Origin of the sequence: Clostridium sp. LS (assembly GCF_002760435.1) — a bacterium.
GTDB lineage: Bacteria > Bacillota > Clostridia > Clostridiales > Clostridiaceae > Clostridium.
In genome coordinates this window covers 1-57,671 of sequence record NZ_AUUU01000041.1, presented here as the reverse complement: position 1 = coordinate 57,671, position 57,671 = coordinate 1, and the positions used below count along the sequence as shown (strand labels likewise).

General features: G+C 30.6%; 55 protein-coding genes, 3 other RNA genes and 2 riboswitches. Of the genes, 17 read left to right on the top strand and 41 right to left on the bottom strand.

Annotated elements, in window-relative coordinates; genetic code table 11:
* Positions 1-129 precede the first annotated feature (129 nt).
* The gene (locus COL3_RS10815) at positions 130-315 is read left to right on the top strand and encodes a hypothetical protein (RefSeq protein ID WP_008421503.1); all 186 of its coding nucleotides are present in this window, start codon (positions 130-132) and stop codon (positions 313-315) included.
* A gap of 42 nt (positions 316-357) precedes the next feature.
* On the opposite strand, the gene COL3_RS10810 is transcribed toward COL3_RS10815, so the two are convergent.
* From COL3_RS10810 to COL3_RS10745, 14 genes are all read right to left on the bottom strand, one after another.
* A complete protein-coding gene (locus COL3_RS10810) occupies positions 358-1,431 on the bottom strand; it encodes a galactose ABC transporter substrate-binding protein (RefSeq protein ID WP_008421501.1) in 1,074 nt (357 codons plus the stop codon).
* A 201-nt stretch (positions 1,432-1,632) separates the two neighbouring features.
* Entirely contained in the window at positions 1,633-2,853 is a 1,221-nt protein-coding gene (locus tag COL3_RS10805) for a Zn-dependent hydrolase (protein ID WP_008421499.1), read from the bottom strand.
* Between the two features lie 40 nt (positions 2,854-2,893).
* Complete coding sequence (gene preA / locus COL3_RS10800) at positions 2,894-4,396, bottom strand: NAD-dependent dihydropyrimidine dehydrogenase subunit PreA (RefSeq protein ID WP_008421497.1); 1,503 nt, start codon at positions 4,394-4,396, stop codon at positions 2,894-2,896.
* 20 nt (positions 4,397-4,416) lie between these two features.
* Complete coding sequence (hydA, locus tag COL3_RS10795) at positions 4,417-5,784, bottom strand: dihydropyrimidinase (protein WP_008421495.1); 1,368 nt, start codon at positions 5,782-5,784, stop codon at positions 4,417-4,419.
* Positions 5,785-5,969: 185 nt separating this feature from the next.
* Positions 5,970-7,031 carry an ABC transporter substrate-binding protein gene (locus COL3_RS10790; RefSeq protein ID WP_008421493.1) on the bottom strand — a complete coding sequence of 354 codons (1,062 nt, stop codon included), beginning with the start codon at positions 7,029-7,031 and terminating at the stop codon, positions 5,970-5,972.
* 35 nt (positions 7,032-7,066) lie between these two features.
* Positions 7,067-7,834: an ABC transporter permease subunit gene (locus COL3_RS10785; protein WP_008421491.1), complete on the bottom strand. Its 768-nt coding sequence runs from the start codon at positions 7,832-7,834 to the stop codon at positions 7,067-7,069.
* A gap of 12 nt (positions 7,835-7,846) precedes the next feature.
* On the bottom strand, positions 7,847-8,623 hold the full coding sequence (locus COL3_RS10780) for an ABC transporter permease (protein WP_008421489.1): 777 nt from the start codon (positions 8,621-8,623) through the stop codon (positions 7,847-7,849).
* A 2-nt stretch (positions 8,624-8,625) separates the two neighbouring features.
* Entirely contained in the window at positions 8,626-9,456 is an 831-nt protein-coding gene (locus COL3_RS10775) for an ABC transporter ATP-binding protein (protein ID WP_099716617.1), read from the bottom strand.
* 128 nt (positions 9,457-9,584) lie between these two features.
* Entirely contained in the window at positions 9,585-10,736 is a 1,152-nt protein-coding gene (locus COL3_RS10770; protein WP_008421485.1) for an iron-containing alcohol dehydrogenase, read from the bottom strand.
* 14 nt (positions 10,737-10,750) lie between these two features.
* A complete protein-coding gene (locus tag COL3_RS10765; RefSeq protein ID WP_008421483.1) occupies positions 10,751-12,076 on the bottom strand; it encodes an aminotransferase class III-fold pyridoxal phosphate-dependent enzyme in 1,326 nt (441 codons plus the stop codon).
* Positions 12,077-12,263: 187 nt separating this feature from the next.
* Positions 12,264-13,418: a PucR family transcriptional regulator ligand-binding domain-containing protein gene (locus COL3_RS10760; protein ID WP_008421482.1), complete on the bottom strand. Its 1,155-nt coding sequence runs from the start codon at positions 13,416-13,418 to the stop codon at positions 12,264-12,266.
* 210 nt (positions 13,419-13,628) lie between these two features.
* Positions 13,629-13,985 (bottom strand): hypothetical protein, encoded by a 357-nt coding sequence (locus tag COL3_RS10755; RefSeq protein ID WP_008421481.1) that lies wholly within the window; start codon positions 13,983-13,985, stop codon positions 13,629-13,631.
* 117 nt (positions 13,986-14,102) lie between these two features.
* Complete coding sequence (locus COL3_RS10750) at positions 14,103-14,699, bottom strand: MBL fold metallo-hydrolase (protein WP_008421480.1); 597 nt, start codon at positions 14,697-14,699, stop codon at positions 14,103-14,105.
* A 48-nt stretch (positions 14,700-14,747) separates the two neighbouring features.
* On the bottom strand, positions 14,748-15,857 hold the full coding sequence (locus COL3_RS10745; protein ID WP_008421478.1) for a DUF3810 domain-containing protein: 1,110 nt from the start codon (positions 15,855-15,857) through the stop codon (positions 14,748-14,750).
* Between the two features lie 238 nt (positions 15,858-16,095).
* Here COL3_RS10745 and pknB point away from each other — a divergent pair, with 238 nt between their 5' ends.
* Positions 16,096-17,586: a Stk1 family PASTA domain-containing Ser/Thr kinase gene (pknB, locus tag COL3_RS10740; protein ID WP_008421476.1), complete on the top strand. Its 1,491-nt coding sequence runs from the start codon at positions 16,096-16,098 to the stop codon at positions 17,584-17,586.
* A gap of 92 nt (positions 17,587-17,678) precedes the next feature.
* Here the strand turns inward: pknB and COL3_RS10735 are convergent, their stop codons facing one another.
* Positions 17,679-18,044 (bottom strand): response regulator, encoded by a 366-nt coding sequence (locus COL3_RS10735; protein WP_008421474.1) that lies wholly within the window; start codon positions 18,042-18,044, stop codon positions 17,679-17,681.
* Between the two features lie 34 nt (positions 18,045-18,078).
* Positions 18,079-18,163, bottom strand: a riboswitch (cyclic di-GMP riboswitch).
* Between the two features lie 173 nt (positions 18,164-18,336).
* Positions 18,337-18,891 carry a flavodoxin family protein gene (locus COL3_RS10730; RefSeq protein WP_008421472.1) on the bottom strand — a complete coding sequence of 185 codons (555 nt, stop codon included), beginning with the start codon at positions 18,889-18,891 and terminating at the stop codon, positions 18,337-18,339.
* A 279-nt stretch (positions 18,892-19,170) separates the two neighbouring features.
* Here COL3_RS10730 and COL3_RS10725 point away from each other — a divergent pair, with 279 nt between their 5' ends.
* Positions 19,171-19,692, top strand: coding sequence for a hypothetical protein (locus tag COL3_RS10725; RefSeq protein WP_008421470.1), 522 nt, complete (start codon positions 19,171-19,173; stop codon positions 19,690-19,692).
* 72 nt (positions 19,693-19,764) lie between these two features.
* On the opposite strand, the gene aspD is transcribed toward COL3_RS10725, so the two are convergent.
* Positions 19,765-21,399, bottom strand: coding sequence for an aspartate 4-decarboxylase (aspD, locus tag COL3_RS10720; protein ID WP_008421468.1), 1,635 nt, complete (start codon positions 21,397-21,399; stop codon positions 19,765-19,767).
* Positions 21,400-21,726: 327 nt separating this feature from the next.
* Between aspD and ffs the strand changes: the two genes are divergently transcribed.
* Together ffs and ssrS (COL3_RS10710) are read left to right on the top strand one after the other, a co-directional pair.
* An RNA gene (ffs, locus tag COL3_RS10715) (signal recognition particle sRNA large type) lies at positions 21,727-21,992 on the top strand.
* Positions 21,993-22,004: 12 nt separating this feature from the next.
* A non-coding RNA gene (gene ssrS / locus COL3_RS10710) (6S RNA) lies at positions 22,005-22,196 on the top strand.
* A gap of 49 nt (positions 22,197-22,245) precedes the next feature.
* On the opposite strand, the gene COL3_RS10705 is transcribed toward ssrS (COL3_RS10710), so the two are convergent.
* Positions 22,246-23,442 (bottom strand): MFS transporter, encoded by a 1,197-nt coding sequence (locus COL3_RS10705; protein ID WP_008421465.1) that lies wholly within the window; start codon positions 23,440-23,442, stop codon positions 22,246-22,248.
* Positions 23,443-23,711: 269 nt separating this feature from the next.
* Between COL3_RS10705 and COL3_RS10700 the strand changes: the two genes are divergently transcribed.
* On the top strand, positions 23,712-24,755 hold the full coding sequence (locus COL3_RS10700; protein WP_008421463.1) for an agmatine deiminase family protein: 1,044 nt from the start codon (positions 23,712-23,714) through the stop codon (positions 24,753-24,755).
* 22 nt (positions 24,756-24,777) lie between these two features.
* The gene (gene aguB / locus COL3_RS10695) at positions 24,778-25,656 is read left to right on the top strand and encodes an N-carbamoylputrescine amidase (protein ID WP_008421461.1); all 879 of its coding nucleotides are present in this window, start codon (positions 24,778-24,780) and stop codon (positions 25,654-25,656) included.
* Positions 25,657-25,791: 135 nt separating this feature from the next.
* Here aguB and COL3_RS10690 read toward each other — a convergent pair whose 3' ends face one another.
* The 5 genes from COL3_RS10690 to COL3_RS10670 all read right to left on the bottom strand — a co-directional run bounded on the left by COL3_RS10690 (position 25,792) and on the right by COL3_RS10670 (position 31,094).
* Positions 25,792-27,159, bottom strand: a complete 1,368-nt coding sequence (locus COL3_RS10690; RefSeq protein WP_008421459.1) for an FAD-binding oxidoreductase — start codon at positions 27,157-27,159, stop codon at positions 25,792-25,794.
* A 100-nt stretch (positions 27,160-27,259) separates the two neighbouring features.
* Entirely contained in the window at positions 27,260-27,922 is a 663-nt protein-coding gene (locus COL3_RS10685; protein ID WP_008421457.1) for a methionine ABC transporter permease, read from the bottom strand.
* Between the two features lie 3 nt (positions 27,923-27,925).
* Complete coding sequence (locus COL3_RS10680; RefSeq protein ID WP_008421455.1) at positions 27,926-28,954, bottom strand: ATP-binding cassette domain-containing protein; 1,029 nt, start codon at positions 28,952-28,954, stop codon at positions 27,926-27,928.
* A 45-nt stretch (positions 28,955-28,999) separates the two neighbouring features.
* A complete protein-coding gene (locus tag COL3_RS10675) occupies positions 29,000-29,842 on the bottom strand; it encodes a MetQ/NlpA family ABC transporter substrate-binding protein (RefSeq protein ID WP_008421453.1) in 843 nt (280 codons plus the stop codon).
* Positions 29,843-29,933: 91 nt separating this feature from the next.
* Positions 29,934-31,094 (bottom strand): pyridoxal phosphate-dependent aminotransferase, encoded by a 1,161-nt coding sequence (locus tag COL3_RS10670; protein ID WP_008421451.1) that lies wholly within the window; start codon positions 31,092-31,094, stop codon positions 29,934-29,936.
* Between the two features lie 117 nt (positions 31,095-31,211).
* Positions 31,212-31,323: riboswitch (SAM riboswitch) on the bottom strand.
* A gap of 347 nt (positions 31,324-31,670) precedes the next feature.
* On the opposite strand from COL3_RS10670, the gene ssrS (COL3_RS10665) reads away from it, so the two are divergent.
* A non-coding RNA gene (gene ssrS / locus COL3_RS10665) (6S RNA) lies at positions 31,671-31,862 on the top strand.
* Between the two features lie 225 nt (positions 31,863-32,087).
* Here ssrS (COL3_RS10665) and COL3_RS10660 read toward each other — a convergent pair.
* The 6 genes from COL3_RS10660 to COL3_RS10635 all read right to left on the bottom strand — a co-directional run bounded on the left by COL3_RS10660 (position 32,088) and on the right by COL3_RS10635 (position 39,049).
* Positions 32,088-34,265: a glycosyl hydrolase gene (locus COL3_RS10660; protein WP_008421449.1), complete on the bottom strand. Its 2,178-nt coding sequence runs from the start codon at positions 34,263-34,265 to the stop codon at positions 32,088-32,090.
* Positions 34,266-34,334: 69 nt separating this feature from the next.
* Positions 34,335-34,565 (bottom strand): hypothetical protein, encoded by a 231-nt coding sequence (locus tag COL3_RS10655; RefSeq protein ID WP_008421447.1) that lies wholly within the window; start codon positions 34,563-34,565, stop codon positions 34,335-34,337.
* A gap of 50 nt (positions 34,566-34,615) precedes the next feature.
* Positions 34,616-35,458: a carbohydrate ABC transporter permease gene (locus COL3_RS10650; protein WP_008421446.1), complete on the bottom strand. Its 843-nt coding sequence runs from the start codon at positions 35,456-35,458 to the stop codon at positions 34,616-34,618.
* Positions 35,448-36,476, bottom strand: a complete 1,029-nt coding sequence (locus tag COL3_RS10645) for a sugar ABC transporter permease (protein WP_008421444.1) — start codon at positions 36,474-36,476, stop codon at positions 35,448-35,450. The genes COL3_RS10650 and COL3_RS10645 overlap by 11 nt, the downstream gene beginning before the upstream one ends.
* 60 nt (positions 36,477-36,536) lie before the next feature.
* The gene (locus COL3_RS10640; protein WP_008421442.1) at positions 36,537-37,922 is read right to left on the bottom strand and encodes an ABC transporter substrate-binding protein; all 1,386 of its coding nucleotides are present in this window, start codon (positions 37,920-37,922) and stop codon (positions 36,537-36,539) included.
* A 323-nt stretch (positions 37,923-38,245) separates the two neighbouring features.
* Complete coding sequence (locus tag COL3_RS10635; protein WP_008421440.1) at positions 38,246-39,049, bottom strand: AraC family transcriptional regulator; 804 nt, start codon at positions 39,047-39,049, stop codon at positions 38,246-38,248.
* Positions 39,050-39,250: 201 nt separating this feature from the next.
* Between COL3_RS10635 and COL3_RS10630 the strand changes: the two genes are divergently transcribed.
* The 4 genes from COL3_RS10630 (at position 39,251) to COL3_RS10615 (ending at position 43,048) form a co-directional block, all read left to right on the top strand.
* Positions 39,251-40,378 (top strand): glycoside hydrolase family 27 protein, encoded by a 1,128-nt coding sequence (locus COL3_RS10630; RefSeq protein ID WP_008421438.1) that lies wholly within the window; start codon positions 39,251-39,253, stop codon positions 40,376-40,378.
* Positions 40,375-40,572 (top strand): hypothetical protein, encoded by a 198-nt coding sequence (locus COL3_RS10625; RefSeq protein ID WP_008421436.1) that lies wholly within the window; start codon positions 40,375-40,377, stop codon positions 40,570-40,572. Before COL3_RS10630 ends, COL3_RS10625 begins: the two co-directional genes overlap by 4 nt.
* 123 nt (positions 40,573-40,695) lie before the next feature.
* Positions 40,696-41,619 carry a helix-turn-helix domain-containing protein gene (locus COL3_RS10620; RefSeq protein WP_008421434.1) on the top strand — a complete coding sequence of 308 codons (924 nt, stop codon included), beginning with the start codon at positions 40,696-40,698 and terminating at the stop codon, positions 41,617-41,619.
* Between the two features lie 196 nt (positions 41,620-41,815).
* Positions 41,816-43,048 (top strand): macrolide family glycosyltransferase, encoded by a 1,233-nt coding sequence (locus tag COL3_RS10615; protein WP_008421432.1) that lies wholly within the window; start codon positions 41,816-41,818, stop codon positions 43,046-43,048.
* 100 nt (positions 43,049-43,148) lie between these two features.
* Here the strand turns inward: COL3_RS10615 and COL3_RS10610 are convergent, their stop codons facing one another.
* The 3 genes from COL3_RS10610 to COL3_RS10600 all read right to left on the bottom strand — a co-directional run bounded on the left by COL3_RS10610 (position 43,149) and on the right by COL3_RS10600 (position 46,584).
* The gene (locus tag COL3_RS10610) at positions 43,149-43,826 is read right to left on the bottom strand and encodes an SIMPL domain-containing protein (protein WP_008421430.1); all 678 of its coding nucleotides are present in this window, start codon (positions 43,824-43,826) and stop codon (positions 43,149-43,151) included.
* Positions 43,827-43,998: 172 nt separating this feature from the next.
* Entirely contained in the window at positions 43,999-45,756 is a 1,758-nt protein-coding gene (locus tag COL3_RS10605) for an HD domain-containing phosphohydrolase (RefSeq protein ID WP_008421426.1), read from the bottom strand.
* Between the two features lie 588 nt (positions 45,757-46,344).
* Entirely contained in the window at positions 46,345-46,584 is a 240-nt protein-coding gene (locus COL3_RS10600; protein WP_008421424.1) for a phage holin, read from the bottom strand.
* Between the two features lie 189 nt (positions 46,585-46,773).
* Between COL3_RS10600 and bioB the strand changes: the two genes are divergently transcribed.
* Both bioB and COL3_RS10590 read left to right on the top strand, forming a co-directional pair.
* Positions 46,774-47,730 carry a biotin synthase BioB gene (bioB, locus tag COL3_RS10595; protein WP_008421422.1) on the top strand — a complete coding sequence of 319 codons (957 nt, stop codon included), beginning with the start codon at positions 46,774-46,776 and terminating at the stop codon, positions 47,728-47,730.
* A 39-nt stretch (positions 47,731-47,769) separates the two neighbouring features.
* Positions 47,770-48,315 (top strand): biotin transporter BioY, encoded by a 546-nt coding sequence (locus tag COL3_RS10590; protein WP_008421419.1) that lies wholly within the window; start codon positions 47,770-47,772, stop codon positions 48,313-48,315.
* Positions 48,316-48,421: 106 nt separating this feature from the next.
* On the opposite strand, the gene COL3_RS10585 is transcribed toward COL3_RS10590, so the two are convergent.
* A complete protein-coding gene (locus COL3_RS10585; RefSeq protein ID WP_035283007.1) occupies positions 48,422-49,054 on the bottom strand; it encodes a flavodoxin family protein in 633 nt (210 codons plus the stop codon).
* A 235-nt stretch (positions 49,055-49,289) separates the two neighbouring features.
* Between COL3_RS10585 and COL3_RS10580 the strand changes: the two genes are divergently transcribed.
* The gene (locus COL3_RS10580) at positions 49,290-49,613 is read left to right on the top strand and encodes a helix-turn-helix domain-containing protein (RefSeq protein WP_008421413.1); all 324 of its coding nucleotides are present in this window, start codon (positions 49,290-49,292) and stop codon (positions 49,611-49,613) included.
* A gap of 47 nt (positions 49,614-49,660) precedes the next feature.
* Here COL3_RS10580 and COL3_RS10575 read toward each other — a convergent pair whose 3' ends face one another.
* From COL3_RS10575 to COL3_RS10560, 4 genes are all read right to left on the bottom strand, one after another.
* Complete coding sequence (locus COL3_RS10575; protein ID WP_008421412.1) at positions 49,661-50,119, bottom strand: hypothetical protein; 459 nt, start codon at positions 50,117-50,119, stop codon at positions 49,661-49,663.
* Between the two features lie 231 nt (positions 50,120-50,350).
* A complete protein-coding gene (locus COL3_RS10570) occupies positions 50,351-50,968 on the bottom strand; it encodes an ECF transporter S component (protein WP_008421409.1) in 618 nt (205 codons plus the stop codon).
* 142 nt (positions 50,969-51,110) lie between these two features.
* Entirely contained in the window at positions 51,111-53,117 is a 2,007-nt protein-coding gene (locus COL3_RS10565) for an amylo-alpha-1,6-glucosidase (protein WP_008421408.1), read from the bottom strand.
* A 257-nt stretch (positions 53,118-53,374) separates the two neighbouring features.
* A complete protein-coding gene (locus tag COL3_RS10560; RefSeq protein WP_008421406.1) occupies positions 53,375-54,730 on the bottom strand; it encodes an FAD-binding oxidoreductase in 1,356 nt (451 codons plus the stop codon).
* 307 nt (positions 54,731-55,037) lie between these two features.
* Between COL3_RS10560 and COL3_RS10555 the strand changes: the two genes are divergently transcribed.
* Positions 55,038-55,355 carry a hypothetical protein gene (locus COL3_RS10555; RefSeq protein ID WP_008421404.1) on the top strand — a complete coding sequence of 106 codons (318 nt, stop codon included), beginning with the start codon at positions 55,038-55,040 and terminating at the stop codon, positions 55,353-55,355.
* A gap of 103 nt (positions 55,356-55,458) precedes the next feature.
* Complete coding sequence (locus tag COL3_RS10550) at positions 55,459-55,776, top strand: hypothetical protein (RefSeq protein ID WP_008421402.1); 318 nt, start codon at positions 55,459-55,461, stop codon at positions 55,774-55,776.
* A gap of 40 nt (positions 55,777-55,816) precedes the next feature.
* On the opposite strand, the gene COL3_RS10545 is transcribed toward COL3_RS10550, so the two are convergent.
* The 4 genes from COL3_RS10545 to COL3_RS10530 form a co-directional block, all read right to left on the bottom strand.
* Positions 55,817-56,680, bottom strand: a complete 864-nt coding sequence (locus COL3_RS10545) for a putative RNA methyltransferase (protein WP_008421401.1) — start codon at positions 56,678-56,680, stop codon at positions 55,817-55,819.
* Between the two features lie 211 nt (positions 56,681-56,891).
* Positions 56,892-57,098, bottom strand: coding sequence for an alpha/beta-type small acid-soluble spore protein (locus COL3_RS10540; RefSeq protein ID WP_008421399.1), 207 nt, complete (start codon positions 57,096-57,098; stop codon positions 56,892-56,894).
* Positions 57,099-57,252: 154 nt separating this feature from the next.
* Positions 57,253-57,471, bottom strand: coding sequence for a hypothetical protein (locus COL3_RS10535; protein WP_008421397.1), 219 nt, complete (start codon positions 57,469-57,471; stop codon positions 57,253-57,255).
* Between the two features lie 83 nt (positions 57,472-57,554).
* A partial coding sequence (locus COL3_RS10530; protein ID WP_143327535.1) for an alpha/beta-type small acid-soluble spore protein occupies positions 57,555-57,671 on the bottom strand: 117 nt, incomplete at its 5' end.

Genomic DNA, 57,671 nt, shown 5'->3' with positions numbered 1-57,671 from the left:
TCAAATTAATTTTTACTTATGCGTGGTTTTTATGCATAAACTGCGTGCATCCATTAAAACTCTGCACAAAATTAATTTTATGTAAATACCGGCAAATTCAAATTCATTAAATTTTGAGGAGAAATCATTATGATTGATAATAAAAAAGAAATAAACAAAGAACTAGGAAAGACTGAAGAAGTTAATGAATTTCAAGAAGATTTAACTAAGAATATTGATACCATATTAGCCTATGGTCCGTATAAATTAGGGTTAGCTAATATAGATAGAGAAAATTCTGCAGAAAAAAGAATAAAGGAGGACTTGAAAAAATAGAAAAGCTAATCTTATGACCTCAGTATCATAAGATTAGCTTTTCTATTTAGCAAAATTAATTGTATCCGATACTCCTGGATACTCATAATATGGCAATCGCACCACAATACCTGTTTCATCGAATTTAAATTTTGTATTGGCAAGTGGTGATTCACCTGATACCATATTAATGGATGCATTGTAAAAAACTTCAGCTTTATCTCGAGGATCTTGAATAACTGTGCCAGCCATAAAACCATTTTTAATAAACTCTTTAGCTTCTGTTATTCCATCAATTCCAACAACAGGGATAGTTTTTGCTTTGTCACCTTTATTATATCCATATTTTTGTAAAGTTTTTATAGCTCCAATTGCCATAGCATCATTATTGGCTATTATTGCTTCAATTTTGTTACCAAAATTTAAAAACTGTAATCCCATGGAATTTTCAGCACATTCTTCTTTCCAGTCACAATAAGTTAATGAAAGCTGCTGTGTTTTTATACCTGCTTGATTAAGGGTTGATATAACATCTTTTGTTCTTGCAATAGCTTCTGGACTGTCAGGATCACCATGAAACATAATATATTGCAAAATATTATCTTTATTCTTATCCATTGATTCCTTATTTGATTCCCATAAATTTATAAGAATTTTTCCCTGCAATAAACCAGCTTGTTTAGTATCTGTAGCTACAAAAATTGCCCGTTTATAAGTTCTAACATAATTTAATAATTCTTGATTTGGATCAGCATATATAATTAATGGAATATTCTTTTCAAAAACTTTATTAAGAATTCCTTGTATTGTATTTAATTCTTGATCTACTAGATTAACTATTAGTGCATCAAAATGGCTGCTAAGTGCATTATCTATACTTTCATTTTGAGTATATTGATTTCCCTTAGCATCAAAAAAAGTAAATTCAACTTTATTTCCTTTTTCTTTTTCAATGTTCATTAAACTTTCTTTAATCATTGAAAAAAATGGATCATTTAAATCATATAGAAATACTCCAACCCTAATTGGAGCATTTCCATTATCTTTTATTTCTGCACGCGCAGCACCTTGTAGAATATTTATAAGTAAAGTAATTACTATCACTTTAAGTAATAATCTTTTTCTTAGCACTTTCATTTGTACTCCTCCATTTAGATACATAAGTCATAATCTTAGATTTGTCTTTTAATAGAATATTTATTCTTCTTAAATGCCTATAGATAAAATTTCTGCAAGGAGTTATCTTTAGTTTTGCGACTGTAAAAAATGGTCTAATATTTATAAAAAAATAAATGCCAATTCTATGGTATGATTATCATAAAATTGGCATCTCTCACATTAATTTTTATCAATATCTAAAATGGTTTGTAATAGAACATTTGCGCCCTTCCAGCAATTTTCTAATGGTGTAAACTCTTTCTCACAATGACTATGCCCTTTTTCACTTGGAACAAAAATCATTGTAGTAGGAATTATATCTGTAATAAATTGAGCATCGTGTCCTGGACCGCTGTACATTCTCTTAGTAGAATATCCAAATTCTTTAGCATTTTTTTCAACATAGTCTATAAATTCAGAGTAGAAACGTACTGTTTTACGTGACCATGCTTCTTCATAGCTTGCTTCGCATTTCTCAACAACTTTTGGAATTGCCTTAATTATTTCAAGAACTTGATTAATTACCTCAGGATCTTGATGTCTTGCATCCAAGGTAAACTTAACAATATCAGGTATAATAGTATGAATATTGGGATGAGCTGATATCTTACCTGTTGTATAAACTAATTTGCTATCAAGTTTATCAAGTTCATCATGAAGATATTGTATAGTCTTTACTGCTGCATATAAAGCATCTTTTCTATATTTCATTGGTGTTGTTCCAGCATGATCAGCTTGCCCTACAAATGTAAACTCATAGTTAATCATTCCGCAGACACCTTCAACAACCCCGATATCTATTTTTTCATCTTCTAAAACTGGGCCTTGTTCCACATGTAATTCAACTAATGCCCTGTATTTTTCAGGAGTCATTCTATTTTCAATATCACCCATATACCCACTAGCTTCTAATGCTTCTTTAAAAGTTACTCCTTCTGTATCCTTAGAAGCTAACATAACATCTTTATCAAACTTACCTGTTATAACCCCAGAGGACATCATTGCAGGTTCAAAACGTGCACCTTCTTCATTAGTCCATATAACTACCGTAATTGGATGCTTATGAGGAATTTTTTCTGTTACTATAGTTTCTGCTGCTTCTAAAGCAGTAAGAACTCCTAAAATACCATCGTAATTTCCGCCTTGTTTAACTGAATCAGCATGAGACCCCATCATAATTGCAGGTAAATTTTCTTCTCCTTGAATAGTTGCATAGATATTTGCCATATCATCTGTTTTTATATCCATTCCAAGTGCTTTACATCTTCTGCAAAATTCTTCTCTAGCCTCTAAAGCCGCTGGTGATAAAGACAATCTTGTGATTCCACCCTTTCCTGTATCTCCAAATTTACTAAAAGTTGTGATTTTGTCTTGAAGTCTTTCTTTGTTACAAGTTAACATATCAATATCCCCCTTTAATTCTTTCTCATATTTATTTAAATCATTTATTTTTTACTCTTTTACCTGATGAAATTGCTTGTGCTGGACATACAGTAACACATAATTGGCATCCCACACACTTATCAGCTATAAGAATAGGCTTATTTGATTTTTCATCTATTTTTATTGCTTGATGTCCACCATCATAACAAGATAAGTAGCATCGTTCGCAGCCTACACATTTCTCTCTATCAAACCTTGGATAGCATATACTATCCCTTTCCAGCTTGTCTGCCGGAACAATATTAGGTAGAGCTTTACCAATAATATCAGATATATTTTTATATCCTTGAGAACTTAAGTATAATTTCATCCCACTAATTAAATCATCAATAACTCTATAACCATACTGCATAACTGATGTTGTAATTTGTAAATTTTCGCATCCTAAAGCTAGAAATTCAGCTGCATCTTTCCATGTTTCAATACCACCCATTCCGCTTATTGGAGCACTCTTTAAATCTTCACAATTTTTCATATCATGGATAAAACGAAGTGCAATTGGTTTTACCGCTTTACCTGAATATCCTCCAACGCTAGTCTTACCTTCTACGTTTGGTTCTGAAGCAAAGCTTTCTAAATTTACATTCATAATACTTTTAATTGTATTAATTGCTGCTATTCCTGTTGCACCTGATTTCATTGCAGCCATTGCTGGTATTTCCATATTTCCAATGTTCGGTGTCATCTTGGCAAGAATAGGTAAGTTTGTTCCTTTTCTAGTTGCTTTAGTATATTGAGCTACTAGCTCTGGGTTTTGCCCAACATCAGAACCTAAGCCTTCACCGGTCATATGTGGGCATGAGAAATTACATTCAATAATATCTGCGCCAGCTTCTGTCATCAGCTTTGCTAATTTTGTCCACTCTTCATCATTTTGTCCCATTATTGATGCAACTATAATTTTAGTTGGGTAATTCTCTTTCAATTTCTTTATAAAATCAATATTCTCCTCCAATGTGTGATCTGAAATTTGTTCTATGTTTTTAAATCCAATAAAAGGCAGGTTTTCCTTTGTTAAAGTAGCAAACCTTGGTGAAACTTCCTTGGGCACAAACATACCGATTGTCTTAAACGCAACTCCTGCCCAGCCCATTTCAAATGCCTTTGCTACCATCTCATAATTACTTCCAACTACAGATGAAGAAAGGAAAAATGGATTCTCACAGTTCGCTCCGCAAAAATCTATAGATAAATCAACTTCTTCCTCCTTTATTTTAGGTTCAGTTGAAATTGCTTTCATTATTTTATCAATTGGTACTGCTTCATTAATTTTTCCTTTTAAGCAAGCTTCTTTACATAGTTTTGTTCCGCAAGTTTCACAAGGAAGTGGATGTGGCAGTTTATTTACTGCCCCAGCCTTATTTTCAAATCTCAAGGAACGAATAATACTATCCGCTTTAAGTGAATTAGGACATGCTTTGCTGCAAGGTGCATCATTACATAAAAGACACCCTGACACATATTCATTAATTGAAATATCTTTATAAAATAAACTACTCATTTCCATTCCTCCTAAATCTCTTATTTTCGTCCTATTCGTTTTACAAATTCACCTATTCCTGGTTTTCCTACAAATTCACCATTATCATATACAAGATTTCCACGTACAAAAGTCTTTACTGGGTAGCCATGAAGAGTTTTTCCTTCCCAAATAGTATGGTCATAATCTGAATGCATATTGTTAACAGAAATAGTAAACTCTTTGTCTGGATCATAAATTACAATATCTGCATCCTTTCCAACTGCTAAAGAACCTTTTTGATCACATCCAAATATTTTAGCTGGATTAAATGAACATAATTCAACTACGCGATTAAAACTAATTTTCCCTTCATTAGCTGCAGAAAGCATATAAGGATATAAATTCTCTACGCCAGCACATCCATTGGGAATCTTTGTAAAGTCATCCTTTCCCCAGTCTTTTTCATAGCTTTGGAAAGGACAGTGATCTGTAGCTACTGTATCAATATCGCCATTTTTAATTGCTTTCCAAAGTGCATCCTGGCTTTCTTGGCCTTTCATAGGTGGCGAACATACAAAGTTTCTTCCATCCTCTCTCTTATATACATCACAAGTAAATTCTAAATATTGAGGGCATGTTTCAACATATATATCATGACCTTCCCGCTTAGCCTCAATTGCAGCTTCTAACCCTTCCTTACCTGCCATATGAACTAAATAAAGAGGCGCTCCTATTGATTTAGCCCAGTGTACCGCTCTCTTGTCAGCTTCTGCTTCTACATATTCAGGTCTGCTTAAATAGTGATACCAAGCCGAAGTCTTTCCTTCTTTTAAGAATTTTTCAATATTTAAATCAATTAAATCTGGGTTTTCAGCATGAATATTTGTCATGGCACCTGTTTCTTTTGCTTTAAGCAGTACTTTTACTAAGGTTGCATCATCAACCATCATGCCTTCTTTTTTGTAAACTAAAAAGCATTTAAAACTTGTAACACCATAATTTACTGCAGACTCGAACTCATCTAAGATAGCTCCATCATTTAAATCAGTTATGCAGCAATGGAATGCATAATCTACACAAGCTTCTGGATCGCACATTGCTTTTCTTCCCTCAACAGTTTCAATTATTCCACTTCCTTTTCTTTGCATTGGATAATCAAAAACTGTTGTAACACCACCACAGGCTGCAGCTCTTGTTCCAGCTAAATAACTATCTGCCGAAACTGTCCCTCCAAAAGGCATTGCTAGATGAGTATGTGCATCAATAGCACCGGGTAAAACTAATTTTCCTTTAGCATCTACAACTTGAGCTCCATCTTCTGAAAAATTACTTCCGATACCTGCAATTTTCCCATCCTTAACTGCAATATCTGCTACATAAGATTCACTAGGTGTTACTATAGTTCCATTCTTAATAATTAAATCCATAAACTTTTCTCCTCCCTTTTACATTAAATTTAAATCTTTTGAATTTATGTTAGTTTAATTTCACTAATGGTAAATTCTTTTCGTAAATGATATTTTGTATCCCAGAGAATACATACATTCTCTGGGATTAAATATAAAAAATATTTATTATACAGTCATACATACAGGAATCAAAGAATTATAAATTACTTTGTTGCCTCATCCCAATACTTTGATGTAAATGTAGTGTCATCTACTACTGGGTCCTTTGCTAAATCTTTATTGTATTTCTTTAAGAAATCTCCTGTTTGTTTAATTGCATTCATATCAATTTGTCCAATTTTTGAAGCATCAAAACCTTGTGGAGCTACAAGCTTAGCAACTTCTTTTGCCATATATACTTGGTGATCTAAGGAAACTGATTTATCCACATCAAAAACTGTTTTTCCTGCTGCTTCTGGATCTTGAACCGCGTCTTTCCAACCTTTAATTGAAGCTTTTAAGAAACGAACTAATAAGTCTTTATTCTTAGCTGCCCAATCTGAATTAACAAATAAACAGTCTTCCATCATTGCAACATTTTCATTGTTCATATCAATTACATTTAAATCTTCCTTTTTCAAACCGCCTTCTAGTAATAAACCAAATTCGTTATAAGTCATTGCTGATGCAGCATCAACTGAACCTTCTTTTAGTTGATCCATTGTAAAATCTTGCTGTACAAGCTTTAAATCCTTCTCTTTGTCTAAATTGTATTTTGAAAGTAGTGCTAGAAGTTCATATTCATTTCCACCAAACCAGTTACCTACTTTTTTACCAGCCAAATCTTTTGGTGAATTAATTCCTTTTTCTTTCTTAGATACTAATAACATACCAGACTTTTGGAAAACTTGAGCTACTTCTTGTAATGAATATCCTTGAGCTTGATATGTCATTAAACTTGATACCCAAGTAACCCCAATATTAGCTACACCGTTATAAACATTTTGTTCAGGAATAATATCACTACCTCCTGGTAGAATTTGAATATCAATTCCTTCTTCTTTATAGTATCCTTTGGCTGCAGCCACATAATACCCCATGAACTGTGACTGCGGTAGCCATTTTAATTGAAGTGTTACTTTGTCTAATTGGCCATCTTTCTTCACTGTATCTTCTGACTTTGCAGTATCTTTTGCTGTTGTATCTGATGTTTTTGACCCACACCCTATAAGCGTTGCCCCCATCATTACTACAGCTAATCCTAAAGCTAATAACTTCTTTTTCATAATAAATTCCTCCTCATTAAATACATTTATATATCTTATCTTTGTGAAGCATGCCATTTTATAGCTCTGCGTTCTACCAGTAAAATTATTAGATAAAGAATGATACCAACTAAAGCTGCCATAACTATGTAAGACCATCCCATAGCCATCATTCCTTTTCTTAAGTTATCTTTAATTCCAAAACCAATACCAGCTGTTGAAGAAGCAAAATATTCACTTATCATAGCAGCCATTATTGCTGCTGCCACATTAATCTTTAAAGCTGTTAATACACTTGGCAGACAATTAGGTAAACGTAATTTAAAAAATATTGTTTTCTTAGATGCTGCATAAGATTCTAGTAAATCTTTTGCAAAGGGCTTTAAATCATTTAGGCCTCGATAAGCATTAATTGCCATAGCTGCCATACATACAACTGTTACAACACCAACCTTTTGCGCAAAACCACTAGTAAACCATCGATTCATAATTGGAGATAATGCTACAATTGGAATTGCATTAAATGCGGCTATTACACTAAGTCCAGTATAGCCCCACTTTGGAAAGACTGTAGCTATTACTGCAACAATAAACCCAAAGAAACATCCTAATGCTAGTCCTACTAAAGCGCCTGAAACTGTAATCATAGTGTCAGATAATGCTTTAGAAAAATTATCATTTAATGTTTTAACAATTTGAGACGGTATTGGCAATTGAAAGGGCTTAAAACCTAATACATCATGAAAAAGACCAGCTTGCCAGGCAATAATGACTAATATTCCAAAGCCTAAGGGCCACAATACATTTTTAATTTTTTCAGTCATAAAATCCCCTCCTTATGTAGTTTGTTTTCTCCACGGCATACAAATTTTTTCAAATAATATAACAATAAAGTAACTTAATATCCCCATTAGAGCACTTGTTACAACTGATCCCCAGAAAACATCTTTTGTTCCTGAATATAAAGAATATAAAAGTTTGACTCCAATTCCTCCACTTGAGCCAAGCATATCTACTAAAATAGAAGCCGTTATTGACATAGGTGCAGCTATTTTTAATCCTGCAAATAAATATGGCAATGAATAAGGAATCATAAGCTTATAGTAAATGCTTCTCTTTTTTGCAGCATATGAGTATAACAATTCCTTTTTATCACTTTCAACACTATTTAGCCCACTTAACATGTTTACTGATACTGGGAAAAATGTGATATAAGCTGCGATTACTATTCTTGATGTGTTCATATCCCTTACAAGAGTAAAAATTATTGGGGCAAGGCCAAGAACAGGTATCATTTGTGATATTATCAAATATGGTAACGCTATTTTTTCTGCAATCTTTGATAAACTCATAATGATAGCTAGTATGAATCCTATTGCTGCACCTAAAGCAAATCCAAATACTGCCCTTGAAAAAGTAAGTCCAGCTGCACCCATTAAATCAGTAAAATTTTCAGCAATAGAAATAACAATACTGTGTGGATAAGGTAATTTTGCTGCAGCCATAGGATCATGAATTACTTGTTCTAGAAAGAAAGCTAGTAATTCCCAAACCATGACAATTCCAATACCCCAAACTAAATTAACTATATATTTTTCTTTCTTATTTATCATTATCACACCCCCTCAAAGCTATTTCTGATTTTTGTTATATAATCATAAAATTGTTTTGATTGTTTTGACTCCATATTTCTAGGCCTTGGTATTTCAATATCAATTACAGCTGAAACGCGTCCTGGATGTGGTGAAAGAACTACAACTTTATCTGATAAAAACACTGCTTCTGAAATATTATGAGTTACAAACACTACTGTCTTTTTTGTCTTTGTCCAAATTTCAAGTAAATCTTCATGAAGCTTTTCTCGTGTGAATTCATCTAAAGCTGAAAATGGTTCATCCATAAGGAGTATTTCTGGATTTATAGCTAATGCTCTTGCAATGCCAACTCTTTGCTGCATTCCACCACTTAACTCATAAGGATAGTGCTTTCCAAAATTAGTTAGTCCAACTAAGTCAAGCATTTCTGTAACTCTTTTAGTACGCTCAGGTTTTGGCATTCCCAAAAGTTCCATTGGCATACATACGTTTCTTCTAACTGTTCTCCAATCATATAAAACAGGATTTTGAAATACGATACCATATTTTTTTTGAAGTCTTACTTCTCTTGGACTTTGGCCACGCACTGTTACTTTTCCAGAAGAAGGCTGCAATAAATCAGCTATAATTCGTAGTAATGTTGTCTTTCCACATCCAGAAGGCCCTAGCAATGAAATAAATTCGCCTTCCTTTATTTCTAAATTAACATTTTTAAGAGCTGTTACTGGCTCTCCTCCATTTTTATCTTGGTAAACCATACTTAAATCTTCAATTTTAATTTCAACTTTATCTTCAGATTTTAAATTTGAAAGAATTCCTTCTCCAAATTCTGTATCTATTTCGTTTATCATACTCATTGATTTACGCCTCCCCTTAATTCAGTTAACAGTTAACAGTTGTTTATGAAAACTTTTTGACTTTCTTTTAAACAAAAAACGGCACAAAACATTTAGTTTTGCACCGTTGCAAATATTCTATATTACCATAGTTTGTTGTAAATAGTTAATAAATCTTCTTTTGAAACATTCTTTATAGTATTTGACGGGCTTCCACTATCCATAGCGTCTTGTGCCATCTTATTAACTACTGAATCAAAATCTTCTTTATTAATTCCGTATTCTTTTAACGTCGGAATATTACAAACATTACATAGTTCTTCTAGCTTTTCTAAGAAAGCTTCAGCCGCCTCCTTATCACTCTTTTTATAATCTGCAGCGCCAATAGCTCTTCCTATTGCACCAAACCGTTCATAGGTTCCGTCTAAAACATATGATAAACATTCCTTAATAAGCATGGCATTTGAAATTCCATGAGCTACATGAAACATAGCTCCTATTGGTCTGCTCATTCCATGAACAATTGTTACAGATGAATTATTTATACACACCCCTGCTTCATATGCTGCTAAAGCCATCTCTTCTCTAGCTTTTTTATTTTCACCATTTTCATAAGCTAATGGTAAATAAGTAAAAATTCTTTTAATTGCAGATATTGCATAAGTATCGGTTAGCGGGCTTGCCTTTTTTGAAGTAAATGCTTCTACAGCATGAGTTAAGGCATCCATACCAGTTGCTGCTGTTACACCCTTTGGTGCAGTCATAGAAAATTTAGAATCTATAATCGCCAGATTCGGTAATAATGCTTCCCCCTTTAGAAGCATTTTTATATTCCTTTTCGAATCCGTAATTACAGTAAACTTGGTAGCTTCTGATCCTGTTCCTGCAGTAGTTGGTATTAGTACTAGTGGTGGAAAGTTTCCCTCAATTGCTACTCCCATATAATCTGATATGGATCCTTCAAGTTTTGTCATAGCTACAATTGCCTTGCCGCTGTCTAAAGGACTTCCCCCGCCTATTGCAATACAAAAATCACACTGTGCTTCTTTATAAGCCTTGACGCCACTTTCTATCATAACATCTGTCGGCTCTCCTATAATGTCATTAAATATTTGAAAATCTATACCCCATTTAGTCAAGCAATCCGTAAGTGCCTTAACAGTCCCCGTTTTTGTCACATTTTTTCCTGATACTACAAATGCTTTCTTTCCAAGAGTTTTTATTATTTTTTCACTTTCTTCTAGCGCATTCTCTCCAATAACTGTGCGCCCTGGTAAACTAAATTCATATGCCATTTTCTTCACCTCATCTAGATAAATTGTTTATCAACAATTTCTAGTACTTCATCTAATTTAGCAAGTTCCTCTTCTAGTTGTTCCTTAGTAATAATTAATGGAGGTGCTACTAATATCATATTTTCATGTGAATATGTCATGAACTTTCTCTCTTTAAGCATACTAATTATCTTCCCCATTATACCTTCTACATCTTTACCATAGGGTACTAATGGTTCCTTAGTTTCTTTGTTTTTTACTAGTTCCACTGCAGAGAATAACCCAATATACCTTACATCTCCAACACTTGGATGACTAGCTTTCATTTCCTCTAATTTTTCTCCAAGTATCTTTCCAACTTCATTTACATTATCTAAAATATTTGCTTCTTGGTAATAATTAATACAAGCTACCCCTGCTGCACAAGCTAGAGGATGTCCACTATAAGTTAATCCACAAGATAATAGGTTGTCATCAAAGTAAGCCGCTATTTCTTTACTTACTACAGCTCCACCAAGTTGAACATATCCGCATGTAACACCTTTTGCAAATGTAACAATATCTGGTTTTACATCAAAATTCTCGAAAGCAAACATCTTACCAGTTCTACCCCATCCTGTCATTACTTCATCGCATATCATAAGGATTTTAAACTCATCACACAATTTTCTAACACCAGGAAGATATCCTTTTGGTGGAATAATTACTCCATTTGAACCAGTAATAGTCTCCATTACTATTGCTGCAACACTTTCAGGACCCTCATAAACGATTTGCTCTCTTAGCTTGGCCAAATAATATTTAGTTGCAGCTTCCTCAGATTCAAATTCAATTGGCTCTCTGTAAATATAAGGATCAAAGAATTTTATAAATCCTGGTATACCAGGTTCTAATGCATATCTTCTAGGTTCACCAGTTAAGTTTCCTGCCCCAAATGAAGATCCATGATAACTGCGATAGCGGCTAAACACCTTTGTTTTGCCAGTAAACATTCTCGCAATTTTCACTGCATTCTCATTGGATTCTGCTCCAGCATTTGTAAAAAAAACTTTTCCCATATTATCAGGCATTAATTCAACTATTTTTTTAGCTAACTTTGCTCTAGATTCCGCTCCAAAGGATGGTCCTACAAAACAATATTTATCAACTTGTTCCTTTATTGCATCTCCAATTGCTTTATTACCAAAACCTAGATTCATATTAACAAGTTGAGATGACATATCTGAATATCTATTTCCATCATAATCCCAAAAATATATTCCGTCAGCTTTTTCTACAGGAATTGGATTTATATTTCTTTGTTTGCTCCAAGATTGTAAATTATATTCTTTTAAAGTACTCTTAATTTCTTCACCATTCATATTTATACACTCCCTCATTCAAAATATACATTTCCTACAAATAAAAAAACGGAACTTATTCAAGTGAACAAGCTCCGTTGCTGTTTTCTTATTAAATTCGTTTTTCCTTTAGGTTGTTTTTATTATATACCAGCAATTTTGAGTAATCAATGAGTAAGTGACTAAGTTTATTTGTGCAACTGCACATTTACATAACATCTTTAACAAAAAAGCCCAAATAAAATCTTAATTTCTCTTCTAAGTTTGTGGGATTGTAACCAGTAATTTTTTCAATCTTTTTCAACTGATTATTAACAGTATTTCTATGAATATATTGCTTTTCAGCCACAAGACTTTGACTTCCGTTATTTTGTAAATACATATATAGGAAATTCACTAAATCAGTATTGTTTTCTTTATCATACTTTTCTAATTTTCCTAATGTATCTTCATAAAATTCCTTTAATACCTCTTTATCCTTTGAATTTAAAAGCAGCTTGTGAATATCAAGTTCATTGTAAAACACAACCTCCTTATCCTTTTTTCTGGACATGGTCAAAGCAGTAAATGCATTATTAAAATTATCTGCTTGTATTTTTATTCCATCTTTATTTTCACTGACACCCATATGAACCTTCCAGGCAGGTTCGTTCCAATTTCTAAAAAAGGAATTCACAAAGTTCTTAACATCATAATTACCATAATTAACAAGAACTAATACCCAGCAATCTTTGTATGAAAATGAAATATATAATTCATGAATACTTCTAGCAAGCTTTTCCGAATACATTTTTATTCTATTCATGTTAAATTCCAAATTTTTATCTTCTTTATTCTCAAAAGACATCACGATGAAGCAAAAATGGCTATCTCTCAAAAATCCATATCTCTCCATCTGCAAAATTAACGTTTCTAAATCTCCTGTTTTAAATATTATATTCTTAATTGTTGTTGCAATACTTATTTCAACTTGCTCACTTTGCATAATACGATAACATATATCCCTTGTTAAATCCACCATTCTTGTTTCCCATGGAATAGTATAAAGAGGCATTTTCACTTCATTACAATAATCAATTACTTCTTGTGGAATTGATTTTGTGTATGGTCCAATATTTACAACAAAAGCACTTGTTCCAACTCCATAAAGTTTTTTTGTATATTCTAATAGCCATCCATCTGTATTATTTAGTATTCCTGAAGTAAGTACAACTTCATTTCCATGTAAAAATTCACTAACTTCATCATTTTCAATGATATGTACCCATTCAACAAGATTATTAAGACCTTTTTGACCTGCTAACAACTTCATTTGATATAGCACTGTTCCATTTCCAAATAATTTACCTACTGTAATTGACATGTTTACCACCACCTAAATTTGCTGTTCATCCTATGCTTCTAAATTATTGTGTGTATATTATACTCTATTTATGGTATATTGCTAATTCATTCTTTAAATTCCTTTTATTTTATACATTATAAATAATTTTACTTAATAAAATAAAGCTGAGGCTTTTAAGTTTTAACCTCAGCTTATAAAACTAGTTTGATTTTCTATATTATTTATAGATTAATTTTTTACAGACTTTAAATATTCTTTTACACTAGGAGAAAGTGCAATGATATATATACTTATGGCATATACTCCTATTAATGTAATAAAAGTTATATTCATTGAAAATAAAAGTAACATTGAAGCAACTAATATTCCTATAAATAATAAAGCAATCATTATTATCTTCGCCACTTTATTTCCCTTAAATATATAATATAAAATTAATACTTCAACTGCAGTTCTAAAAATTCCTTGAATTAACTCAACAAACCCTTGACTAGCAGTGCTAAATAGAGATGTGCCTACACTTATAGCCACTAGTATTATTGCCATTGCAAAATATAATTTTTTCCCTTTTTCTATACTTCCCATAATTCCTCCGCTTACACAATGTAATTACATTTAATTCTTATGATTATATCAATTATATCATAATGTACAGAATATTGTAATATTTACTCTGAAGCTTTATATTATATTTCTCTTTCTTTAGCTTAATTCTATTTCTTCGCCTGGTTTTACTATTAATTTATTAGCTGGAGAAAATTCATTAGCGACATTTATATCAAATAATTCCCCTGGCTTTGTATGTATAGGTATCGCATGTTTTGCTCCAATAATTTCTGCACACTTTTCTGCTTCTTTTGCATCCATATTATAATACCCATCAGTAGGAAGCAGCGCATAATCTAATTCTTGCTTTGACAAATTAGTTTTCATGTATTCTGTTGTAGAAGTGTCTCCCGCTGCGTAAATCTTAACATTATCAACCTCAATTACATAGCCCACACATTTATTTACATCATGGTTTTTATTGTAAGCTGGTACTGATGTTATATTTATATCTCTAATTTGAATATGCTTATATTCCCCATTTATAAGCATAGATTCTGCTCGTAAAATTCTGCAATTTTCCTTTTGCCTAATCAGCTCTAACTTTGTATGATCCGGGTGTTCATGAGTTACTAAGATTATATCTGCTGGTAAATCATATCCTTCACCTACGTAAGGGTCTACATATATAACTATATTGTTGTTAGTTACAATACGAAAACTTCCATGACCTTGATAAAATAATTTTGCCATTTCTTTCACCATCCTAAATCTAATAATTATATTTACTTTTATATAGTCTTAACTAAATTGAACTCCATATCCTGAAATTAATAATTTTACAACAACATTATAACTTCTAATTCCTTCCTGCTGGCCTCCTGCTTTTAATATTTTATCGTATATTCTATCATATAAATCAGATATTCCACCTTTATACTTATTCCAATATAAAGCATCATTTTTTAATTCTGCTTTCACATTATTAGAAAGATCATTATTTATTTGTTTAAATGCATCTAAATTAAACTGATATAAATCGCTCATGCAGTATGAATAGGCCATTAGGTATCCACTATATTGATACTCATAATTGTTTGAATTAATGCAAGCTAAAAAGCTAATATAATTAGCTTCATATTCATTATTAAAGCCTCTTATATGACTTAATTCATGACAAATTGTACTTGGAATATTACTTTCTGACATATCATTATTGTAGTTAGCCTCCAAAGTAAAGGTTGTTTCGCCCTGTAACAATTGATAAGACATTATTTTAGAAAATATATATGGCTTTGGATTTGGATAATATCCTTTTAAGCTAGGATATATTTCTCCTATTGCATTCATGGCATCTTTTCCCTCTTCTTTTACATTTTTGTCTAATTTCAATAGTCCATGCTCATCTTTATTTATTTTTCCATCTAATTCATTAAGTTTATCTTTAATATGGCTGCATAACTCTATTAATTTTTCCTCTGAACTATCCTCAATTTTAAGCCCAGTTAAACTAATAAAATCTGATCTAAAACAATTTACACTTAAGGTTACTATATTTAAGAATGTAAACATTGATATGTAGAGTAGAAAGTTATTAGTTGATCTTAATATCATCTCCTTAATAGAAAGTCTTTTGGTAATTATTAGATACATATATCTTATAATTCTAATTAAAATGAATACTACAAATCCACATAATATCATTTCATATACTGAAAATGGAAATATTGATAGTCCTCTTGCAAGAGTATTAACTAGTGCTGTATATACAAATTTATAATATAAGTTTGCAAAGCCATTAATATATCTAGACATAAGATATAAAATAAAACTAACTCCAAGAAGTATGCAACTAAATATTAACTTTCTTTTCTTTGAAAATCTTTTTTCTATATTACTTAAATTTCTCATATTTTTTATGCCTTTCTAAATAATGTGTTGCCAATTTTATTTTTATTATATCATAATTTTATATTTGTTAATTTGGGTAGTACAATTAAAAAATTATGTTTATAATATGCTGTATATTCTAATATTTTTATAAATATAATTTATAATGCAACTATTATTAAAAATATACTGCTAAGCATTAGAATATATACCCTAATATGATATAATACAGGTATTACTGTTTTTGTAGGAGGACATTATGATAGGGACATTACTTTTAAACAGGTATGAGATATTAGAAAAAATTGGTGAAGGTGGCATGGGCGTTGTTTATAAGGCAAAATGCACCGTTCTAAATAGATTTGTAGCAATAAAAATATTAAAAACAGAACTAAGTAATAATGAAGATTTTATTTCTAGGTTTAAAAGAGAAGCAAATTCAATAGCAAGCTTATCTCATCCTAATATAGTTAATATTTATGATGTGGGTTCTGAAAAAGATCTTAACTTTATTATTATGGAATACGTTAAAGGTAAAACATTAAAACAAGTAATAAAGGATAATATTAAACTTAATCAAGATATTGCAGTAGATATTACTTTACAGATAGCTAAGGCTCTTCAATATGCCCATAAAAATAATATTATTCACCGTGATGTAAAACCTGATAATATTTTAATAAGTGCAGAAAACGTAGTAAAATTAACTGACTTTGGAATAGCTAAAGTATCAGATGAAGCCACTATAACTAATTCCTCTGGAATTATTGGTTCTGTTCATTATTTTTCTCCTGAACAAGCTAAAGGAAAGTTAGTGGATTGCAGGACAGATATATATGCTCTTGGTGTTGTAATGTATGAAATGTTAACTGGAAAAGTACCTTTTAATGGAGATACATCAATATCAGTTGCTATGATGCATATTCAAGAACCTGTTATTCCACCAAAAGAAATTATTCCAGAAATTCCAGAAAATATAAATGGGGTAATTTTAAAGGCCTTGGAAAAAGAGCCCGTCAATAGATTTCAAAGTGCTAAGGAGTTTGCAGAAACATTAAATTCAATTAAAGTAAATCCTAATTTTGAAGTAAACTTTAAGGGTATTTCCGATTCTACAACGGTTATTATGAGTGAGTCAGAGCAAATATGTTCTGATACAATAATTGATCATACAGTTGTTATAAATCAAGAACAAATTGCAAAGACAGAACTAATTTCAGAAACCATATCAGCCAATATAAATGATAAAAAAATTCTTTCTGATAATACTGTTAAACGCAAGAAGCGTAAATTCATACTTGCTGCTAGTTTTATAGCACTGACAGCAATTTTTTACATTTTCGGAACCCATCTTTCTGTTCCATCTACAGATGCTAAAACAGAACCAGCTGTTGTAGAACCTACAGCAACAAAAACTACAACTCCTGAAGAAAATACAAAATCACCAGAAAATGAGAAGAAAAACGTACCTTCAGTAACCGGAAAAACTCTAGATGTCGCAAAAAGCATAATAATTAATAATGGATTTGAACTTGGTAATATTACGAGTGAATATAATGATACTATTCCTAATGGCCTAATCATTAGTCAATCACCTAGTTCAGATACCTCTTATGAAAAAAACGGAAAAATAGATATTGTTATAAGTCAAGGTCAAAGGCCTTCTCAGCCTGCACCACAAACGCAGCCTGCGCCTCAAATAAAAGGAAATGGTAATTCTAAAGATAAATCAAAACATAAAAAATGGTAATTCTAAAGATAAATCCCCCTTTAAGGCAGACAGTTTTATTTTTTAAACTGTCTACCTTAAAGGGGGATATCGATATTTAAAAAGATAACTTCTTAATTCCCTAATACCTTTTTAACTGATTCTATTAATCTTTCAGTTTTAAATGGCTTAACAATAAAATCCTTGGCTCCAGCTTTAATAGCTCTTATAACAACTTCATCTTGTCCCATAGCAGAACATATGATTACTTTAGCACTAGAATTAATTTCCATTATAGATGAAAGTGCGCTAATACCATCCATTACGGGCATTGTAATATCTACAATTATTAAATCAGGATTTAACTGCTTGTATTTTTCAATTAACATTTCCCCATTTTCTGCCTCATCAACTACTTGATAGCCTTCCTTTTCTAAAGAATTCTTTAGGGTGACCCTCATAAATTTAGTGTCATCACAAATTAAAATTTTTTTGTTCATTTTTTTTCCTCCTATTCATTTCAAATAGGCAAAGACTTGCAACTGGCTGCCATCCTATCAAAGGATAAGGCCCTCTAGCTTTGCGTCACAGTTTTTCAACTGCTTTGCCAATTCAATATTTAATTTATCGTACTGTTGAACAAAAAACTTTATTTTGATTTTATAGTATTTATTGTAAAATATATTGATATTTAGTTCACAAAGAACAAAAACGAGAGCGCTACTGCTATAAATTATATTACGTTTATGGCAATAACACTCTCTAATAAATTATAAATAATCGACTTAATATTTATTCGTTTTTGCTAACCATAGCTACAACAGCTTCAGTGATTGCTTCTATCTTATAATCCTTATTCCATCTATTTACACTAATAAAATCAAATATGCTGCCTTGAAGATGTCGGCATAATCTTTCCATTTGTTCTAAGCAGCTGATCATTCCATTGCCGCTGCCTCCAGGTGAAGCAATTAGTAACACTGATTTCCCTGCCATAGCACCATTTTCACCTTTTAAAGCTTCACAACGGCGGAAACGGTCAAAAAAAGTTTTCATTACTTCCGTCATCTCTCCCCAATAAACAGGTGTATCTAATATTATTGCATCTGCATCTGCAATTTTTTTCTGTATTTCTGTAAACCCATCTTCTCCAAAAGCACAAATATTTTTTTCACGACATATTCCCCATCCGTCACCGCACATTTTGCATCGATCCAACTTATAATCGTTTAATTTTATAACTTCATAGCCTGCTCCAGCCTTTTCAACTCCAGCTACTGCAGCATTTATACAAGAATGGCATAAGCCTTCATTCTTTGGTGTCCCTGATAAAATAATTACTTTCATTTTGATCTCTCCCCATATAGCATTCTAAAATCAATATTTTGCTTAACATTATAAAATATATTTTAATTTATTCACCTTGAAGTATATCAACGTTTAAATATAATAACAAGATATAGTTAGTGAAATTCTGGGTATTCCATATAAAATCTTCATAACGATGAATTCTTTTCAACCCATCCAATTATATTAGATGTTTCAGTTGTAAAACAATATAAGTATTATTTTTCAAAAAATGAATACTACTATAAAGGTAAAGCTTTTGAGGAGTGAATAACTATTATGGGAAAATTTAAATATAAGAAATTGCTTATGGTAACGCCAATAATATTATTAATTTCTATTCTTATACTGATAATTCATTTATATTTTAATAATAATTCACTTAATTATAATTCTAAAAATAACGAAAATAACAATGTTACCAATAACACATCATATTATTCTAGTTTATATGGAACCTGGACTGTTAAAAAACATATTCCTTCAAATATTAAAACATCATTAAGCGATTCAATTATCTCTCTTTGTATTGGACAAAAATTTACCATAGAAAAAGATGAAATCACTTCATTTTTTGCTACTATCTCCAATCCAGTTGTTAATGAAGGAATTATAACCGCTTCCGATTTTTCTAAGAAATATAATGATACTTTTAATAATTTAGGTATACCTGGTAATGAATTAAAATTTGTTAAAATAACTGAACCCAATAAATCTAACCATACGGTAACTATATTTATTGCTGGCGATGGCAGGGTTTATGCTTTATTAAGTGGTGCACTTTTTGAATTAGAGAGGTAATAAATTATATAACATACAAAAGGTTACGAAGATTTAGCTAAAAAATTAGCTAATATCTTCAATAGCCTTTTATTATTTAATACTTTGAGCTTTCCACGAATTTACGTACTCCTCTAATATGAGATGAAGAGCTTCTCCAATTTTTGAATATGCGTCATCATTAAGATTTGCTAAAGAAATTCTTATTGACCACTCTGGTCCTTTAAATCCACCACCACTTAGTAATACTATTGCTGATTCTTGGGCTAATCTATATAGAATATCTACAGGTTTATGATTTCTTTGCAAATATTCTCCAAATTCACTTCCATAATAGCAGACAGCCCATTCAAGCAAATCAAATTCTGTATAATATGCAGCATCATACGGATCTTCTCTCAAATCCAAACCTAATCCCTTAAATAAGAGTTTTTGCCGACGTTTACAAATATCCTTTGTTTGTTTCTTATATTTGTTTTCCTTGTCAAGCAGAGCAAATGCACAAAAGAAAGCCATTTGAACCTGTTGAGGAGTTGATAAACCTGCAGTATGATTAAGAGCAACCTGCCGACTATCCGCTACTATTCTATCAATAAATTTTATATTGTCTGGCTCTGTTGAAAGAGCACCATAACGCTGTCTTAGTTCAAGTCTTTTATCTTCTGTTAGCTCCTTTATTAGCTTATCAAATATATTTTCTTCATAAAGAGAAATAGTACCTAAACGCCATCCCGTTACTCCAAAGTATTTTGAAAAGGAATAAACTCCTATTGTGTTGTAAGGCAAATCAGCCATAAGTGAACGAAAATCATCTACAAAAGTGCTATACACATCATCAGATATAATCATCAAATTACGATTATAATTTTCTACTATATTCGCTAATACTTCAACACTTTCAGGTCTAATTGCAACTGATGGAGGATTACTAGGATTTACTACAAACAAAGCCTTAATACTACAATCCTTAAGCTTATTTAATTCTGAATCAGGATATTGCCAAGTGTGTGTCCCATCCTTTGTCAGTTCTATGGCTTCAATATGTACAATTTCAAAGTTATATCGAGGTAAATGTGGTATTTCTAAATATGGAGTAAAAACGGGAACCATTAATGCAATTTTGTCTCCACGTGCTAATAATTCATTAGCTATTAAACTATCAAATATATAGCACATAGCTGCAGTAGCCCCTTCAACAGCAAAAATATTAAATCTCCCTACAGGTGGCTTATTATAACAAAGCTCTGCTACAAGATATTCATGAACAATTCTTTCAATATGTGTAAGTATTCTATCTGGTACAGGATAGTTATCACCTATAATTGCATCTGTGAGTTCAAATACCCATTTATCAGCATCGAAACTTAAATCCTGTATTCCATAATCAATTATTTTCTTCAAAAGAGATATTCCTGGCATATCCTTATTCTTCTTTAAATAAGACTGTAGTCTTTCTGAAATCCCGTCAATCTGTGGCATTCCTGCTAGGTCGCCATCATTCCAGACTCTTCTTGTTTCTTCTACTGCGAAAAGTCCAAAAGTAAAATACGATTCTCTAGGTGTAGCAGCTGTCCAATTTGGATTTCCTCTTCCTGCATTTAATAAGGTTCTGGCACTCTTTTTTATTTGACCCTCTGCAAGACTTATTAGTTTATTTTTAAACTCAAATGGACTAATTTCCCCATATACTTTTTCTATTTCCTGACGTTGAACATTCTTTATATCCATAAGCAATACTCCTTATTATTCTTTAAAAATAAGTAATCTATATAGTTAGTGTTATATAACTTCTAATAATTTATTCTTAATCAAATAATACTTTAAAATCTATCGGCCTACATAATTTTAACAATCCATTATAAATTTTGAGTTTAATTAAAGTCTTTTTGTTAGTTTGTCATTCTTACAATTAACTATTAAGCCAAAAGTTATATTAACCTTATAACAATCATCTATTTAAGGTTTAAATTACTATGTATATAGCTATTGCATAGGAATATTAAACATGTTATTATTACTTCACGGCAAAAAAATAATTGCCCTTAAAGACAATTTTCGTGCTAGATGGGGAGCTAGCGGTGCCCTGTAACCTGCAATCCGCTATAGCAGGATTGAATCCTTATTATAGGCTTTAATCTGTTTGGTCAGTCTGATTTGTGTAGTGTTGATAATTGGGTCCCATGCAGCAGAAACTCATGAACCCCGTCAGATCCGGAAGGAAGCAGCGGTAAGTGATAACTTCTGAGTGCCGTGGATTAACCTAGTTTGAGCTTACTAAATCAGTAGCGCAAGTAGATTAACTGTCAACAATGAGTGCACGATAAATAGATTACAAAGTTCTGAGATACTCGTTAAGCTCTTATTTTGAACCTACATATATATTCAGGGAGTTCAATATTTAGATGAGAAAATGTACCTTTATGTGAATCCTTACAAGGTATTAAAGGCGATTGAGGCATCTGTGCGGACACCCACCTATCTGAGGATAGGGATCAAAATTAGAGTACCGATATTTTGGATTTAATATTAGAAATTTTATGCCAATACTTATTTTATTAAGTATTGGCTTTTATTTTAAACTACTTTCGCATGTTTTAGAATTGATGATAAAGCAAATAAAATCAGAAATGCTATTAATAAAAAACTAGAAATCATGCTTACCACTCCACTCCATCCATATAAAGACCAAAACCTTCCACCAGCGGTTCCGCCTATACTAGAACCAACATAATAGAATAACAAATAAAGGGATGAGGCTTGTGCTTTATCATGAGTTGATAATTTTCCAATCCAACTGCTGGCAATAGAATGTCCTCCAAAGAAACCAAAAGTTAAAAAGGCTATCCCAACAATTTTTAAGAATAAATTTACATTTAAGGTTGTGCATATTCCAAATAGCATTATGAATATTGACACATAAAGCATTTTATCTTGTCCATGTTTATCAGCCATACGACCCATAAAGGTTGAGCTAAATGTCCCAAAAATATACATTACAAAAATAAGACTCACTAAGGTTTGACTAAGATTGTATGGCTGTTCAATTAATTGATACCCAATAAAATTATATAAGGAAACAAAACTTCCCATAATCAAAAAACCTATACAATATAAGCAAAGGAGCTTTGGATTTTTTAAGTGATTAAAGCTAGATTTTATCAACTTTTTTATTTCAAATGTTCTAGGCACAAAATGTTTTGAGGCAGGCAGATTTGACCAAAATAAAAAGCTGGCTATAAGTCCTAAGAATCCTATAGTACCTAAAGCTAATCTCCAATTAAAGAAATCTGTAATAACTCCTATAATAATACGTCCACTCATTCCTCCTATTGAATTACCACTAATATATAGTCCCATTACCATTCCTAAACTCGACTTATCAACTTCCTCGCTAATATATGCCATTGCTATAGCCGGTAAACCTGCTAAAACAAAACCTTGTAAACATCTTATGATTAATAGGCTGCTAAAATTAGGAACAAATGCAGATAATACAGCTAATATTGATGAAGCAAACAGAGAGAAGCACATAATCGATTTTCTTCCTAAAACTTCTGATAATGAACCAAAGAAAAGCATACTTACTGCCAAGGTACAAGTTGTAACCGATAATGATAAACTGGCCACTGTAGGCGAAACTCCAAATTCCTTCGACAAAAATGGCATTAATGGTTGTGTGCAATATAATATTGCAAAAGTATTAAAGCCCCCTGCAAATAAGGCAATGCTTGTTAACCTAAATTCGCGGGTACCCTTTTGAATGTAATTCATAAATAATCACTCCAGACTTTATCTCGTTGTAATAATAAAAATAAACCTAATTACCAATTAATTTTATCACAATAACTTATATATTAATTTCATGAAAAAAGTATAATATTCCAAATTTCCTTATGATAACGTTTATATACATAAATTACGACTATTATCATAAGAATAAAGTATCTACCAATTTAATCTTGACATTGAATTGATGGTAAGTTTATTATATGATAGATGCTGTAAAGGTATAAAAAATCAAAAAGAAAAGGGGTATTTATATGTATCCAAGAGATATAAATTATAAAATGCCTGCTGAATGGACTACTCATGAGCGTACGTTCATTTCATGGCCAGTTAAAGAATCTATGTGTCATCCAGAAAATCATGAAAGTGTTTGTCTTGGATATACAGAATTTATTAAAGCAATAGCTGAATTTGAACCTGTTTCAGTAATTGTTAATCCTAACGAATTAGAAATTGTGAAAAAGTTTTTTAATGAATCTAATATCGAGTTTCTCCCTATCGAACACAGTGATGCTTGGCTTAGAGATAATGGTCCAACATTCATTATTAATAAGGATGGTGATAGAGCTGGAGTAAATTGGAGGTTTAATGCCTGGGGTGGAAAATATGCTCCATGGGATTTGGATGATAAAGTTGCCCTTCAAATTTTAGAACATTATAATATTGAAAAATTTGATGCACCTCTTATTATGGAAGGCGGCTCTATTCACGTAGATGGAGAAGGAACTTTAATAACTACAGAAGAGTGTTTGTTAAATCCTAATAGAAATCCTAACCTTTCTAGAGAACAAATTGAAAATTATTTAAAGCAATATTTAAATATAGAAAAAATTATTTGGCTGAAGAATGGATTAAATGGTGACGAAACTGATGGTCACGTTGATAATATAGCTTGTTTTGCTGCACCTGGTAAAATAATAATGCAAACTTGCGATGATCCAACTGATGAAAACTATAAAATTACTCTTGAGAATCTTGAAATATTGCAAAATTCAACAGATGCTAAAGGACGAAAATTCGAAATAATACCGATTAATCAACCACCTAAAGCTGAATACAATGGCTTAAGGTTAACATTAAGCTATTTAAACTTCTACTTTGTAAATAATGGAATTATCTTACCTACTTTTGGCGGCCCAGCAGAGGAATCTGATAAAATGGCTGAAAAAATATTAAGCTCAACTTTCCCAGATAGAAAAATTAGAACTGTTGATGGAATGGCTGTTATTAAAGAAGGCGGAAATGTTCACTGTACTACCCAACAAATGCCATATGGTAAAAATCTAAAAGCACTATAGAAAATAAAATGAGGTGATGATTATGAGAAAAGTTAAGGTTGCAGCTACACAAATGAGCTGTTCATGTAACATTGATGAAAATATAGCAAAGGCAGAAGCTCTAGTAAGAGAGGCTGCACAAAAAGGTGCACAAATAATTCTTCTTCAAGAACTATTTGAAACTCCATATTTTTGTCAAAAAGAGAAATCTGATTACTACATATATGCTACAGAAGTAGCACAAAACAAAGCAATCAACCATTTTAAAGAAATTGCTAAAGAGTTAAAGGTTGTACTTCCAATTAGTTTTTATGAAAAGAAAAACTATGCTAGATATAATGCTATAGCAATAATCGATGCTAATGGAGAAGTACTTGGCACATACAGAAAGAGCCACATTCCTGATGGACCTGGCTACGAAGAGAAATTCTATTTTAATCCTGGTGATACAGGTTTTAAAGTTTGGAATACTCGTTATGGTAAAATTGGTGTTGGTATCTGTTGGGATCAATGGTATCCTGAAGCTGCTAGATGCATGACTTTAATGGGAGCTGAAATGATATTCTACCCTACTGCTATTGGTTCCGAACCACAAGATGGGTCAATTGATTCAAAGGATCACTGGCAAGCTTGTATGTTAGGTCATGCTGCTGCTAACTTAATACCTGTTATTGCATCAAATCGTGTTGGTGCTGAAGAAGATGAAGATTCTAAAATAACCTTCTATGGTTCTTCCTTTATTGCAGGACCACAAGGTAACAAAATTGTTGAAGCTAATCGCAGTGAGGAAACTGTACTAGTTGCGGAATTTGATTTAGATGCATTAGAAACACAGCGTATTGAATGGGGAATCTTTAGAGATCGTCGTCCAGATTTATATAAAATTATTACTTCTTATGATGGAGATTTAATGATTAAATAAGATCAAAAACAGTTTTTCTAATTAACATCTATACTTTTATAATGGTTGTTCCATTTTACTTGTTCAATAAAACATCCAAGTATAAATGGATGCAACCAATATAAAAGTACATTATATAATTAAAATTTGTAATAATTAGCTATAAACCTTTCCTACATTTAAAATATCATTATTATCAAAAATCTTCTTTATGTTTTTCATATATTGCAAATTAACATTATTTGTAACTTTTTTATAATATTCGCTTTTCGTCAATCCTATACCATGCTCCCCTGATGGCAATCCATTAAGTTCAAGACTTTTCTTATATAACTCTGCTGCTAATGCATGAGATTTTCTCTTCCACTGAATTTCTTCCAATCCATTTCTTATTATGCTAACATGAGTATTTCCATCTCCTGCATGTCCAAAGTATATTACCTGCAAGCCATACTCTTTTCCGCATTTATTTGTAAATTCAACAAACTCAGAAGTTTTACTTATAGGAACTACTATATCAATTGGGACTTGCTCATTGAATTCCATAACTGAACTTGCAAGCGCACCTCTTATTTGCCAAGTATCATTAGCCTCAACATCATTTAAAACTTTAAATTCCAATGCTCCACTATTTAAAGCTGCTTTTTTTGCTTTTGTATAATTTGCAGATATTTCTGTTTCTTCACCATCAAAGGTAAGGATTAAATAAGCATTTCCTAAATTTAAAGGTAATTTTAAATTCAAAAATTTTTCTGAATTTTCTACAATATTTCTTTCCATAAATTCTATGGCTGTAGGATTTGCATTTGACTTTAATATTTTACTTACAGAGTTTATACCATCTTCTAATTTATCAAAAGCTATTAATATATTAACAGTTTTATTAGGCTTTGGCATAAGTTTTAAAGTTGCCTTAGTTATTATTGCTAAAGTTCCTTCAGATCCTATAATTAAATCCTTTAAATCTAATCCAGAACTATTTTTAATAGTTTTACTCCCCACTGTAATTAGCTCACCATTTCCCGTAATCACTTCTAATTCACGTACATAATCTCTGGTAACTCCATATTTTACCGCCCTCATTCCACCAGCATTTGTACTTATATTTCCACCTATAGTTGAAGTTTTTTCACCAGGATCAGGAGGATAAAATAGACCTTTTTCTTCAACATACCCTTGAATATCTTTTAGTAATACTCCTGGTTCTACTGTTATATTAAAATTTTCTTCATCTATTTCTAGTATTTTATTCATTTTTGATACATCCAGTATTATACCTTTTTGGGTTGGAATTGTTGCTCCTGTGAGGCAACTTCCTGACCCTCTTGGAGTAACTGGTATTAAATTTTCATTTGCAAATTTCATTATTTCAATAATCTCCTGTGTATTTTTTGGAAAAACCAAGACATCTGCTTCTCCATAATCTAATTTCAACCCATCAGTTAAATATCTTTTATCTATTGCACTTCCAAAAATTAATCTTTCTTTATCTTTAATTATTTCTTTTAATTTTGCGTATTCCATTTTTAGCTCCCTTCATAATATAATAGCTAATAAAAATAACTAGATATAAAATTAACTTATACCTAGCATTTTACTTATTCTTCTAACTACTACAAAGATTCTATCTTTTTGATAATCTTACAGCCAATGCGTCTCCTGCCAATTGAATAACTTGCACTAATACTATCAATATAAGAACTGTTACAATCATTACTCCAGTTTCATACCTATAATATCCATACCTTATAGCTAAGTCACCTATTCCTCCACCTCCAACTATTCCAGCCATTGCTGAATATCCAATTAAACTTACTAAGTTAACCGTAACTGCTCTGATTAAACTTGGAAATGCCTCAACTATTAATACATCAAATACAATAAGTCTAATACTCGCCCCAGATGAAATTGCTGCTTCAATAACCCCTTTATCAACTTCACTAAATGCGCCTTCAGATAATCTAGCAAAAAAAGCTATTGCTGCTATAGTTATTGGAACCGTTGCTGCTTCCGGGCCAATATTGGTTCCAACTATTATTTTTGTAAGAGGAAGTAGTAATACTAATAATATTACAAATGGAAGTGACCTGATTAAATTAATTATAAATCCTGCAATAGAATTTGTTATTTTGTTTTTAAAAAACAAATTACTTGAAGTTAAATACAAAATAAGACCCAATACTCCTCCGATGATTAGAGATATAATCATTGCAGTACCTATCATTTTACCTGAATCTAAAACTGCTTGCCCAAGTTCGTTTTTTAATATTTCAACTGTAGAATCCATATATTAAATCACCTCCAAATATTCATTTATAATTCTTTCTGTTTTAATTACATTTTCTTTTATATATTTCTTAGCTCTAGAAATTTCTTCTTTTTCACCTGTAATATTAATAATTAATGTACCAATGGGTTTTCCATCAATGTAATCTATCTTCCCATGTATTATACTAATATCAACACTGAAGTTCTTTGACGTTTCCGAAATAATAGGCTTTAAGCTATTTTGACCTTGATAAAATATCTTGATAATTTCGCCCTTATTTACAGAATCTAAAATTTCCTTTGGCAATTCTAAATTTGAATTTCTGCTAATCAAAGATTTAGTCACTTCATGTTTAGGCTCTGAAAAAATTGAATATACATCACTAACTTCAACTATCTCTCCTTTATTCATAACTGCAACCCTATTAAATAACTTCTTTGCTACTTCCATTTCATGAGTAATAAACACAATCGTTATTCCAGTTTTATCCTTTATATCTTTTAAGAGTTTTAATATTTCTTCAGTGTTTTCTAAATCTAACGCTGATGTTGCTTCATCGCATAGTAGTATCTCAGGACTATTAGCAATAGCCCTTGCAATTCCAACTCTTTGTTTTTGACCTCCACTTAAATTTGAAGGATATGCTTGAGCCTTATCCTTTAAGTTGACCAATTCTAAAAGCTCATAAATTCTTTCTTTCCTTTTTTCCTTAGGGTAATTATTAGCCTTAAGAACAAACTCTATATTTTCATATATTGTCTTTCCACTTATTAAGTTAAAGTGTTGAAAAATCATACCTATTTTAAGTCTTGTTTTTCTTAATTCTGTTCTGTTTAATTTGGTAATATCTTCTCCGTTAATTAAAACATTCCCAGAAGAAGGTTTTTGCAGCAGATTTATAACTCTAACTAAAGTGCTTTTTCCAGCTCCGCTTAAGCCAACAATCCCAAACACTTCACCTTTATTAATTGTTAAATTTACATTCCTAACTGCATGAACTAAATTTCCCTTTAATTTAAATTCAACATTTATATTCCTTAATTCAATCATTACTTTCACCACCTTTATATGCTCTCTTACACTAAGGTATTATTCTTATTTCCACCAATCCGGTTTGCTAAAATCTTTAAATTTCCCATTTTCAATTGCGTCTTTGAATTCTTTAGATTCTACAGCGGCTTTTAAATCTTTTCCTAAATCTTTATCTAAATCTTCTGTTCTTACGGCAACAATATTTTTATAGTTCTCAGACAACTTCTCAACTGCTAGTGCTTTTGAATAATCTAATTTAGAAGCAAATGCAAAATTTCCTGGAACTAATGCAACATCAACACTATCTAAGCTCCTTGCAAGCTGAGCCCCTTCAATTGGTGTAAATTTAATATTCTTAGGATTTTCTGCTACATCTTTTTCAGTTGCTTTTGTTTCATCAATATTATCTTTTAACTTAATAACCCCATTTGCCTTTAATAATTTAAGTGCTCTCGCTAAATTTGAAGCATCATTTGGTATTGCTATAGAAGCTCCATCTTTTAATTGATCCAATGAAGTTATTTTATTTGAAAACACACCCATTCCAAGAGTTGGAACAACTATTACTGGTGAGATCTTCAAATTATTATCTGAACTAAATTTCTTTAAGTATTCAGTATGTTGAAATAAATTTGCATCTATTTCTTTATTATCTAGTGCTTTGTCTGGTTGGATATAATCGCTAAATTCTTTTGTTTCAACTGTATATCCTTTAGACTTTAACGCTGGTGCTAAGGCTTCTTTAACCATATCTCCATATGGTCCTGGGCATACTCCAACTACAATTTTCTTATTTCCATCTTTACTGTCCGTTTTTGCAGCCTCTTTACTACTGCCGCAGCCAGCTAAACTTGTTCCTATTGCACCTATAACTACTAAAGTAGCTAATTTCTTTAAAATATTCATTTCGTTTCCCCCTAAAATTTATTTGTATATTATTTGATCTCCAATGCTTTAAATTATCATTGGTTTGATTAGCTATATAATGCTTGTTGTTTTATTTCTTGAATTCTTTAAGCCTTTCAAGTCTTTTAAGCGCTTCTTTTAAAGTTTCTTCTTTTTTGGCAAAATGAAACCTTATATAATTATTTATATTTTCCTTAAAGAAGCTTGAACCAGGAACTGCTGCAACTCCAATTTCTTTTGCCAGCCATTTGCAGAACTCATAATCATCGTCATATCCAAACTCGGATATATCAACCATTACATAATATGCTCCTTGGGGCTCATAATATTTGAGACCAATTTCATCTAACCCATTTAAAAATAACTTCTTCTTATTCTCATAAGTTTCATTTAATTGTTCATAATACTCCTCCCCAAATTCTAATCCTTTTATAGCGGCTTCTTGCAATGGCGATGCAGCTCCAACTGTCAGAAAATCATGAACCTTTTTACAATTTTCAATAACATCTTTGTTTGCTATTATGTACCCAAGTCTCCATCCTGTAATTGAATACGTCTTTGATAATGAACTACAAGATATTGTTCTTTCAAACATTCCATCTAAAGATGCTAAATAAGTATGTTTATGCGGCTTAAAAATTATATGTTCATAAACCTCATCCGTAATTATAAAAGTATCATATTCCTTTGCAAGGCTTCCTATATATGATAGTTCCTCCTCTGTAAATACCTTCCCTGTAGGGTTTGATGGATTACAAAGAATAAGTGCTTTTGGATGTTGCTTAAATGCATTCCTTAATTCTTCTTTATCAAAATTAAAAGCAGGCGGTTTTAGTTCAACAAATATTGGCTGCGAACCTGATAAAATTGTATCTGCCGTGTAGTTTTCATAAAATGGTGAAAATACTACAACCTTATCTCCTGGATTGCAAACACTCATCATTGCACATATCATTGCCTCTGTACTTCCACAGGTTACAAGAACATTTTCATTTGGATTTATTTCGATTCCCATAAATTTTTCTTGTTTACGAGCTAATTTTTCTCTAAAATTTTGAGCTCCCCACGTGACTGAATATTGATGTGGCCCTTTTTCTGAAACTTCTTTTAATCCTTCAAGAATTTCTTTAGGTGGATCAAAATCCGGAAATCCCTGTGAAAGATTTATTGCTCCATACTCATTTGCTATTCTTGTCATTTTTCTTATAACAGATTCAGAAAACCAATCCAATCTATTGCTTAATTTTGGCATACTATTCCCTCCATTACTAGTTTGATAATACATTATTCTTATCGAAATACTTGTATATACTTTAAAATAAAAGCACTAGAGATGTAACTCCAGTGCACCATTGCATCAAAATTCACTCTCTTATCTACCAGCTAATGCTGCAGGATTTAGCACCGAATTTTAGTAATAAAATTACTATATCGGTTGCTGGGTTTCACAGGGCCAGTCCCTCCACCACTCTCGATAAGTTTTTCCTTATTTCCTATAGGTTTAGTATATAATGGTTCAATTGTATTGTCAATACTCTCCTAGAAATAATATTATATTTTATTACTTCTTATAATAATAACTGTAGAATTCAGATATTAATATTCTCCAGAAAATGATAACTTATATCTGGTTTAAATTACCACAAACCTAGTACTTGCATAGGAATTTTAAATATGTTATTATATCTTCACGGCCCAAAAGAACTACTTAATAAATAACTTTTGTGCCTCCACGGGGTGGATCTAATTAGATATACATTCTTGTGTTTAAACTAGCTGAATACGTATATAAACGGATTAATTGTCCAAGCTATATGCGACATGATTATAAAGTCTGGAATATTCGTTAAGCTCTTATTTTGAACCTACACTTAAACTACGGGAGTTCAATATTTAGATGAGGAAATGTACTTTTTTGTGAGTCCTTTAACGGCATTGAGAGCGATTGATACATCTGTGAGGACACCCACCTATCGAAGGATAGGGGTCAAAATTAGAGTACCGGTATTTTGGATATTATTTTAGACATTCTATGCCAATGCTTAATCTATTAAGCATTGGTTTCTTTATTTTTATATTCTTATAAACTATTACCTCACTATTTGAATCTTCTAGATTTCTGTCTTGATCTATAACTTTGGTAAAAAAATCTTTTGCATTTTCTATATCATAGTTAATTTATATCCAAATAAAAAGAGCACTTAAAATTATATTTAAAATGCTCCTTATTAATAAATTATATTACTTAATTATTTACTTTTACGGCCTTTATATCATCAAAATACATAGACGAATCTACAGTCCACGTGCCAGTTGTCCCACTTGGAACAATAGTATTGCACCATATTCCAAACCCATCAATTTTTGCTGGATTAAATACGCCGTTATTTTTTCCTACGAATTGACTAAATGGCAAAGTTATTAACTTAGGTTCTGTTGTTCCTGCAAATTCTGGTAGATGAACTTCAAAAGCTTCTCCATTACTAGTAATTTGGATTACTAACTTTTGAGCTTTTCCATCAGGTTTACACCAAAATTGTAGCGCATTACAATCTGACCAATCTACGCCTAAACTCTTCGTAACTCCAGCCCATCCTTCGGAGGCTTTTTCTGTTGATATTTTATACTTGAACTCAAGTCCATATTTACCACTATTTAAATTAGATTTAACATTGCTTAATTCTGGGCTAACACTACATCCAGAACCTGCATTAGTTGTCCACTCTCTTTGTAGCAGCGAATCCTCACCAGCATATGACTCGAAATTATCAACTGATTTTGGATCCGATAGTGGTTCTGGGACATTATATAGCATATCCGCAGTATCTAATAGTCTACTGTCGCAGTATAACTCAAGTGTACCAAGTGTTTCACCCATTTTATTTAGAGTCTCTTGATCTATTTTCGCACTGTATGCTCCATTGCTTAATTTTCCTTCTAGCGTTTGAATAGTCTGTCCTTGTTTATTTTTTAATACAAATGTTACTTTTCCAGTATAACCTTTAACACTTGCTGTTATTTGTGTAGGCTTAAGAATCCTATTTCCTGAAACCGGCGAAGTTATAAAACCATATGAATATGGAGCTTCAACATTAGCATTAATGCTAGAATAATTCCCTACTCCATCAGCAAAAACAGAGTTCTCATTGTTGTAATATTTAATAAAGTTATTTATCATTTCATGACCTTCTGTTTTATTAACCATAAATGGAGCAAAGAAGCTTTTTGTATCCTCATTTGACCATACCATATAATAAGACATACTTGTAGGAGATATAATATCTGATATTTCTTGGAACCAATCTTTATCAGCATTTCCGTTCAATGGCATATTATTTATTCCCACTTCTGATACTGCTGAAAGTTTTCCTTTCTTGTCGGCTATTCCTGAAACTAATTTAACTGTTTCTTCAAAACTCTTCATCCACGGATCAGTAGATGCATCTGCTGTAGGGCTGCTGTCATACATATCAAAACCTAGCACATCAACAAACTCATCACCTGGGTAACGTGATAAATAATCATCTTCACCTTCAAAAGAACCACCTGGTGAGTATACATATAAGAAATTATGGACATTCTCTGTATCTCTTAAATACTGAACTGTATAACGATATAAATTTTTGTAAGCTTCTTCATCGCAGAAGCCTTTTCCCCACCAAAACCAACTACCATTATTTTCATGGAAAGGCCTAAATAATACTGGTACTCCAGCAGCATCAAGTTTATGTGCAAATTCAGCCACTCTGTCTAAGTATCCAATATATACATCATTTAAATCTCCACCTGGCATTATTCTTTGAACAATATTACCTGTTGTAACATTTGATGAATATTCTAGGTAGTCATATTTTCCATCAGCATCTTTTCCCTTTTCCTTAACTAATTCAAAGTTAGGCATATGAGCAGATACTGAAATTATTCCACCCTGCTTAGCTGTATCTATTGCTAAATCTGCTCCCTTTGTAACTTCATCAATTCCATTTTGCTTATCTTGATCTGTATAATGCACTTCAGCAGCTTGGAAGGATGCGTCTATTCCACAAATTGCAGAAATTGACCCTGTTACATCTTTAGTATCTGAATTACTCCCGCTATCCTTTAATGCTGCTTTTTTATGTGTATCATTTTGGTGACCATATAATACATCATAGGTTTTTCCAATACCCATTAAATAAGCATACAATCCAGAAGTTGCTTTTGTCGCATTAGAATCAACAAGTTTTATACCTGAAGGAATTTTCAAATCCTCTGGTTTAACTACTTCTTGAGGCTTACTTTCCACTTCTTTTTTTACATACACACTGTTACTTTTTGACGCACTTGTATCAGCAGCATATGCAGCTCTTGATAAAATTTCTGTAGGTAAACTAGCACCAAACATACATAGTGCTATTAGCACTAATATCTCTCTTTTTCTCATTACTATACCTCCTATATTCTTAATAATTTTGCCTAAATATCGTGTTAAATTTTAGTGTCTAATTTTCTCTTAAGCACCATACCAGAAATAATACAGAAAAACTCCAAGTACGTAAGTGCCTAACAACAGAAGAATTCCGCCTATGATACGAATAAACCTTATATAATTATCAAAATATACTTGATTTTTTCTATATTTATCCCAACGTCCTGGCACAAGAAAATCAATAAAACTCGCTTTTTTCATGGCTACAATTGTTCCACCAAATACAATACAAAACAATCCAAAAATTAGCTGCATAATACCTCCTTAACTCCTAAAAACATGGCCATAATAATAGAAAATTATTATTAGCCTTTTACAGCTCCTTGTGTTAAGCCGCTATAAATCTGCTTTTGGAAAATAAGAAATATAATTAATGCAGGTAAAATTGTAATAAGCACTCCAGCACAAATATAATTATATTGACTGCCATAAGGACCAGTAAAAGTGAAAAGTGCAGTTGATATTGTTTTAAGATCCTTTGCCTGCAAATATAAATTAGACATATAATATTCATTATAAATACCAACACATTTTAAAATCATTACTGTAATAATTGCTGGTTTTAATAGAGGCAGTAAAATTCTAAAGAATACCCCAAAATAAGTGCACCCATCTAAAATTGCTGATTCATCTAAAGATCTTGGAAGGTTTTCGAAAAATTGCAGAAAAATATATATAGAAATTACGTCCGTTCCCATCATTACAAGCATATATCCTGGTAAAGTATTAATTAGGTTAAGATTATACATAATTTTGTATACTGTTACTTGAGTCGCAATACCTGGAAGCAACGCTGCAAATAAAAATAAATTTCTAATTAATGCATTTCCACGAAATATGAATCGATTTAATACATATGCAATCATTGTTCCCATCATAATGGAAAAGAACAAGACAACAATTAAAACTAAAAATGTATTTCTAAAACCTACTAACATATTTGCTTTCTTAAATGCAACAATAAAATTATCAAAATATGTCCAGCTCTTAGGTAAAGTCATAGGGCTAGTTGATTGATATTCTTGATCAGTTTTAAATGCTGTAATAATACATACTGCAACAGGTATTATGGCAATAAATGCACCAAATGCTAAAATGCAATATTTTAATATTCCTAACACTAACTTTTGAAGTTTCTTAATGTCCATTACTAACTTGCCCCCCTTGGATATTTTCAACTTTTGCTTTAAGCTTTTTCTTTTTCTTAACTTTTAATTCAGCTCTCTCATCAGCATCAATAAATAAGTAAGAAAATAATACTTTCTGAGCAACTGTGCATAAGATAATAATTATTAAAAGAACAACCGCCATAGCTGAAGCTAATCCTACTTTTTGATTTTCATAAGCAATCCTATTCATGATTACAAAATATGTGCCTGTCCCCATGTTACCATTTGTAATTATATATGGAGGTTCAAATGCACTTAATGATCCTGTAATTGAGAGAATCATATTTAATATAACTATATTCTTAATCCCTGGCAGCATAATATATAAAAATCTTTGGAATTTATTAGCACCATCTATATCTGCTGCTTCATATAGTGTACGATCTACTGACATTATAGCACCAATGAATAAAACCATATTTTGTCCCATATATCTCCAAACTGATGTAGCCGCTAGTGATGCGTTGTTAATTCTTGTATCTTTTATCCAATAAGGTAATTGATCCAAATTAAATCCAATGGCCTGCAAAAGAGAATCTAAAACAAACCCACGGGCATAAAAGAATTTAAAAATAAATCCTACTGCAATTCCGCTAATTAGGTAAGGAAAAAACATTGCGCCTTTTATAAAAGCTCCTCCTTTTGTTTTAAAACTTAGAATACTTGCAAATAAAAGAGCTATTCCCAATTGTACAAATGATGCGGCCATATAATAAAAACTCAATGTTAATGCTGTAAAACAATCATCACGTTGAAATACATCTACATAATTCTGCAATCCAACCCATTTTTGTGGTCCAATATATTTCATATTATAAAAGCTAAATTCTATCATTTTATAAAACGGTAAGTAAGTAAAAATAAAAAGTAATAGTAATGGAAAGAATGAAAAACTACAAATTACTAACCTCTTTTGTACCTTTCCACTTTTAACCCATTTAACAAAATCAAATTGTTGTTTTAACGTTATATCACTACTGCTCCTCATAGAATCCATATCTTCCTCCAATTATATCTGAGCCAAATTATAAATTTAGCTCAGATAAGTATTATTTCCTTATTTATTTACTTCTACTTTTAATTTTTCTTGTGCAGCAGACCACTTAGCATTCCAATCATCCATAATTTGATCAATCGTTTTATCTCCATGTAAAGCTGCTTCTACAATTTCACATTTTTTATTATTATCCTTGTTTAGTCCAACTTCTGACTCATTATTTATATTAGTAAATAATGCTTCTTCTCCACTTTTTGCTGGATTATCAACTACCAATTGCACATCTTTAAAATCAGCTAAAAGAGATGGAAGTTTTTCAGATTTAAGAGCAGGAATACTACCTTCATCATCATATATAGGAGATTTTTCTACTAACCATTTTACATAAAGCATTGAAGCAATTTGATTTTCATTAGAAGATTTCTTATTAATGCCAAAAGGATAGTTACCACCAGCTGTTGCATATTGTTTACCATTAACTGTTATTGGGAATGGCATATAACCTACATCATCAGGCTTATCTCCTGCAGCTTTCATTTGGTTAACGGCCCAAGAGCCAAGTACCATAGTTGCTATTTCTCCGCTGTTTAACCTACCTTTACAGCTTTCCCAGTCAGTACCAGTAGGGTCATCTTCAACTAATTTCTTTGAAACAGCTTGATACAATGTATTATAAACTGCATAAGGACCTGTTCCATCTGATCTTTTAGCAAATGGATTTTTCATATGAACTATTTTATTGTTCATAAAATCGGAATCCCCTGTTGCCGTACCTCCAATATAAGCATCCCAAGCTCCAACAGGCCACCCTGCTGCAAAGTTAGTATACATAGGAATTGCTTTTGTTTTTTCTTTTATTATTTGTAAATCAGCTAAAAATTCATCTGGTGTCTTTGGTAATGTTGTAATTCCGGCTTCCTTCCAAATTCTTTTATTGTATACTACACCGCTTGCAGTACCTCCATTTGCAATACCGTATTGTTTTCCGTCATATTGAGATGTTACACCAAAGTTATAAATTCCATCTAATGTACTTGAATCCCCTAGTGGAATAAAATAATTTTGGAATTCAGTTTTATCAATAGCTGTAGGAATAAAACAGATATCCCCCCAGTCCCCTGTTGACAACTTAAGCTGCATAGTTTGTTCGTAATCTGTAACACCTTGATAAGTAACTTTAATATTAGGGAATAATTTCATAAATTGTTTTGCATAATCGGCATACACAGTATCAACTACATCAGTTCTGTTAGTCAAAATGGTAATGTCTGCCTTAAGATCCTTATAATCTTTGTCTAAATTAATTTCATTAATTTTAGGAACCTCTACTTTACTCCCCCCAGTGCTAGCAGCATTTCCACTTGATTGGTTACTACCACAAGCTACCATGGAAAAAGATAACATAGCTGCTAAAACAGTTCCTAATAGTTTCTTACACTTCAACATTATTAGTCCTCCTTGATTAATTTATTTTACATACCATTTTAATTAATCGTTTACTTAAAATTAATATGTTTGTAATCTCAATTATACTATTTCTCTTTTATAAATCATCAAAGTATCTTGCTTTTTATATACATATATTGCTTATTTGGGTTCTTGCTTTATAAACTTATAAAAGTGTGAAATTTAATTAAAACATTGCCAAGGGTAAAAATGGACTGCACATAAAATGTTAATGCACTGCTCTTTCTATATAAAAATAAGGAGACATCGCTAATGGATCTCAATCCACTAATGCAACAGCTCCATAATGTTTTTAAACAAAATTATTTTAGCATTTTACTTTTATAATATAAGGGGGAAACTCCAAATTTCTTTTTAAACATTTTTGAAAAGTTGAAAATATCAATATACCCTGTACTCCTTGCTGCTTCACTTGGTGAAAAGTTATTTTCTAAAAGAAATCGTGCAGCTTTTTCTAATCTCACATCAATTATATATTGTTTAGGAGACTTCCCTATAGATTTTTTAAATATAGTTGAAAAATATCCTCTATTTATTCCAAGATAATTAGAAATTGATTCTACAGTAATTTCACGCATGTAATTAGCTAGTATGTAACTTTCTGCTTTCATTACATAAATTTTAGGGAAATCATTTACTGCTTCATTATTCTCTTCTTCTATAAGAATTGAAAATAGCTCGTACAGTTTTGAAGTCAAAAATATCTCTTTTGAAATTTGAAATTTTTCTGATTCAAGCATACTTCTAAATATATACTCAGAAGCTTGTGAATATAAAATATCCTTCCTCAAAAAGGATGCCTTTTCAAATAAGTTTCCACTTAAATTCAAATTAAATCCAATCCATATATATTTCCATGGATCCTCATTATCAGCTTCATAGTATGTGATTTCATTTGGTCTTATTATAAATATATTGCCTTTTTTTAGAATATAGGTTTTATCACGAATTTTAAATTTTCCTTTACCATCGACAATATAATGTATGAGAAAATATTCTCTAGACGCTGGTCCAAATTCGTGGCTTTTACAGCACTCTTCGACTCCGCATAGGAGTGGGTTTAAATCCTTAAAATTCTGATTTAATACTAAAATATCATGATGCATTATATCACCTTCCAATTTCAAAACAAATTAAACGACATAGTCTTTATATAATTATAATATATCTTTAATAACATAACAAAATGACAAATTCAAATTACATTTTTCAATGGTAACTATATATAATTATTGTTAGTATTTACTTATGTGATTCACATATTATATTAAATTAACATAATTGTTAAAGAAAGAAGGTTTGTTATTATGATGGCAAAGACTCCACCCATGGGCTGGAATTCTTGGAACACATTTGGATGGGAAATATCTGAAGACCTTATTAAATCAGTAGCAGATATTTTTGTCGAATCAGGCTTGAAAGATGCAGGATATGAATATATCGTTATAGATGATTGTTGGTCAAAAAAACAAAGAGATAAAGATGGCAGATTAGTAGCTGACGAAGAAAAGTTTCCAAATGGAATGAGAGCATTAGCTGATTATGTTCATAGTAAAGGTTTAAAATTTGGTATGTACTCTTGCGCTGGAACTATGACATGTGGCGGTTATCCTGGAAGCTTTGAGCATGAGTTTATTGATGCAGAGACTTTTGCTTCTTGGGGTGTAGATTATTTGAAATATGATTATTGCTACAAGCCTGATGGCATCCCTGGCCATATTCTTTATAAAAGGATGGCTATGGCTTTACGTAATTGTGGTAGAGATATTTTATTCAGTGCTTGTAACTGGGGAAATGATGATTCCTTCAACTGGATGCGTGCATCTGGTGCTCATATATTTAGATCCACAGGAGATATTCAAGATAACTGGGAATCTATAAAGGATTTAGCATTAAAGCAGCTTAACAAGGAATGTTATAGTGGACCATATTGTTATAATGATGTGGATATGCTCGTAGTTGGAATGTATGGTAATGGAAACGTTGCCTTAGGTGGATGTACTGATGAAGAATATAAAACACATTTTTCTTTATGGGCAATGATGGATTCTCCATTAATGATTGGTTCAGACATAAGAAAAATGAACGAAACAACTAAAAACATATTAACAAATAAAGAAATTATTGAAATTAATCAAGATATAGAAGGCAGACAAGCATATACCATTCCTCAATGGAACAACTCTGACTGTATGGCATATGTAAAAACACTTAGTAACGGTGATTATGCAATAGGCTTCTTTAATTTTGGGGATTCTGCTGGCGAAATGTCTCTTCAATTTTGGGATATTGGCTTGCCAACGTCTTCAGGTCTTGGTCTAAGTTTAAGGGATTTATGGAAGCATGAAGATCTTGGAACTTTTAAAGAAAGCTACACTATCAAGCTGGAGCCTCACGCTTGTGCTGTTTTTAAAGCAAAGGTAATCAAACTATGAATGACATCTGTAAGGAATGCAACAAAATATTAGAAACCGATGAAGTAGCAATCTATCGCAGGTTAGTCCAGAGAGGTGCTACAGAATATCTTTGTATAGATTGTCTTTCCAAGCATTTTAAATGTAGTAGAGATTTAATTATTGAACGTATAATTCATTTTAGAGAAATTGGATGTACATTATTCTGTAAGTAAAGATAATAATGTGCATCTAATTATTCATGTTAATTTTTTAAATTTATTAAACGGTTTCAAATTATTCTTATATTACTATAATTTTATTTAAATTATACATTTATTTTTTGGGGGGTAATTTTTATGGCTCGTGAAATAGGCAATCTTTCATATGATTGGTTCTCAAAAAACCTTTTGAGTTCCTCTCCTACTCTCAAGTATAAGGATTATGATTCCCTTTTTATTCGACCATCTAACTTTGCTGAAAAAAATTTATATTATATAACACAAATAATTGATGTTCATGCCAAGTTTCCATTTTATTATAAATTAGATACTTTTAATTCCTACTGCATTTTATATGCACAAAGTGGTCACAGCAAACTATTTTATAAAGATAATATTCATATACTTGAACCAAATTCAATTTTATTTATTGATTGCAATTATTCTCATAATATTGAACTATATGACTCAGAGGAATTACATTATCAAATACTTTATATCAATGGTAATAACATTGATTGTTTTTATAAGCTTTTTACAGAAAACAACCATCATATTTGTAACTTACATCTAGAATCTGATATACCATATACTTTTAGAAAATTATTTCAACGTTGCAATGAAAACTTCAAATATTCTGAGTTTATTATTTCAAATTTAATTGCAAGTTTATTGAGTAGCTTACTTTTAAGTAAAGAACAAAATCTTAGGAATATTCGAACTGCACCTGAATATATACTAGAAATTAAATCATTATTAGATTGCAATTATGCTCATTCTTACACCTTAGATGAACTTGCAGAACAATATAATATTAGTAAATATAAAATGGTAAGGGATTTTACTAATTACCTATCTATATCTCCTATTAATTATCTAATAAATAAAAGAATGGAGATAGCCAAAAATCTGCTTAGTACTACTTCACTTTCAATAAATGAGATATCGTTTTCTGTCGGAATTGAAAATACAAGCCATTTTATAAATCTTTTTAGAAAAAAAGCTGATATTACACCATCAAACTATCGAAAATTATATGGTTCTTCTGTTATTTGCTTATAATATAATAATGTGCTTAAAAGTGGTTGAAAAATCAATTTTAAGCACATTTTTTAGCTTTTTTAATTAACAAATCAATCAAATCCATATAAACTAAAATATACATCACATATTATATTTCTTAAGTCAAACAATATTAGAGAGTACGATTTCAAGTCAGTATGTTCATTTTAATTTACTAAGGTAAGGAAGTGATATAATGTCAAAGGCTTTGTTTGTAAATATGTTAGGTCATGGACATATTAATCCTACTATCGGTATAGTTAAGGAATTAATTAACAGAGGTGAAGATGTTACGTATATTGCTGGTGAAGAATTTAGAGAAAAAGTTGAAAAGACGGGTGCTAAATTTAAAGGACATAAAAATTTATTTAATATTTCTAATTTTATAAGCAACGAATTAGATTTAGAGAACAATAAAGCATTATCAGATGCAATGAGGACTTTGGGAGAAATTCTAGAAGTGATTTTTAATTCAAATGAAAAATTTGATTATGTTATTTATGATTCATCCTTTATTTTAGGTCAAGAAGTAGGAAGAGTATTAAGAGTTCCAACTATCTCCTCTACTACTACCTTTGCCATTAATAAAGAATTAATAGCTAGTATAACTAAATCGTCATATGCTGAAAAATTTAAACCTAAATTTGAAGAAATGAAACCAAAGATAAAAGAAATACTAAATAGTTCAACTTACTTAGATTTTGTTAATGAATTACACGATAAATATAACATAGAATTTCCTAGTTTATCTACTAGATTTACTAGAAAAGCTTTAGTCAACCTTGTGTATACTTCTAGATACTTTCAACCTTTTGGGGAAAGCTTTGATGAAACTTATAAATTCATTGGCCCATCCATAGCTGATAGAAGAGAAGATACTGATATTGTTCTTAACAATAATGAGGACAAAAAAATTATTTATATTTCTTTAGGTACTATCTTTAATAATTCTATTGAATTTTATGAAAGCTGTTTTAAGGCTTTTGAAAATATGAATGTCCAAGTTGTTATGTCTGTTGGCAAAAAAATTAATATAAATGAATTTAAAAGTATCCCCTTAAATTTTATTGTACGAAACTACGTACCTCAGCTTGAAATTTTGAAATACGCAGATTTATTTATTACTCATGGCGGTATGAATAGTACAAATGAAGGCCTATATTATGATTTACCATTAATTCTTATTCCTCAATCTGTTGATCAGCCTTTTGTAGCTAACAGAGTTGCAGAACTTGGTGCTGGAATTATAATAGAAAAAGATAAAATTACATCCGAAATATTAAATCAATCAGTAACTAGGATTCTTTCAGATAACAATTTTAAAATTAATAGTGAAAAGATTGGTAAATCATTAAGAGATGCAGGAGGATATAAAAAAGGTGTCAATGAGATAATGAATTTGATAAACTCTAATGTGCAATTAACATAGTTGTATTTGCTCACTTAATTTTACATATTATATGCCAATGTTTTTTTGTAATTTAACATTGGCATTTTTTTATTTGATAGAGTTAATTAAATAACGACTACTATTCTGATAGTATAAACACAGCTTCAATATCTGCAGTTATTTTGTTTTCACCAGCTTCAATAGGCGTACCAGCACTTGTACTTTTAAATGTCATTACTGGTAATGGAGTTATATTTCCCTTATATTGTTCGTTTATTTTAATTGGTATAATATTTACTTTAACTTTAAGTTCATTAGCTATAACAACAGCCTTATTTTGAGCATCTTCAAGTGCTAGCCCTAATGCTTCATAATAAAACTTACTTTCATTAGATACAATAAAGGTAATACCACTTACAGTATTTGCACCATTTCTTACTGCAGTATCAATTACTTGCCCAGCAAAATTAACATCATTAATTAGAACCTTCAAGTTATTACTTACTTCGTAGCCTCTAAAAACTTGCCTTCCATTAATATAATCATAATTTGCCCTTATATTATAATTTTCAGTCTGTATATATTTAGGTAACACTCCTATTTCCACTAGACTATTTATAACTTGCGTTGTTATTCTGGCATTTTCCTCCTGTGCTGCTTGCAATTGTATATTTTCCGTTATAACACCAACTACGGCTTCTGCTGAATCAGGTTTTACACTTACAATCCCCTTTCCAAAAACTCTCAATTCATTATCACATCCTGCTCTGTCATCATCCTTCGAGTTATATATATCATTATCCCGTAACAGATTCACGCTTTTCTGCCTCCAATAGAATTAACTAATGCATAATATGATTTCTATTATATTAATGTTTCTATTTCCTTCTTTAATTTATAGGTTGATAATATTATAACGTTCAATATTTGAGCAACAAAATCCACTTCAATTAGAGCGTAATTAGTGATTCTAGTTAGATTAAAGATTATCATTTTTTGTTTAATACTTTATTTATAAATACATTTACTAATTCAGGATCAAACTGAATTCCTGCATTCCTTTGTAGTTCTTCTGCTGCATACTTTTCCGTTATTGCATTATGATAACTTCTTTCACTAGTCATAGCATCATATGCTTCTACTATGGCTATAATTCTTGATTCAATTGGTATATTTTCTCCTTTTAATCCTTTAGGATATCCATCTCCATTCCACATTTCATGATGTAATAGAACATATTCTGCTATTTCAGACATTTCATTAACTGTATTTAGTATTCTGTATCCTATTTCAGGATGACGTTTAATTTCTTCAAATTCATCATCAGAAAGCTTACCAGGCTTATTAAGAATATTTTCATCCAAAGCTATTTTACCTATATCATGCAGCAGTCCAGCAGTTTTAAGATCATATACATTTTTTTCACTAAATCCAAGATTTTCCCCCATACTTTTACATAAATCAGAAACTCTAACTGAATGTTGCTCTTCCCTTTCATTTTTTTCATTAAGAGTATTCATTATAGTGTTAACAGTTTTTCCTCTCATGCATGAACTTTCGAAAAGTTTTCTCTTATACATATAATCCTCAGCTTTTTTAAATACTTCCTTAATGTCTTCATTCATATTCCTTTTGGTTTCATAACCAAAAGATATTGATATATCTATATTTTGGACTTTTTCCTGCTTAGCTATATTATTAATTTTTTTAATAATCTGCTCTGTTTCACTTGCGTCTGTATTTGATAACAAAATAACAAACTCATCACCACCTATTCTTGCAATAATATCTTGTGGTCGGCAGCCTTTTTTTATTATTTCTGCAACTTTTTTAATAAGTTCATCTCCTACAGCATGACCAAAAGAATCATTAATTAGTTTTAATCCATTTACATCACCTAAAACGATAGTAAACGGTAGGTTCTCTTTAAAATTTAATCTATTTAATTCTTCTTCATAAAATCTTCTATTCTTTACACCAGTCAATTGATCATTGTAACTTAAATATTCTAAGTTTTTTTCTAACTGCTTTCGCATTGTAATATCCCTTAATATAGCCAGAACTTCATTTTGTCCTTTTTTTACCATCCTTACTTCAAAATACTCTTCTAAATCTTTGTTGATTAATTTATATTCAAAACTATGTAAATTACCACTTTCAAACACTAGTTTTAAATTCTCATAAGCTAATTCTGCTATTTCTTTTGGCATAATCTCAGCAATGGTTTTATTAATGAAAACTTCTTTTGGCATTAGCAAATTATTATAATCACTAGATTCACAATCTATAAAAACACCATCAGCGTTAATTATGAACAACGTATCTGGAATAGCTTGAATTATTGCTTTGCTTTTTTCTTCACTTTTACTTAATCGCTGTTCATCTTCACATATTTTCTTATATTGAATTCTTAACTCTTCCTCACTTGTAGCCAATTGACTTACATATTCCTCAAGTTCTTTATTGCTATCTTTAAGCTGTTTTTCTCTAAGTGAGATTTTTTTCAAAAAACTTGCAATTAATAAATAAAGAATATACGAAGTTATAATAACATATATAAATCCTTTATACGTATTAACTGATAAAATAACATTTCTATTATTAAAAAGTTGATTTACAACTCTATCTGAGAAGTAAACCCAAATAAATCCAGATATCAAGTATATCAAACATATTTTAACGCTTTCATACATAAATAAATTTTTCTTTAATTTTGAATTTATCTTTTTTCTAATATATATTAACATCTTTATCCTCAACCCCTTTCCTATTCATTTATTAAAATTAAAATATTTAACATTAATTCTTATTCGTCTTATTTTGTCAATTTCCTTCAATTATTTCACGAATATTTCCCAAATCAAAATTAATAATTATATGATCTTGAATTATATACAAAATTAGATAAAACAAACAACAATTCACTGGTGATACAATATTGGAGTAACTAATTCTCATATGCACAAAATTATTTTATATTAGAAGTCTCATTTTTCACCTGGGATTTTTTCTACTTATTATATTTCACCCTCAAATTATATTGATAAAAAAAATCTAGTAATTTAATTACCAGATAATAAATTACTAAAAATATTTTCCTTTTTATTGTGAGTCTTAAAAATATCTTAATCCAATTTTTCATAGATAATTGAAGAATAGCAAACAGTATTTCTACTGTTCACTACCCTACAAATGTGAAAAAAACTTTCAGCAATGCTTATTATAATTACAATTCCTTAATACAAGCTTAATAAGTTTATAGAAATTAAAAGCAGATAAGGTATTTCTACTCAATCAGCTGTCTATAGAAACATCATTTATTGTTATTCTATTTTTTATAAAGTTTTATTTTCTTCCTCAGTAATAGCTTTATTTTGGTCACTTATACCTGGTGTACTAGGATCAACTAATATTCCTAGCATAGTTAAAATCGTTAGAACTGTGTTAACAATTTCGGAAAAATTGCCTGGAATTATATTTAATCCTAGCTGCTGAATTAATAATGCTAAAGCGCTAGCCATAGCAACCCAAAAAGCTTTGTTTTTTAATCTTGCTTTTATATCTATTGTTAACATCTTTTTACTCACCTCTTATATTTTATAATACATAATATGAAGTAGTAACCCGAATGGGCACTATATTAACCTAATTAATATACCCCATCTTATTGTTAACTAAATAGTATTTATAAGTTGACAATATATAAATTTAACTATATACTAAATTTATATTTATTTTAACAAATTGGGGCGGGGTGAACTAATATGGAAAACTTAGTTAGAGAAATTATTAATGGAAGACGTTTGACCAGAAACGATAATTTAGAATTTTTATTATCTGTTAATTTAGAGGAGCTATGCAACGGTGCTGATAAAATTAGAAAGGAATTATGCGGTGATAAGGTAGATCTTTGTACTATAATTAATGGGCGTAGCGGCAGATGCAGCGAAAACTGTAAATTTTGTGCTCAATCTAGTCATCACAAAACACATGTTAAAGAATATGATTTTTTAGATCCAGATATTATCTTAGAAGATTGTAAAAAAAATGAAGCAAACGGGGTGCATCGATATTCTATTGTTACTGCTGGAAAAGCATTAACTGGTGATGATTTTGAAAAAGCTATACAAGCCTATAAAAAAATGCATGAAGAATGCTCACTTAACTTATGTGCATCACATGGTTTATTATCACTAGAAGAATTTACTCGTTTACGGGAAGCTGGGGTTACAATGTATCATGCAAATATTGAAACTTCAAAAAATAATTTTCCTAATATATGCACTACTCATTCATATGAAGATAAAATTAATGAAATCAAACTAGCTCAAAGATCAGGATTAAAAGTTTGTTCAGGTGGAATTATAGGAATGGGTGAAACTTGGGAAGATAGAATTGACATGGCCTTAAGTTTATCAGAACTTAATGTTATATCAGTACCAATTAATGTTTTAATGCCTATAAAAGGCACACCCTTTGAAAATTTAGAACGAATTTCTGAAGAAGATATTTTAAGAACAATTGCAATTTTTCGCTTAATAAATCCAACTGCTTATATTCGTATGGCAGCGGGTAGAACTTATTTTGCTAATGGTGGAAAACAAATTTTTAAAGCTGGTGCAAATGCTACAATTACTGGTGATATGTTAACAACTGTTGGAAGCAATACATACCAAGATAAAGTTATGCTTGCAGAGCTTGGTTTTGATATTAGTCGATAAAATTATTTGCATCAATATATAAATAAAGGAGATTTAACTATGGAGAATACAACTAAAATGAATACACGACAATTAACATTAATAGGAGTTATGACTGCTGTTATCTGTGTCTTAGGACCACTTTCACTTCCAATAGGATTAGTTCCAATTTCATTAACTAATCTTGCAATTTATTTTGCAATATATATATTAGGAAAAAAACAAGGAACTATTAGTTATATGGTATATCTTCTTATAGGACTTATAGGTTTGCCAGTATTTTCAGGCTTTTCTGGAGGCTTTCCTAAATTAGCTGGACCAACTGGTGGATACTTAATTGGATTTGCTTTTATGGCTTTTATAAGCGGCTTATTTATTGATAAATTTACTGATAAAATTTATATGTGTTTCTTAGGAATGGTTCTAGGTACAGTTGTTACATACTTATTTGGTACAGCATGGTTATCATATGTGGCACATATACCATTTAACAAAGCATTAGCAGCTGGTGTACTTCCATTTATTCCAGGAGACTTAATAAAAATGGTAATTGCAGCCCTTATTGGACCTCAAATAAGAAAAAGACTTATATCTGCAGGATTATAGATTTAATTGATATATTTTATATACTAAAAGAGTTGCGTTAATTCAAGATATTAATGCAACTCTTTCTTTTATCTATTCTTTTTAACTAAATATGGGCATTATTAAATTAGCGAATAAAATTTGTAAAGATTTTATCCTCTTTTTCTGGTTCTTCAATTTTTCCCTTTCCTAACTCAACTAGTTTCATGAGCCATGCCATGTTTTTGCCTAGGACTCTCATTACTTGTCTTCCTTCTTCATCCTCTTTAACTTCTCCTGGTGCTGTTCCATGTATAACATTCCAATAATTTGATGTTGGCATAAGCATCTCAGAATAATTAATATAATTATTTAATTGTTCAAAAGTCGGTACACCACCTGAGCGCCTAACGGCAACAACAGAAGCTCCAACTTTATGTCTAAGCATCGAATTATTTGAACTTGCAACATAAAAAGCCCTATCTAAAAATGCTTTCATTGTAGCCCCTAGAGCTGAATAGTGAACAGGTGAACCTAATATTATGCCATCTGCTTCTTTCATCTTTTGAATCCATTCATTTACTTCATCTTGTATAACACATTTTTCATCTTGATTTCTTACACAGCCATTACAAGCGAGACATCCTCTTATAACCTTATTACCCACATGAACAATTTCTACATCTATTCCTTCTTTTTCAAGTTCATCTGCTACCATTTTAATTGCATGAAATGTATTTCCTTCCTTTTTAGGACTTCCATTAAATGCCACTACTTTCATTTCCATCACCTATCCTTTTATTACTTGTACCTCATGATACTAAATACAGTATATTTAATAAATAATATTGCAACAAGTAGGCACTTTAAAGTTAGTTAACTTACTTTAAAGTATGAATTATGTTATTATCTGCATTAATGAGCAAAATAAAATCTTTACTTTCAATTTCTATTTTAAATATCTCTATTTTATAATATAATTATTCATAACTAATTTATTTGTAGGTGATGATATTTTGATAGAATATAATGGCAAATCATACATATGTGCTTTAGATTTAGGTTTTGAAACAATACGCGGAAAGTGGAAAGCTGTGATACTATGTCATTTATCTGATGGGCCAAAAAGGTTTTTGGAATTACAGAGAATTACATGCGGAGTAAGTCAAAAGGTTTTAAGCGAATCCTTAAAACAACTTGAGAATGACGAAATAATAACAAAACATATATATGCTGAAATACCTCCAAGAGTTGAATATTTATTGACTGAGAAAGGACAAGAATTGGTTCCTGCATTAAAGATAATTGAGGCATGGTCAAAAAAACAGTTTTCTATATAATATATCAGGATATACACTTTGTATATCCTGCTTCATATATCAAAATATTAGTAATATCTTGATTTAACTTCTCTTGTAAAGCCATAATCTATAATTACAGGCTTTCCATTAATTATTCCCCAGTTGCTTTCTCTATTAAAATCGCCTAACAATAAATTGTATTTTCTCTTAAGATTTTGTATTTCTTTTGAGTTAAACAATTCTTTTTTATTCGTAACATTAAAATATCTCCATATAGATAAAATGCTATTTACTTTTTTCGCTTTTTGCATTATTAGTAATCTATAATCCTTAGAGGCCTGTACTACTTTCGCAAATAAATTTGAATGATCTTTAACTGAAATTTTATATTCAGATTTATTTTGTGCAATTCCAGCATCATTTTTTGCAATTTTAATTACATACCCATTTCCCAAATCATATACCCGCCTACTTGAACCTGAACCAATATATTTATAATACCCTCGCGCAACATCAAACATAATCTGATCAAATTCAAAAATCATTTTTGCACCTACTTCGTAAAATCAATTTATAATCTTTAGTTAACAATGGATATATTATACTATTCTCATTATAATAAAACCGTTCTTATTTATATTATTAATGCAACAATTTATAACTATAATCACTAATAATGCATACTTAAAAGAAAAAACATCAAAATCTAAACGTTAGATTTTGATGTTTTTGAGTTGTACTTTCATAAATATATTCTAATTAATATTTTTAATCAGCTACTGATTAGCTACAGATTCACTTTTGCTTACAGGCAATAATAATCCTGATTTTGTTAAAATCGGCCTTAATGCATTATAAATAAGACTTACTAGTATCACTGATGCTACTGCATTAACAGAAGTAGCAAAAACACTAAACTTTGCTAATACTTCTGCTACCTGCTGAGGTTGTCCAAGAATGTATTGTTTATAAAAATATCCCACAAGAGGATCGAAAACAACATTAAAAGCTAATCCACCAATTGAAGCAATTAACGCCCACTTAGCTATATATTTTGTATCATTACTTTGATCAATTTTAGCAAATTTATGAGCAATTAATCCTGTTATTAAGCCTATACATAATTTCAATATAAAAGTTTTTGGTGCTCCTATTGCATATGTTGGATCAAGTAAATCTGATATTGTCATACCTATAGCCCCTGACAAGCCTCCATATACTCCACCTAAAAGTAATGCAGCTAAAACGCAAAATGCATTTCCAATATGCAATGAAACTGCGTCACCTCCACCAACTGGTATTTTAATTGAAAGAAAAGTAAATGAAACAAAACATAATGCCGCAAGTATTCCTGTTTGTATTATTTTAATAAGCGTTGAATTTTTGTTTTCCATACAATGCCCCCTTAGTAATATTTGTTTTTATATGAAAATACTGAGATTATTATAACACCACATGTAAATTATGACAATTGTATGGATACATTATATACAACAAAAATTCCAGGTTATTTTTTATGATTTTAAAGAATTGTCGCTATAGGAAAGGTAACACATCATTAGTGTAGGCTCTTAAAACTTCCCCTACGCTCCAAGCTTGGCTATAACACCCTCTGCTTGTAGCGGTAAAGTCTCCATCGAATACTTCAGCTATTCCGTTGATGCACCCATCATTCATATGATCTTCAAAAACTTCACACATTTCTTTTGCCCTGTAGACTGCTTCTTTAGAATAATTATTCACCTTACAATATGCTGATATAAATGCACCTGTAATAAAGCCCCATGAAGTTCCCATATGATAAGCTAGATCCCTTTTCATTAAAGCCCCAGTATATTCACCTTTATATTCTTCATCTAAAAAGGATAAAGATCTTATTCCATAAGTTGAATAAAGTTCTTTATACACTTTGTATACAACTTTTCTTTCTCTTTCTAAATCAAGCATTGTGAATGGTAATGAAACTGCCAAAATTTGATTTGGTCTAACTTTTCCATCATTATCATCAACAACGTCATATAGACATTGTTCATCTGAATTCCAGAACTTTTTGTTAAATGATTCCTTAACTTTTTTAGCCAAATCTTTATAGTTTCCTTTATCTTTGTCAAATTTTTCGCACAACCAATCCATAATACATAGAGCATTGTACCAAAGAGCATTTATTTCTACTGGTTTACCATGCCTTGGAGTAACTACTAATTCGCCAACTCTTACATCCATCCATGTTACCTGATCTAATCCGCTTCCTGCATGAATAAGACAATCTTCATCCATGTAAATAGAAAAATCAGTACCATTAGAGTATGCGTTAATAATTTCAACTAATTTATCAAATATTTTATCCTTTATAAATTTAAAATCACTTTCATTTCCAGTATATTGTAAATATTTATATACAGCTTGCACATACCATAAAGAAGCATCTACAGTGTTATAAAATGGTTGAGTTCCTTTATCTGCAAAAACATTTGGTACAAGTCCATTTCTTACATATTGAGCAAAGGATTCTAAAATTTCTCTTGCATCTTTAAATCTTTTTGTTGCTAATGTTAATCCTTCAAATGCTATCATTGTATCTCTTCCCCAATCAACAAACCAAGGGAATCCTGCAAGTACTGTCTTTAATCTTGTACTGTTTCTATTTACAATAAAGTGATCTGCTGATTTTACCAAATTTAAAGCAAGAGCATCAGAGTATCCTGAAAGTTTCATAAGTTCATTAGCTCTATTTTTATATTCTTCAGTAATAGTAAATCCATCCTTTTCATCGATTTCTTCTATGGTACATTTCAAATAAAACTTTTTAGTTTCAAAAGGCTGTAAATTTATTACTATATCATAAGGTGTATAATGATTATCTAGCCCTTCATTTCCAGTTCTATATTCAAACTCATAATAATGATTTTCTTCAAATAATAAATTATTATTTGATTCATTTAAAATTCTGTTTTTAAATTCGCCATCTGATGCCATAAAACTTATTGTGATTTGATTATTTTTATGTGGATATAATTTTAAAATATTTCCTTTTAGTTGAGTTGCAAATTTTAAATCATTTGTTTCTATTTTTGAGCCTGCTTCTTTATATGTAAACAGTGGTGTTATAGTAATTTGGGATTCGCTATTGCCATTTTCTATTTCATAGCATATTACAACTGTATTGTGTCCATATTCCATAGCTATAGTTTTCTTTAATTTAATATCTTCCACTTGATAAATATATTGAGGAATTGAATCAAAAATAAAGCGTTGAAGATACTCATAACCATTTTTAGTATTATGATTGTAGTATTCTTGGCAAGCTAAATCATACTCTCTTCCATCTACCGCAATCTTCTCTTGAATTTTTGACAAAATGGCATACCTCTCTACTGGTGGGTTCAATGATGCTATCAAGTATCCATGGTGACTTCTAAATCCACTATTAATAATAGTTTGTCCTGAATAACCGCCAAGACCGTTCCCTATCATCCATTCTCTTTCATTACCTTCTTTTATTGTTCTCCAGCATCCTCTTCCAAATCTATACGTCAACTCCATAATTAATCTCCTTTACTCTAAAATTTCCCATATATTAAACTATTCTGAAATTAAATTAATACTAATCCAGTTTTCAGAAACGGTTCCAAAATAAAGTATATGTTATTATTTATTTATTGTAAACATTTAATAAGCAAATGGCATTATTATTACATAACTTGGCAGTATTTTATTAATAATAAAAAAACATGAATTTCTGCTTATTATTCTCAAAAATCCATGTTTCTTTGCAAAGAAATTTTTATTTTACTAAGCTCCTAACAAATTTTTATTCCTTGCGGAAACTTAAATATATTATAAGGATCGTATTTACTTTTTATTTTCCTCAATTTTTCTATATTTTCACCATGATATTCTCTTTCATAATCATCAAGCTCTGCCAAAGGAAAATTAATATATGAACCTAAAGTATACTTTTTTATAAAATTAAGTTTCTCTATTACCCATTCTTTATTTATTTGTGCATACTTTGAGTCCTCCCAAACAGATTGGTACCCCATTATGAATTTTGCACCCCTATAATTAAAAGCCGTATCATTATCTTTTCTATCCTTAACTGCTCCACCTAATCCATACAGTGAAATAGCACTGTATATTGATCCTTCTTGCCTATGTTCTATAATTTTTATAATTTCCTTCATATCTCTTTTAGTATAATCATTATATACAAATCTTCCGGATGACTTAAATTTTTCATAAGGTGGATGACTATCCTGAATTTTTCTATTTGCCTCTAATATATTAAGATATTCCAATTTAAATTTAACCTTTTCTGAGATATTATTAAATGGCTCTAAAGTCCTATTAGCTTCTTCTTTATTGCCATAAAATAATCCCGTAATACGTACTCCTTTTCCTTTTACTTTTGAATTATACATGCCCATTTTTAAATTAATTCGTCTATCCAGTCCATTAAAAAACTCAGTCCATATTTCAAATATTTTAAGTATTTCTTGAAACTCAATATCTGCAAAATCTATATCTATTAATGTTACCATTTCAATTTTTGGAATAAGCTTAAAGGTCATACTTGTAATTACTCCAAAATTTCCTCCACCAGCTCCTCTGCAAGCCCAAAATAAATCTTCATTGTTTTTTTCTGAAGCAGTTATTTTCTTTCCCTCATAATTAACCATTTCAATTTCAAGTAAATTATCGCATGCTAATCCAAATAGCCTATTGGAATAGCTCCATCCCCCGCCTAAGACTAATCCTGTAACACCAACAGTCGGGCATCCACCTCCTGGAAAAGGATAATGCTTACTTCCTAAAACCTCATACAACTCTCTGTTTCTAACTCCCCCTTGTATCTTAAAAACACTCTTTTCCTCATCTACATCTATTTTATTCATCTTACTTACATCAATAATAACAATATCGTTTCCTGTTGAATACCCTTCATAATGATGCCTTCCACTTCTTATTCTAATCTCCAGTAAATTTAGTTTTGCCCAAGTTATTGCATTACTAATATCATATTTATTACTGCAATAAACAATTACTAATGGATATTTTTCAATCCCTCTATTCCAAGCTTTTCTATCTTCCTCATAGTTAAAGCTATCTTTAGTAACTATTTCACCAGTCAGACCTCTATAATCAAACTTTTTCAAAATTTTCACCCTCTTCTGTGTTCGGCTTTATCTATTCATTATAAAATATTTTTTCTCTAATTATTATATATGAAAATTCTATTTTAACCATTCAATTCCCTACAACTCTCTTTAGTTTAGTAGCTTGCTTAAATCGTTAGACATTTATATCTATTATATATCTTATTTTCATCCTTTTCCATATTCTATTTTTCTTTTCCTTTAGTTTTCTCATGTTTTCGACGCTACAGAGATAGGTTGTTCTATATCATATGTATAATTTAAAGCTAATTACAGAGAATAACATCGAAAGGTGGGTTTTATATTTATGAAAAAGTTAATTATGTTCTTATTAATTACACTATATATATCATTTAATATGATCATAAATTCTCCTTTGGCACAAGTGAGTGGTGTTAAGGAAGGTTTATATAAAGCATCTGATTTAAATATTTCAGAGGATAAAACTTATACTATTCAAAATACCTCTGCTAATGATAGCGTTTATGTACTTATTTTTAATGAAAATAATGTTGTTCAACAATCTTTACGTATTGAACCAAAATCTCCAAAATATAATTTATCGCCTCTTAAGCCTGAATACAGGATTGTTATTGTTGGAAATGGAGATGTCTCTATCTCATAAATAGTTTTCTATTATACTGAAATAAAATTTTAACACTATTTTATATGCATGCATAATTAAAATATTCACTACGCACAATAAGGCTGAAAGGTGGTATAATTTAATGAAGAAGTTTTTTATTTCCTTCTTAATTGTATTATGTTTATTTTTAAATATGATTACTGTAATGGCTCAAGCTATTGGAAATATTTTTAAGGAAGGCTTTTATAAGGCATCAGATTTCAATCTTTCATCTAAAAGTAATTATACTATACAAAATGTTTCTAGTACTGATAGTGTATACGTACTAGTTTTTGATAAAAATCATTCTTTATATCAATCAATCCGAATGGAACCTAACTCTCCAAAATATGAACTACTATCCATTGATCCTGACTTTAGGATAGCAATAGTTGGCAAAGGTGAAGTTTATTTTTCTTAAAAGACACTATTATAAGTGTCTTTTTTATTACCATTTAAGATTAATTATTTTTCTTTATAAATGCACCTATACGCATGTCTATAGTAATTACAAGAGATTCAATTGAATCTAATTTTTCTTTATTTTCTGGAGTTGATTTCCAATAATGTGGTGTCATCTTAAGCAAACTCATTATCTCTTCATTATTTAAAGTTATATCAAAAGTAACATTACTTTCCTTAACATATTCATTTTCTTTAGTGTCAGCTGTATATGTTTTATTATTTAAGTTCACTTCTGAATAAATAATTTCTCTAAGCTGTATTAAATGATTTGTTCTAGGAAGCACTCTTATGAATACTCCTTCATCCTTTAAAACTCTATTGCATTCATTTATTTCTATAGGGCTGAATACTGAAAGTATGCAATCTATAGATTTATCATCTGCAGGAATGCGAAAGTTGTTTCCAACTACCCAAACACATTCTTTATTGCTTTTACTTGCATATTTTACTGCATCTTTCGAAACATCTATGCCATAATAATCAGCTCTTATATTTTTTTCATCTAAATATGTTTTCAAATTTGTTAAGTAGTATCCTTCCCCACAGCCTAAATCCATTATATTAAATTTATTACTCGTATTCTTACCTAAAAATTCAGCTGCTATTTCATTTATCTTATTGGATAATAATGAATAATAACCCCTAGATAAAAAGTCTATTCTTGCTAAAACCATTTCCTTAGAATCTCCTGGATTTTTACTACTTTTTTGATTACTAATTAATAAATTTACATATCCCTCTTTTGCTATATCATAAGTATGATTATTAGCGCATTTATACATTTTCTTTAGTGTATCTTTAGTTAACTTATCCTTGCAAACAGGACAAAGTAATAGTGAATCATTTAAAGCCTCATTCATGTTTTCTTTCCTCTTTCTATATTTTACAATTTAATACTATACACTTTTTCTCTGTTTTTATCAACATAAAAAGAATCCTATTTAATTTACTAGGATCCTTTTAATCAAATATAATTTCTTTTCTTTATACTTTAAAATAAATCTATTGATTTAAAACATAATTTATGAATGCACTAAGTTAACACTTAGTGCATTCACTTTTATTTATTTTTTAGAGTCCTTGTTCGTAGCTTTCTATCATTCTTTTTACCATTTCTCCGCCAACGCTACCATTTTGTCTTGAAGAAAGATTTCCTTTGTCTGTGCTTTCATAGTTACTTAACCCAATTTCTGAAGCAACCTCAGTTTTTAATCTGTTTAATCCTGCTTTTGCTTCTGGTACTAAAGTTCTGTTTCTTCCACTATTGCTTGAAGCCATATGAATCTACCTCCCTTAAAAAATTTATTTTGCCTGGCAATAATATATTAACCATTGCTACAAATAATACTCTATAAAAATGTTAGCAAATGTAGAATGTCTAGCTTGGATTAGTTAACTTTAGTTTTATTTCCTACTTGAAAATTAACTTTAATTATTTTCCTGTTTTCATTTTCTTTTCAAATAGCGCTAGCTTTACAGAACCATCCATATACTCTTCTATAATTGTATATCCTGAATATTCTATATATTTAATATAATCTTCATAGAAGCTCATATTCCGTATATTAATCAATTTTTCTATATCATCAAATTTTGCTCTTTCAAATGTTTTAATAAAAAAGCCAGCAGAACATATATATAGTGTATACATGTCCTGCTAGCCTTTTAACCGTAAGGGAATAATACTTTTATGGTATTTTCAAAAAATGATTTCTTATGTTTTTAGTTTACCAATTATTGTAAACCTTGTTCATAACTTTCAATCATATGTTTTACCATAAAGCCGCCAACGCTACCGTTTTGTCTTGAAGAAAGGTTTCCTTTATCTTGGTTTTCATAGTCTTGTAATCC

What these genes read in the sequence shown, in the direction of transcription:
- COL3_RS10815 (WP_008421503.1), top strand. Translation starts at nt 130, where the DNA reads ATGATTGATAATAAAAAAGAAATAAACAAAGAACTAGGAAAGACTGAA.
- COL3_RS10810 (WP_008421501.1), bottom strand. Translation starts at nt 1,431, where the DNA reads ATGAAAGTGCTAAGAAAAAGATTATTACTTAAAGTGATAGTAATTACT.
- COL3_RS10805 (WP_008421499.1), bottom strand. Translation starts at nt 2,853, where the DNA reads ATGTTAACTTGTAACAAAGAAAGACTTCAAGACAAAATCACAACTTTT.
- preA (WP_008421497.1), bottom strand. Translation starts at nt 4,396, where the DNA reads ATGAGTAGTTTATTTTATAAAGATATTTCAATTAATGAATATGTGTCA.
- hydA (WP_008421495.1), bottom strand. Translation starts at nt 5,784, where the DNA reads ATGGATTTAATTATTAAGAATGGAACTATAGTAACACCTAGTGAATCT.
- COL3_RS10790 (WP_008421493.1), bottom strand. Translation starts at nt 7,031, where the DNA reads ATGAAAAAGAAGTTATTAGCTTTAGGATTAGCTGTAGTAATGATGGGG.
- COL3_RS10785 (WP_008421491.1), bottom strand. Translation starts at nt 7,834, where the DNA reads ATGACTGAAAAAATTAAAAATGTATTGTGGCCCTTAGGCTTTGGAATA.
- COL3_RS10780 (WP_008421489.1), bottom strand. Translation starts at nt 8,623, where the DNA reads ATGATAAATAAGAAAGAAAAATATATAGTTAATTTAGTTTGGGGTATT.
- COL3_RS10775 (WP_099716617.1), bottom strand. Translation starts at nt 9,456, where the DNA reads ATGATAAACGAAATAGATACAGAATTTGGAGAAGGAATTCTTTCAAAT.
- COL3_RS10770 (WP_008421485.1), bottom strand. Translation starts at nt 10,736, where the DNA reads ATGGCATATGAATTTAGTTTACCAGGGCGCACAGTTATTGGAGAGAAT.
- COL3_RS10765 (WP_008421483.1), bottom strand. Translation starts at nt 12,076, where the DNA reads ATGAATGGTGAAGAAATTAAGAGTACTTTAAAAGAATATAATTTACAA.
- COL3_RS10760 (WP_008421482.1), bottom strand. Translation starts at nt 13,418, where the DNA reads ATGTCAATTACAGTAGGTAAATTATTTGGAAATGGAACAGTGCTATAT.
- COL3_RS10755 (WP_008421481.1), bottom strand. Translation starts at nt 13,985, where the DNA reads ATGGGAAGTATAGAAAAAGGGAAAAAATTATATTTTGCAATGGCAATA.
- COL3_RS10750 (WP_008421480.1), bottom strand. Translation starts at nt 14,699, where the DNA reads ATGGCAAAATTATTTTATCAAGGTCATGGAAGTTTTCGTATTGTAACT.
- COL3_RS10745 (WP_008421478.1), bottom strand. Translation starts at nt 15,857, where the DNA reads ATGAGAAATTTAAGTAATATAGAAAAAAGATTTTCAAAGAAAAGAAAG.
- pknB (WP_008421476.1), top strand. Translation starts at nt 16,096, where the DNA reads ATGATAGGGACATTACTTTTAAACAGGTATGAGATATTAGAAAAAATT.
- COL3_RS10735 (WP_008421474.1), bottom strand. Translation starts at nt 18,044, where the DNA reads ATGAACAAAAAAATTTTAATTTGTGATGACACTAAATTTATGAGGGTC.
- COL3_RS10730 (WP_008421472.1), bottom strand. Translation starts at nt 18,891, where the DNA reads ATGAAAGTAATTATTTTATCAGGGACACCAAAGAATGAAGGCTTATGC.
- COL3_RS10725 (WP_008421470.1), top strand. Translation starts at nt 19,171, where the DNA reads ATGGGAAAATTTAAATATAAGAAATTGCTTATGGTAACGCCAATAATA.
- aspD (WP_008421468.1), bottom strand. Translation starts at nt 21,399, where the DNA reads ATGGATATAAAGAATGTTCAACGTCAGGAAATAGAAAAAGTATATGGG.
- COL3_RS10705 (WP_008421465.1), bottom strand. Translation starts at nt 23,442, where the DNA reads ATGAATTACATTCAAAAGGGTACCCGCGAATTTAGGTTAACAAGCATT.
- COL3_RS10700 (WP_008421463.1), top strand. Translation starts at nt 23,712, where the DNA reads ATGTATCCAAGAGATATAAATTATAAAATGCCTGCTGAATGGACTACT.
- aguB (WP_008421461.1), top strand. Translation starts at nt 24,778, where the DNA reads ATGAGAAAAGTTAAGGTTGCAGCTACACAAATGAGCTGTTCATGTAAC.
- COL3_RS10690 (WP_008421459.1), bottom strand. Translation starts at nt 27,159, where the DNA reads ATGGAATACGCAAAATTAAAAGAAATAATTAAAGATAAAGAAAGATTA.
- COL3_RS10685 (WP_008421457.1), bottom strand. Translation starts at nt 27,922, where the DNA reads ATGGATTCTACAGTTGAAATATTAAAAAACGAACTTGGGCAAGCAGTT.
- COL3_RS10680 (WP_008421455.1), bottom strand. Translation starts at nt 28,954, where the DNA reads ATGATTGAATTAAGGAATATAAATGTTGAATTTAAATTAAAGGGAAAT.
- COL3_RS10675 (WP_008421453.1), bottom strand. Translation starts at nt 29,842, where the DNA reads ATGAATATTTTAAAGAAATTAGCTACTTTAGTAGTTATAGGTGCAATA.
- COL3_RS10670 (WP_008421451.1), bottom strand. Translation starts at nt 31,094, where the DNA reads ATGCCAAAATTAAGCAATAGATTGGATTGGTTTTCTGAATCTGTTATA.
- COL3_RS10660 (WP_008421449.1), bottom strand. Translation starts at nt 34,265, where the DNA reads ATGAGAAAAAGAGAGATATTAGTGCTAATAGCACTATGTATGTTTGGT.
- COL3_RS10655 (WP_008421447.1), bottom strand. Translation starts at nt 34,565, where the DNA reads ATGCAGCTAATTTTTGGATTGTTTTGTATTGTATTTGGTGGAACAATT.
- COL3_RS10650 (WP_008421446.1), bottom strand. Translation starts at nt 35,458, where the DNA reads ATGGACATTAAGAAACTTCAAAAGTTAGTGTTAGGAATATTAAAATAT.
- COL3_RS10645 (WP_008421444.1), bottom strand. Translation starts at nt 36,476, where the DNA reads ATGGATTCTATGAGGAGCAGTAGTGATATAACGTTAAAACAACAATTT.
- COL3_RS10640 (WP_008421442.1), bottom strand. Translation starts at nt 37,922, where the DNA reads ATGTTGAAGTGTAAGAAACTATTAGGAACTGTTTTAGCAGCTATGTTA.
- COL3_RS10635 (WP_008421440.1), bottom strand. Translation starts at nt 39,049, where the DNA reads ATGCATCATGATATTTTAGTATTAAATCAGAATTTTAAGGATTTAAAC.
- COL3_RS10630 (WP_008421438.1), top strand. Translation starts at nt 39,251, where the DNA reads ATGATGGCAAAGACTCCACCCATGGGCTGGAATTCTTGGAACACATTT.
- COL3_RS10625 (WP_008421436.1), top strand. Translation starts at nt 40,375, where the DNA reads ATGAATGACATCTGTAAGGAATGCAACAAAATATTAGAAACCGATGAA.
- COL3_RS10620 (WP_008421434.1), top strand. Translation starts at nt 40,696, where the DNA reads ATGGCTCGTGAAATAGGCAATCTTTCATATGATTGGTTCTCAAAAAAC.
- COL3_RS10615 (WP_008421432.1), top strand. Translation starts at nt 41,816, where the DNA reads ATGTCAAAGGCTTTGTTTGTAAATATGTTAGGTCATGGACATATTAAT.
- COL3_RS10605 (WP_008421426.1), bottom strand. Translation starts at nt 45,756, where the DNA reads ATGTTAATATATATTAGAAAAAAGATAAATTCAAAATTAAAGAAAAAT.
- COL3_RS10600 (WP_008421424.1), bottom strand. Translation starts at nt 46,584, where the DNA reads ATGTTAACAATAGATATAAAAGCAAGATTAAAAAACAAAGCTTTTTGG.
- bioB (WP_008421422.1), top strand. Translation starts at nt 46,774, where the DNA reads ATGGAAAACTTAGTTAGAGAAATTATTAATGGAAGACGTTTGACCAGA.
- COL3_RS10590 (WP_008421419.1), top strand. Translation starts at nt 47,770, where the DNA reads ATGGAGAATACAACTAAAATGAATACACGACAATTAACATTAATAGGA.
- COL3_RS10585 (WP_035283007.1), bottom strand. Translation starts at nt 49,054, where the DNA reads ATGAAAGTAGTGGCATTTAATGGAAGTCCTAAAAAGGAAGGAAATACA.
- COL3_RS10575 (WP_008421412.1), bottom strand. Translation starts at nt 50,119, where the DNA reads ATGATTTTTGAATTTGATCAGATTATGTTTGATGTTGCGCGAGGGTAT.
- COL3_RS10570 (WP_008421409.1), bottom strand. Translation starts at nt 50,968, where the DNA reads ATGGAAAACAAAAATTCAACGCTTATTAAAATAATACAAACAGGAATA.
- COL3_RS10565 (WP_008421408.1), bottom strand. Translation starts at nt 53,117, where the DNA reads ATGGAGTTGACGTATAGATTTGGAAGAGGATGCTGGAGAACAATAAAA.
- COL3_RS10555 (WP_008421404.1), top strand. Translation starts at nt 55,038, where the DNA reads ATGAAAAAGTTAATTATGTTCTTATTAATTACACTATATATATCATTT.
- COL3_RS10550 (WP_008421402.1), top strand. Translation starts at nt 55,459, where the DNA reads ATGAAGAAGTTTTTTATTTCCTTCTTAATTGTATTATGTTTATTTTTA.
- COL3_RS10545 (WP_008421401.1), bottom strand. Translation starts at nt 56,680, where the DNA reads ATGAATGAGGCTTTAAATGATTCACTATTACTTTGTCCTGTTTGCAAG.
- COL3_RS10540 (WP_008421399.1), bottom strand. Translation starts at nt 57,098, where the DNA reads ATGGCTTCAAGCAATAGTGGAAGAAACAGAACTTTAGTACCAGAAGCA.
- COL3_RS10535 (WP_008421397.1), bottom strand. Translation starts at nt 57,471, where the DNA reads ATGTATACACTATATATATGTTCTGCTGGCTTTTTTATTAAAACATTT.